Origin of the sequence: Alloalcanivorax gelatiniphagus (assembly GCF_005938655.1) — a bacterium.
GTDB lineage: Bacteria > Pseudomonadota > Gammaproteobacteria > Pseudomonadales > Alcanivoracaceae > Alloalcanivorax > Alloalcanivorax gelatiniphagus.
On the sequence record NZ_VCQT01000027.1, the window covers coordinates 1 to 56339 of the forward strand.

Annotated in this window: 51 protein-coding genes (1 of these 51 running past the window's edge); 21 read left to right on the forward strand and 30 right to left on the reverse strand. The window is 67.6% G+C overall.

Features of this window, described 5'->3' with window-relative positions; all coding sequences use genetic code 11:
* Window positions 1–16 precede the first annotated feature (16 nt).
* From plsX to FGS76_RS07830, 3 genes are all read right to left on the reverse strand, one after another.
* Window positions 17–1033, reverse strand: coding sequence for a phosphate acyltransferase PlsX (plsX, locus tag FGS76_RS07820; protein ID WP_138772069.1), 1017 nt, complete (start codon window positions 1031–1033; stop codon window positions 17–19).
* Between the two features lie 142 nt (window positions 1034–1175).
* The gene (gene rpmF / locus FGS76_RS07825; protein WP_138772070.1) at window positions 1176–1370 is read right to left on the reverse strand and encodes a 50S ribosomal protein L32; all 195 of its coding nucleotides are present in this window, start codon (window positions 1368–1370) and stop codon (window positions 1176–1178) included.
* Window positions 1371–1388: 18 nt separating this feature from the next.
* Window positions 1389–1922 carry a YceD family protein gene (locus FGS76_RS07830; RefSeq protein WP_138772071.1) on the reverse strand — a complete coding sequence of 178 codons (534 nt, stop codon included), beginning with the start codon at window positions 1920–1922 and terminating at the stop codon, window positions 1389–1391.
* Between the two features lie 139 nt (window positions 1923–2061).
* Between FGS76_RS07830 and FGS76_RS07835 the strand changes: the two genes are divergently transcribed.
* Entirely contained in the window at window positions 2062–2655 is a 594-nt protein-coding gene (locus FGS76_RS07835) for a Maf family protein (protein ID WP_138772072.1), read from the forward strand.
* Window positions 2656–2924: 269 nt separating this feature from the next.
* Here FGS76_RS07835 and sppA read toward each other — a convergent pair whose 3' ends face one another.
* Genes sppA through FGS76_RS07850 form a run of 3 tightly spaced genes read right to left on the reverse strand, consistent with a single transcriptional unit; the run spans window position 2925 to window position 5514 of the window.
* Window positions 2925–3878, reverse strand: a complete 954-nt coding sequence (gene sppA, locus FGS76_RS07840; protein ID WP_138772073.1) for a signal peptide peptidase SppA — start codon at window positions 3876–3878, stop codon at window positions 2925–2927.
* 2 nt (window positions 3879–3880) lie between these two features.
* Window positions 3881–4564 (reverse strand): HAD-IA family hydrolase, encoded by a 684-nt coding sequence (locus FGS76_RS07845; protein ID WP_138772074.1) that lies wholly within the window; start codon window positions 4562–4564, stop codon window positions 3881–3883.
* Window positions 4561–5514, reverse strand: a complete 954-nt coding sequence (locus FGS76_RS07850) for an RluA family pseudouridine synthase (RefSeq protein ID WP_138772075.1) — start codon at window positions 5512–5514, stop codon at window positions 4561–4563. Before FGS76_RS07850 ends, FGS76_RS07845 begins: the two co-directional genes overlap by 4 nt.
* A 658-nt stretch (window positions 5515–6172) precedes the next feature.
* On the opposite strand from FGS76_RS07850, the gene rne reads away from it, so the two are divergent.
* Window positions 6173–9799 (forward strand): ribonuclease E, encoded by a 3627-nt coding sequence (rne, locus tag FGS76_RS07855; protein ID WP_138772076.1) that lies wholly within the window; start codon window positions 6173–6175, stop codon window positions 9797–9799.
* 494 nt (window positions 9800–10293) lie between these two features.
* Here rne and murB read toward each other — a convergent pair whose 3' ends face one another.
* Genes murB through FGS76_RS07895 form a run of 8 tightly spaced genes read right to left on the reverse strand, consistent with a single transcriptional unit; the run spans window position 10294 to window position 18626 of the window.
* Window positions 10294–11301 (reverse strand): UDP-N-acetylmuramate dehydrogenase, encoded by a 1008-nt coding sequence (gene murB / locus FGS76_RS07860; protein ID WP_138772077.1) that lies wholly within the window; start codon window positions 11299–11301, stop codon window positions 10294–10296.
* On the reverse strand, window positions 11298–11780 hold the full coding sequence (locus tag FGS76_RS07865; protein WP_138772078.1) for a low molecular weight protein-tyrosine-phosphatase: 483 nt from the start codon (window positions 11778–11780) through the stop codon (window positions 11298–11300). Before FGS76_RS07865 ends, murB begins: the two co-directional genes overlap by 4 nt.
* Complete coding sequence (kdsB, locus tag FGS76_RS07870) at window positions 11777–12550, reverse strand: 3-deoxy-manno-octulosonate cytidylyltransferase (protein ID WP_138772079.1); 774 nt, start codon at window positions 12548–12550, stop codon at window positions 11777–11779. Before kdsB ends, FGS76_RS07865 begins: the two co-directional genes overlap by 4 nt.
* Window positions 12547–13554, reverse strand: coding sequence for a tetraacyldisaccharide 4'-kinase (lpxK, locus tag FGS76_RS07875; protein ID WP_138772080.1), 1008 nt, complete (start codon window positions 13552–13554; stop codon window positions 12547–12549). Before lpxK ends, kdsB begins: the two co-directional genes overlap by 4 nt.
* On the reverse strand, window positions 13547–15298 hold the full coding sequence (gene msbA / locus FGS76_RS07880) for a lipid A export permease/ATP-binding protein MsbA (protein WP_138772081.1): 1752 nt from the start codon (window positions 15296–15298) through the stop codon (window positions 13547–13549). The genes lpxK and msbA overlap by 8 nt, the downstream gene beginning before the upstream one ends.
* Window positions 15295–15720 carry an ExbD/TolR family protein gene (locus tag FGS76_RS07885; RefSeq protein WP_138772082.1) on the reverse strand — a complete coding sequence of 142 codons (426 nt, stop codon included), beginning with the start codon at window positions 15718–15720 and terminating at the stop codon, window positions 15295–15297. The genes msbA and FGS76_RS07885 overlap by 4 nt, the downstream gene beginning before the upstream one ends.
* The gene (locus tag FGS76_RS07890) at window positions 15717–16358 is read right to left on the reverse strand and encodes a MotA/TolQ/ExbB proton channel family protein (protein WP_138772083.1); all 642 of its coding nucleotides are present in this window, start codon (window positions 16356–16358) and stop codon (window positions 15717–15719) included. The genes FGS76_RS07885 and FGS76_RS07890 overlap by 4 nt, the downstream gene beginning before the upstream one ends.
* 21 nt (window positions 16359–16379) lie before the next feature.
* Window positions 16380–18626, reverse strand: a complete 2247-nt coding sequence (locus FGS76_RS07895) for a ComEC/Rec2 family competence protein (RefSeq protein ID WP_138772084.1) — start codon at window positions 18624–18626, stop codon at window positions 16380–16382.
* A 150-nt stretch (window positions 18627–18776) separates the two neighbouring features.
* Here FGS76_RS07895 and FGS76_RS07900 point away from each other — a divergent pair, with 150 nt between their 5' ends.
* Window positions 18777–19271 (forward strand): DUF2062 domain-containing protein, encoded by a 495-nt coding sequence (locus FGS76_RS07900; RefSeq protein WP_338081327.1) that lies wholly within the window; start codon window positions 18777–18779, stop codon window positions 19269–19271.
* Window positions 19272–19350: 79 nt separating this feature from the next.
* Here the strand turns inward: FGS76_RS07900 and FGS76_RS07905 are convergent, their stop codons facing one another.
* Together FGS76_RS07905 and FGS76_RS07910 are read right to left on the reverse strand one after the other, a co-directional pair.
* Window positions 19351–20061 (reverse strand): ABC transporter ATP-binding protein, encoded by a 711-nt coding sequence (locus FGS76_RS07905; protein WP_138772086.1) that lies wholly within the window; start codon window positions 20059–20061, stop codon window positions 19351–19353.
* Window positions 20054–21289 (reverse strand): lipoprotein-releasing ABC transporter permease subunit, encoded by a 1236-nt coding sequence (locus FGS76_RS07910; RefSeq protein ID WP_138772087.1) that lies wholly within the window; start codon window positions 21287–21289, stop codon window positions 20054–20056. The genes FGS76_RS07905 and FGS76_RS07910 overlap by 8 nt, the downstream gene beginning before the upstream one ends.
* A gap of 223 nt (window positions 21290–21512) precedes the next feature.
* Between FGS76_RS07910 and FGS76_RS07915 the strand changes: the two genes are divergently transcribed.
* The 3 genes from FGS76_RS07915 (at window position 21513) to FGS76_RS07925 (ending at window position 24244) form a co-directional block, all read left to right on the forward strand.
* A complete protein-coding gene (locus tag FGS76_RS07915; protein WP_138772088.1) occupies window positions 21513–22199 on the forward strand; it encodes an outer membrane protein assembly factor BamE in 687 nt (228 codons plus the stop codon).
* Window positions 22200–22296: 97 nt separating this feature from the next.
* Window positions 22297–23298 carry an agmatine deiminase family protein gene (locus FGS76_RS07920; protein ID WP_138772089.1) on the forward strand — a complete coding sequence of 334 codons (1002 nt, stop codon included), beginning with the start codon at window positions 22297–22299 and terminating at the stop codon, window positions 23296–23298.
* 52 nt (window positions 23299–23350) lie between these two features.
* On the forward strand, window positions 23351–24244 hold the full coding sequence (locus FGS76_RS07925) for a carbon-nitrogen hydrolase (RefSeq protein WP_138772090.1): 894 nt from the start codon (window positions 23351–23353) through the stop codon (window positions 24242–24244).
* A gap of 129 nt (window positions 24245–24373) precedes the next feature.
* Here the strand turns inward: FGS76_RS07925 and FGS76_RS07930 are convergent, their stop codons facing one another.
* From FGS76_RS07930 to FGS76_RS07955, 6 genes are all read right to left on the reverse strand, one after another.
* Window positions 24374–25333 carry a DegV family protein gene (locus FGS76_RS07930; RefSeq protein WP_138772091.1) on the reverse strand — a complete coding sequence of 320 codons (960 nt, stop codon included), beginning with the start codon at window positions 25331–25333 and terminating at the stop codon, window positions 24374–24376.
* 161 nt (window positions 25334–25494) lie between these two features.
* Window positions 25495–25737, reverse strand: a complete 243-nt coding sequence (gene tusA / locus FGS76_RS07935; RefSeq protein ID WP_138772092.1) for a sulfurtransferase TusA — start codon at window positions 25735–25737, stop codon at window positions 25495–25497.
* Entirely contained in the window at window positions 25730–26965 is a 1236-nt protein-coding gene (locus FGS76_RS07940; RefSeq protein WP_240692466.1) for an MFS transporter, read from the reverse strand. The genes tusA and FGS76_RS07940 overlap by 8 nt, the downstream gene beginning before the upstream one ends.
* Entirely contained in the window at window positions 26955–27989 is a 1035-nt protein-coding gene (rlmM, locus tag FGS76_RS07945) for a 23S rRNA (cytidine(2498)-2'-O)-methyltransferase RlmM (protein WP_138772093.1), read from the reverse strand. Before rlmM ends, FGS76_RS07940 begins: the two co-directional genes overlap by 11 nt.
* Before the next feature lie 250 nt (window positions 27990–28239).
* The gene (gene purU / locus FGS76_RS07950) at window positions 28240–29112 is read right to left on the reverse strand and encodes a formyltetrahydrofolate deformylase (RefSeq protein ID WP_138772094.1); all 873 of its coding nucleotides are present in this window, start codon (window positions 29110–29112) and stop codon (window positions 28240–28242) included.
* Window positions 29099–30139, reverse strand: a complete 1041-nt coding sequence (locus tag FGS76_RS07955; RefSeq protein ID WP_138772095.1) for an AraC family transcriptional regulator — start codon at window positions 30137–30139, stop codon at window positions 29099–29101. The genes purU and FGS76_RS07955 overlap by 14 nt, the downstream gene beginning before the upstream one ends.
* A gap of 179 nt (window positions 30140–30318) precedes the next feature.
* Here FGS76_RS07955 and FGS76_RS07960 point away from each other — a divergent pair, with 179 nt between their 5' ends.
* From FGS76_RS07960 to FGS76_RS07980, 5 genes are all read left to right on the forward strand, one after another.
* On the forward strand, window positions 30319–30978 hold the full coding sequence (locus FGS76_RS07960; protein WP_138772096.1) for a TetR/AcrR family transcriptional regulator: 660 nt from the start codon (window positions 30319–30321) through the stop codon (window positions 30976–30978).
* A complete protein-coding gene (locus tag FGS76_RS07965) occupies window positions 30975–31955 on the forward strand; it encodes an HlyD family secretion protein (RefSeq protein WP_138772097.1) in 981 nt (326 codons plus the stop codon). Before FGS76_RS07960 ends, FGS76_RS07965 begins: the two co-directional genes overlap by 4 nt.
* Window positions 31948–32901 carry an ABC transporter ATP-binding protein gene (locus tag FGS76_RS07970; RefSeq protein ID WP_205717217.1) on the forward strand — a complete coding sequence of 318 codons (954 nt, stop codon included), beginning with the start codon at window positions 31948–31950 and terminating at the stop codon, window positions 32899–32901. Before FGS76_RS07965 ends, FGS76_RS07970 begins: the two co-directional genes overlap by 8 nt.
* Window positions 32898–34004 carry an ABC transporter permease gene (locus FGS76_RS07975; protein ID WP_138772098.1) on the forward strand — a complete coding sequence of 369 codons (1107 nt, stop codon included), beginning with the start codon at window positions 32898–32900 and terminating at the stop codon, window positions 34002–34004. The genes FGS76_RS07970 and FGS76_RS07975 overlap by 4 nt, the downstream gene beginning before the upstream one ends.
* A gap of 92 nt (window positions 34005–34096) precedes the next feature.
* Window positions 34097–35632: a cryptochrome/photolyase family protein gene (locus FGS76_RS07980; RefSeq protein WP_138772099.1), complete on the forward strand. Its 1536-nt coding sequence runs from the start codon at window positions 34097–34099 to the stop codon at window positions 35630–35632.
* A 418-nt stretch (window positions 35633–36050) separates the two neighbouring features.
* Here the strand turns inward: FGS76_RS07980 and FGS76_RS07985 are convergent, their stop codons facing one another.
* From FGS76_RS07985 to FGS76_RS07995, 3 genes are all read right to left on the reverse strand, one after another.
* A complete protein-coding gene (locus tag FGS76_RS07985; protein ID WP_138772100.1) occupies window positions 36051–36668 on the reverse strand; it encodes a hypothetical protein in 618 nt (205 codons plus the stop codon).
* Window positions 36669–36725: 57 nt separating this feature from the next.
* On the reverse strand, window positions 36726–38528 hold the full coding sequence (locus FGS76_RS07990) for an alpha/beta fold hydrolase (protein ID WP_138772101.1): 1803 nt from the start codon (window positions 38526–38528) through the stop codon (window positions 36726–36728).
* 212 nt (window positions 38529–38740) lie between these two features.
* A complete protein-coding gene (locus tag FGS76_RS07995) occupies window positions 38741–39727 on the reverse strand; it encodes an AraC family transcriptional regulator (protein ID WP_240692467.1) in 987 nt (328 codons plus the stop codon).
* 445 nt (window positions 39728–40172) lie between these two features.
* Here FGS76_RS07995 and FGS76_RS08000 point away from each other — a divergent pair, with 445 nt between their 5' ends.
* The gene (locus FGS76_RS08000) at window positions 40173–40679 is read left to right on the forward strand and encodes a hypothetical protein (RefSeq protein WP_138772103.1); all 507 of its coding nucleotides are present in this window, start codon (window positions 40173–40175) and stop codon (window positions 40677–40679) included.
* A 203-nt stretch (window positions 40680–40882) separates the two neighbouring features.
* Complete coding sequence (locus FGS76_RS08005) at window positions 40883–42571, forward strand: ABC1 kinase family protein (protein ID WP_138772104.1); 1689 nt, start codon at window positions 40883–40885, stop codon at window positions 42569–42571.
* Here FGS76_RS08005 and FGS76_RS08010 read toward each other — a convergent pair.
* A complete protein-coding gene (locus FGS76_RS08010) occupies window positions 42556–43158 on the reverse strand; it encodes a 2-hydroxychromene-2-carboxylate isomerase (RefSeq protein WP_138772105.1) in 603 nt (200 codons plus the stop codon). The genes FGS76_RS08005 and FGS76_RS08010 overlap by 16 nt on opposite strands.
* Window positions 43159–43257: 99 nt before the next feature.
* The gene (locus FGS76_RS08015; protein WP_138772106.1) at window positions 43258–43674 is read right to left on the reverse strand and encodes a PaaI family thioesterase; all 417 of its coding nucleotides are present in this window, start codon (window positions 43672–43674) and stop codon (window positions 43258–43260) included.
* A gap of 220 nt (window positions 43675–43894) precedes the next feature.
* Here FGS76_RS08015 and FGS76_RS08020 point away from each other — a divergent pair, with 220 nt between their 5' ends.
* The 8 genes from FGS76_RS08020 (at window position 43895) to FGS76_RS08055 (ending at window position 53987) form a co-directional block, all read left to right on the forward strand.
* Complete coding sequence (locus tag FGS76_RS08020) at window positions 43895–45922, forward strand: TonB-dependent receptor domain-containing protein (protein ID WP_240692468.1); 2028 nt, start codon at window positions 43895–43897, stop codon at window positions 45920–45922.
* The gene (locus FGS76_RS08025; RefSeq protein WP_138772107.1) at window positions 45922–46875 is read left to right on the forward strand and encodes an alpha/beta hydrolase; all 954 of its coding nucleotides are present in this window, start codon (window positions 45922–45924) and stop codon (window positions 46873–46875) included. Before FGS76_RS08020 ends, FGS76_RS08025 begins: the two co-directional genes overlap by 1 nt.
* 96 nt (window positions 46876–46971) lie before the next feature.
* The gene (gene ubiM, locus FGS76_RS08030; RefSeq protein ID WP_138772108.1) at window positions 46972–48141 is read left to right on the forward strand and encodes a 5-demethoxyubiquinol-8 5-hydroxylase UbiM; all 1170 of its coding nucleotides are present in this window, start codon (window positions 46972–46974) and stop codon (window positions 48139–48141) included.
* A gap of 84 nt (window positions 48142–48225) precedes the next feature.
* Entirely contained in the window at window positions 48226–48924 is a 699-nt protein-coding gene (locus FGS76_RS08035) for an AzlC family ABC transporter permease (RefSeq protein WP_138772109.1), read from the forward strand.
* Complete coding sequence (locus FGS76_RS08040; protein ID WP_138772110.1) at window positions 48921–49250, forward strand: branched-chain amino acid transporter permease; 330 nt, start codon at window positions 48921–48923, stop codon at window positions 49248–49250. The genes FGS76_RS08035 and FGS76_RS08040 overlap by 4 nt, the downstream gene beginning before the upstream one ends.
* A 78-nt stretch (window positions 49251–49328) precedes the next feature.
* Window positions 49329–50282: a helix-turn-helix transcriptional regulator gene (locus FGS76_RS08045; RefSeq protein ID WP_138772111.1), complete on the forward strand. Its 954-nt coding sequence runs from the start codon at window positions 49329–49331 to the stop codon at window positions 50280–50282.
* Between the two features lie 352 nt (window positions 50283–50634).
* A complete protein-coding gene (locus FGS76_RS08050) occupies window positions 50635–51828 on the forward strand; it encodes an MFS transporter (protein WP_138772112.1) in 1194 nt (397 codons plus the stop codon).
* A 98-nt stretch (window positions 51829–51926) separates the two neighbouring features.
* Window positions 51927–53987 (forward strand): TonB-dependent copper receptor, encoded by a 2061-nt coding sequence (locus FGS76_RS08055; protein WP_138772113.1) that lies wholly within the window; start codon window positions 51927–51929, stop codon window positions 53985–53987.
* Window positions 53988–54005: 18 nt separating this feature from the next.
* On the opposite strand, the gene FGS76_RS08060 is transcribed toward FGS76_RS08055, so the two are convergent.
* The 3 genes in view from FGS76_RS08060 to FGS76_RS08070 are tightly spaced (at most 10 nt apart) and all read right to left on the reverse strand, a layout consistent with a single transcriptional unit that may run on beyond the window.
* Window positions 54006–54788, reverse strand: a complete 783-nt coding sequence (locus FGS76_RS08060; RefSeq protein WP_170214429.1) for an enoyl-CoA hydratase/isomerase family protein — start codon at window positions 54786–54788, stop codon at window positions 54006–54008.
* Window positions 54781–55902 carry an acyl-CoA dehydrogenase family protein gene (locus FGS76_RS08065; protein WP_170214430.1) on the reverse strand — a complete coding sequence of 374 codons (1122 nt, stop codon included), beginning with the start codon at window positions 55900–55902 and terminating at the stop codon, window positions 54781–54783. Before FGS76_RS08065 ends, FGS76_RS08060 begins: the two co-directional genes overlap by 8 nt.
* Window positions 55903–55912: 10 nt before the next feature.
* Window positions 55913–56339, reverse strand: partial view of an acyl-CoA dehydrogenase family protein gene (locus tag FGS76_RS08070; protein ID WP_170214431.1) — the 3' portion only. Its footprint extends 770 nt past the window's final position; the window shows 427 of its 1197 coding nt (coding positions 771–1197); the start codon falls outside the window, past its right edge; it ends in the stop codon at window positions 55913–55915.

The following is a 56339-nucleotide window of genomic DNA, read 5'->3' on the forward strand; positions in this document are numbered from 1 at the left end:
CCGCTCCTACGGGGAGCTAGCTGGTGGCTGGAGCCAGGGCGTCGCGGATCAGCGCCGGCACATTGCGCTCCGCTTCCAGCAGCGCCACTTCCAGGGCGCAGGCGAAGCCCTCCACGGTGGTGCCGCCGTGGCTTTTCACCACCACGCCGTTCAGGCCCACCAGGCTGGCGCCGTTGTAGCGATCCGGGTCCATGCGCTTCTTCAGCCCGCCCAGCAGCGGCAGCGCGAACAGGCCGCTGAGTTTGCGCAGCAGCGAACGGCCGGCTTCCTCGCGGATCATGCCACCGATCATCTTGGCCACCCCTTCCATGGTCTTCAGCGACACATTGCCGACGAAGCCATCGCACACCACCACGTCCACGTCGCCCAGGAAGATGCCGTTGCCTTCCACGAAGCCCACGTAGTTCAGGTCGCCGGTCTGGCTCATCAGGGTGGCGGCTTCCTTGATCTGCTCGTTGCCCTTGATGTCTTCCTCGCCGATGTTGAGCAGCGCCACCCGCGGGCTCTTCTGGCCGTCCACGGCGCGCACCACCGCCTGCCCCATCAGGGCGAACTGCAGCAGGTGGGCCGGCTCGGAGTCCACATTGGCGCCCAGGTCGAGCATGTGGCAGTGGCCGGAAGCGGTGGGGATGGCGGTGCAGATGGCCGGGCGATCCACCCCGGGCAGGGTCTTGAGCACGAAGCGGCTCACCGCCATCAGCGCGCCGGTGTTGCCGGCGCTGACCGCGGCCTGGGCGCGACCTTCCTTGACCAGGTTGATGGCCACGCGCATGGAGGAGTCTTTTTTCTGGCGCAGGGCCACCGCCACCGGGTCGTCCATGGCCACCACCTCGGCGGCGGCCTGCACGCTCAGGCGCGGGTGGTCACCGAGCTTTTCCTTTTCCAGTGCCGGGGCAAGAACACCCGGCTCGCCCACCATGATCACGTGCAGATTGGCATGGCGGGCCAGTATCCGCGCCACCGCGGGCACGGTTACCGGCAGACCGTGATCGCCACCCATGGCGTCCACGGCCAGAGTCACAACCGCTGGCATGGCAGTATCCTGACTTGACGAAGCGATGGCCATGATACGGGTGGTCATGGCCCCGTGGGAACCGGACAACAACAAAACGGGAGCCGCCAGGGCTCCCGTTCTGCTTCGGTCCGGCGGCGCCACCCGGGGGCGGCGACGGGACTTACTCTTCTTCGTCGTCCAGTTCGTCGGTGCGAATCACCTGGCGACCACGGTACATGCCGTCCGGAGAAATGTGGTGACGACGATGCACTTCACCGCTGTTGCTGTCCTCGGTGATGGTCGGTGCGGACAGGGCGTCGTGGGAACGACGCATGCCGCGCTTGGAACGGGACTTGCGATTCTGTTGAACAGCCATTGCTTGCTCCTCGGCCAGTTACTTGCGGCGGCCCTTGAGGCGGGCCAGCACGGCAAACGGATTATCCGGATTGGTTTGCGTATCGTCCGGGTCACCTTCCGATTCCGGTTCGGAACCGGTTGACGCCGGACGCGGGCACTCATCGTGCAGAGCCACCAGGGGCAAGGCCAGCAGCAGCTCCTCCTCGAGCAACTCCGCCAGACTCAAACGCTCCTCGGTGACCAGCAAGGGGTCCAGGTCCGCCGGCAGCGCCTTGGCCTGATCCTCACTCCACACCAGCACCAGATCCACATCGGCGACGACGGGGTGGTGCACCGGTTCCAGACAACGCTGGCAAACCAGTATCAGGGTGGCTTCCACACGACCTTGAACGCGCCCACGGCCGTCTTCGTCGCGGCCAAACGCCAGCGAGACCCGGACCGGCTGATCCTGGCTATCGCGATATTCCCGCAGACGGGGCAGTTCCCCGACACGGGCTTCGCCTTCGATGACGCGTTCCTGATCCGCGAACTTGCGCGGTTCCAGATACGGTGGCAGTTGCCCTGAAAACATAAGCGCGCAATTCTAGGCGGGGCCCCGCGTCCTGTCAAAGCCAAATTGCGCCTGTTAACTGATTGAGAAAGCTGGTTTTTTCGTGCAGCCCGGCGGCGCCGTGGGTACACTTCGCGGCGATTGGCTAGCGGAGTACCCCATGAAACACCCTTCCCGGCCCCTGATCCTGGCCTCCTCCTCCCCATTCCGCCGCGAACTGCTCGGCAAGCTGGGGCTCGCTTTCGAGCACCAAAGCCCGGACATCGATGAAAGCGCCCGGCCCGGCGAAACCCCCACCGAGCTGGTGCTGCGCCTGGCCCGCGCCAAGGCAGGCGCGCTGGCGCAGGCGCATCCGGGGGCGCTGATCATCGGCTCCGACCAGGTGGCGGTGATCGACGACCAGGTGCTCGGCAAGCCCGGCGACCACGCCAACGCCGTGGCCCAGCTGCGCCGCGCCAGCGGCCGCCGGGTTACCTTCCTGACCGGCCTGTGCCTGCTGGACGCCGCCTCCGGCCGCCATCAGAGCGGTTGCGAGCGCTTTCAGGTGCAGTTCCGCACCCTCCGCGACGACCAGATCGAGCGTTATATCGAACAGGAACAGCCGTTCAATTGCGCCGGCAGTTTCAAATCCGAGGGCCTGGGTATCGTGTTGTTCAAATCCCTGGAAGGCCGCGACCCCAACGCCCTGGTCGGCTTGCCACTGATCATGCTTACGGATTTTCTGGCCGCCGAGGGGGTTGCGCTGCCGGCCTGAGACCAGTTCAAAGTTACAAGTTAAAAGTTAAAACGCGGGAGAGCACCGGGAGTCGGCGCTGCCCTGCCCGCGCCTTATACGGTGAGGCAAACAGCGCGCCTTGCCGGCCAGCGGCCGCGGAAAGGGTGTATGAGTTGCCCGCCCTTTCAACTTTTAACTTTTCACTTTCAACTCGCGGGGGACGCCCCGTCATCTCGCCCTTCGCGGCTGAAGCCGCTCCTACATCCTCCAGTGGGGTGGGTAGGAGCGGCTTCAGCCGCGATCAGGGCCTAGCGAATGCTCGGCGCGGCGGCGTCCAGGCCCAGGGACTTGCCCAGGCCGTCGCCCACGGAGACACCGAAGCGCTTGAGCACCTTGTCCAGGGGCGAGCCGCTGACGGTGTAGTTGACCATCTCATCCACGCCAACCACATCCCGGGCCACCTGCCCCGGGCTCTTGAGGCCGTCCACCAGGCCCAGGGACAGGGCCCGCTCGCCGGTCCAGAACAGGCCGGAGAACAGTTCCGGGTGGCCGTCCACCTTGAGACGATCGCCCCGCCCTTGTTTCACCGCGGCGATAAACTGCTGGTGAATCTCGTCGAGCATGGTCTGCACGTGCTCCCGGTCCTTGTCGCGCACCGGCGCGAACGGGTCGAGGATGTCCTTGTTGTCACCGGCGGTGTAGACGCGGCGCTCCACGCCCAGCTTCTCGGCGGCGTCCTGGACACCGAAGCCGGCCATGATCACGCCGATGGAGCCGACGATGCTGGCCGGGTCGGCGTAGATCTCATCCGCCGCCGAGGCGATAAAGTAAGCACCGGAGGCGCCCATATCGGTGATCGCCGCGTACAGCTTCTTGTCCGGGTATTCCGCGCGCAGCCGGCGGATTTCGTTGTAGACGAAGTTGGACTGCACCGGCGAGCCGCCGGGGCTGTTGATGCGCAGCAGCACCGCCTTGCTGTTTTCCGCCTCGAACGCCTCGCGCAGGCCGGTGGTGATCAGGTCGGCGCTGGCCGCCGAATCGCTCATGATCGCGCCGGTCACGTCCACCACCGCCACATGGGGCTCGGTCACCGCCAGGGAGTCGCCGGGCCGGTTGGCGGCGAACAGATAGAGCATGGCGAACAGATAGATAAAGCCCAGGCTCTTGAAGAAGATGCCCCAGCGGCGGGTTTTGCGCTGTTCCGCCTGGGCCTGGCCCAGCAATCTTTCGATCAGTTTCCACTCTTTATTGTTGGGTTCCATCTCTACACTCTTTCCTCGTCATCAATGGGGGCGCCGATGCCGATCAGCGGCAACAGCTCCGGCAGGGCGTCGATCACCGCCAGCGGCAGGCTCGGCGTGAGCCGCGCCACCGGGTGGGCGCCGTAGCTGACGCCGACGCGGTCCACGCCGGCGGCGCGGGCCATTTCCAGGTCGAAGGCGGTATCGCCCACCACCAACGCCCGTTCCGGACGGACCGCCAATTCCGCCAATAATTCCTCGACCATGGCCGGCGCCGGCTTGGAAACGCTTTCGTCGGCGCAGCGGGAGGCATGAAACCAGTGCCCCAAACCGCTGCCGGCCCACACCCGGTCGAGCCCCTTGCGGCTCTTGCCGGTGGCCACCGCCAGCAGCAGGCCGGCATCGCGCAACGCCGCCAGGGTATCCAGGGCGCCCGGGTACAGCGGGCTGGGCACGCGCTCGGCGGCCACGAAGTGGCTGGCGTAGCAGTCGCGCATGCGCCCTACCCCGTGGTCGTCCAGATCAGGATAAAGAGTGCGGATCGCCTCCGGCAGGCCCAGGCCGATAATGCCGCGCACCGCGTCGTCATCGAGTAACGGCAGCGCCAGGTCGGCGCCGGCCAGGTGCATGCACTGGACGATGCGCGCGGTGGAATCCATCACCGTGCCGTCCCAGTCGAAGATCACCAGGTCGTAGCGGCCGCTCATTGCTTGCCCGCCCGCAGACCGGCCAGGATCGCTTCGAAATCCTCGTCCAGGGGCGCCTCCACCCGCAGCCTGTCGCCGCTTTCCGGGTGGCGGAACGCCAGGGAACGGGCATGCAGGCACAGCCGGCGCCGGCCCAGGTCGGCCAGTTTGCGGTCGCCCCGCTGGCTGCCGTATTTATCGTCGCCGAGCAGGGGGAAGCCGCCGAACTGGGCGTGCACGCGAATCTGGTGGGTGCGACCGGTGCCCAGGGTGGCCTCCACCAGGGCGCTGTCGCCGAACCGCTCCAGCAGCACGAAGTCGGTGATCGAGGGCTTGCCCTCCCGGGACACCCGCACCACCCGCTCGTTGCCTTGCATCATCTTCAGCAGCGGCGCCTCCATGCGGCGCTCGGCGCCCTTGAAGCCCTGGCACAGCAGCCAGTAGCGCTTTTCCACGCCGCCCTGCTGCATCAATCGTTGCAGCTTGCGCAGGAAGCCCCGGTGGCGGGCCACCATGATGCAACCGCTGGTATCCCGGTCCAGGCGGTGCACCAGCTCCAGCTGGGTTTCCTTGGGATAGAGCACCCGCAGCGCCTCGATCAGCCCCAGGCTGACACCGCTGCCGCCGTGCACCGCCAGACCGGCGGGCTTGTTGAAGATCATCAGCCGCGAGTCTTCGTACAGCAGCGCCCGGGACAGGCGCTCGGCGAGGCCGTCGCTGACCACCGGCGGCGCCGACGATTCGCTGGTGCGCACCGGCGGAATACGTACCACGTCGCCGGTGGCCAGACGGGTGGTCTGCTTGGCGCGCTTCTTGTTTATACGCACCTCACCGGCGCGGATAATGCGGTAGATACGCGAACGCGGTACGCCCTTGAGATGGACGAACAGGAAATTATCCAGGCGTTGGCCGTCGCGGCCTTCATCGATGGTAATAAAGGTGACGCGATCAGCGGCGGGGGTGTCTGACATGCGGCGATTCTAGGGCCTGTCGACGCGCTCCGCCAGCCTTGCGTGCGAACCTCGAACCCTTCACGTATCAGCAATGTATCTGATTGATCCGATTGCGGTTTCGCTGCTATGATCCGATGTCGGCCGAGGCTGGCCAACGGCGACGCGCAGCGACCATTCGCCGTCGGTAGACCCTAACACCCGCCAGCCCGCCCGACACAAAGAACCGAACGGACCCTCCGGGTCCGGACGCTGCACGGCCCCCGGGGCGGCAACACAACTCCCCCCGGCGGTCGACCGACAACCAACACCGGCGGTGGCAGCAACAGGTCGAAGACAAAAAGGACCGCCCTCGTGGCCGCGCACGACGCGCCCGATGACGGTCCGAATCGGTATACAGACAAGAGTTTACCCGGTCCGGCGCGCGAAGCGCCGGACGAAGCGTGAAGCCGATACGAGGATATCGCCTCGCGAGCGACGCCAACGGCGCAACTTCAACCAGTCCGGAGCACAGGGAAAGGTCGAAAACAGGCAATCACCACCGTGTGTGTTCGCGCTAACGCGCCTCCACGGGACGTTCATGCCTGTCAGGCATTTCTTCCGACGCCCGGACCAGAAGGTCTGATACCGGTATGGATACCGGCCCGCTGCTCGCCGCCACGAACCTTGTGGTAGCACAATGAAACGTATGTTGATCAATGCCACGCACCCCGAAGAGATTCGGGTGGCGCTGGTGGATGGCCAGAGACTCTATGACCTGGACATCGAACACCGCACCCGCGTGCAGAAAAAAGCCAACATCTATAAAGGCAAGATCACCCGCATCGAACCCTCCCTGGAAGCCGCTTTCGTGGATTTCGGCGCCGAGCGCCACGGCTTTCTGCCGCTGAAGGAAATCTCCCGTCAGTACTTTCAGAAGGACCCCAAGGACATCCAGGGCCGCATCAATATCAAGGATGTGATCCGGGAAGGTCAGGAAGTGATCATCCAGGTGGACAAGGAAGAGCGCGGTAACAAAGGCGCCGCCCTCACCACCTTTATCAGCCTGGCCGGCCGTTACCTGGTGCTGATGCCCAACAATCCCCGCGCCGGCGGCATCTCCCGCCGCATCGAGGGCGAGGAACGCCAGCAGCTCAAGGAAGCCCTGGGCAGCCTGGATATTCCCGACGAAATGGGCGTGATCGTGCGCACCGCCGGTCTGGGCCGCTCCGCCGAGGAGCTGCAATGGGACCTGAACTACCTGCTCAAGCTGTGGGTCTCCATCGCCGAGGCGTCCGAGACCCGCAAGGCGCCGTTCCTGATCTATCAGGAATCCAACGTCATCATTCGCGCCATCCGCGACTACCTGCGCAAGGACATCGGCGAAGTGCTGATCGACTCGCAGAAGGTCTACGACGAGGCCCAGGCCTTCGTCCAGCAGGTGATGACCGACTTCCAGCACAAGATCAAGCTGTACAACGACGACACCCCGCTGTTCTCGCGTTACCAGATCGAATCGCAGATCGAAACCGCCTTCGAGCGTGAAGTGAAGCTGCCCTCCGGCGGCTCCATCGTCATCGATCCCACCGAGGCGCTGGTGTCCATCGACATCAACTCCTCCCGCGCCACCAAGGGCGCGGACATCGAGGAAACCGCCCTGCAGACCAACCTGGAGGCGGCGGACGAGATCGCCCGCCAGCTGCGTCTGCGCGACATCGGCGGCCTGATCGTGGTGGACTTCATCGACATGGGCCCGGCGCGCAACCAGCGCGACGTGGAAAACCGCATGCGCGAAGCCCTGGAAGCGGACCGCGCGCGTATCCAGCTGGGCCGCATTTCCCGCTTCGGCCTGCTGGAACTGTCCCGCCAGCGGCTGCGCCCCAGCCTCGGCGAAACCTCCAGCATCGTGTGCCCGCGCTGCGACGGCCTGGGCCACATCCGCGATGTGAAATCCCTGGCTCTGAGCATCCTGCGCCTGATCGAAGAAGAGGTGATGAAGGAGCGCACCGGCGAAATCCAGGCCCAGGTGCCGGTTGCCGTGGGCACCTTCCTGCTCAATGAAAAGCGTCAGGTGCTGCGCGAGATCGAAGCCAACCACAAGGTGCGCGTGCTGGTGATCCCCAACCCGCACCTGGAAACGCCGCACTTCGAGGTGGAACGCATCCGTGACGACCAGACCAAGGATCTGGTCAGCCACGAGCTGGAACTGGTGGAAGGCCACCAGGACCCGGCCGTTCAGTCCGCCCAGGACACCGAGATCAAGACCCAGGAGCCGGTGGTGAAGCTGGTGGCCCCGGACACCGCGCCGCCGCCGCCCAAGCCCCAGGCCGAGAAACCGGAACCGGCCAAGCCGGAAGCCGCCGCCAAACCCGCCAAACCCGCCAAGGCGGCCCCGGCGCCGACGGTGCGGCCCACCAACTTCATGGCCCGCTTCTTCACCTGGCTGGCGGTGCTGTTCAACGGCACCCCGGAAGAACAGGAAGCCCGCGCCAAACGCCGCGACCAGCAGAACGCCAAGCGTCAAAGCGAACGCGACGACAAGCGTGGCGGCCGTAACGGTCAGCGCGACGACAAACGCCGTGGCGGCCAGAACCGGGCCAAGGGCGGCAACCAGAGAGGCGACAACCGCAACGGCCAGCGCAACGACAAACGTGGCGATCAGCGTGGCGACCAACGTGGTGACCAGCGCGACGACCAGCGACGCAACGCCAAGGACGACGCCAATGGCGGCGGCAATGGTGGTGATAATAATGGCGGGCGTGGCCGGGGCCGCAACCGCCGTGGCGGTCGCGGTGGCCGTGGTGGCCAGGGCGGCAACGCCAACGGCGAAGGCCAGCGCGATAACAGCCAGCGCGACGGCAACAACCAACGCGATGCCGGCCAGCGTGACGGTGGCCAGCACGACAACAAGCCCGCCGAGCAGAAGGCCGACAAGGCCGACAATCGCAACGGCAAGCCGCGCACCCAGGACAAGCCCCAGGAGAAAGCCGAGGACAAAGGCCCGCGCAAGGACGACGGTCCCAAGGCCCAGCGCCGCACCGACTCCCGCGATGAACGGCCGCTGCGCGAACGCCAGCGCCCGGGCAAGCAGGACGACGCCGCCGCCAGCGCCGACGACAACCGGCCCCGGCCGGAAGCCGGCCAGGCGGACGCCGAGCCCCGTGAGGACACCGCCGGCCAGCCGCCGCGCATGACCTCCGAGGACAACACCCCGGGCCGTGACCAGGAACGTGGTGACAGCCGTCCGCCCAGGGCCAAGCTGGTCCCCGCCGAGGAAGGCGCGGAAAGCAGCCCGGCGGACAACGCCGGCGAGCGCTCCGAACGCGCCGAGCGTGCTCCCCGTGGCCAGGCGGCCACCGAGCAGGCCGACGGTGAACAGCGTGCCCGCGAAACCCAGGTGGTGGAAACCGGTGTGCCCGAGGTGAAACCGGAACAGACCGGCACCAGCGCCACCGAGCAGCCGCCGGCGGCCGCCCCGGAAGCGCCGGTCAAGGCGGCCCGGGACGAGGCCAACGAACAGGCGGACGCCAAACCGGCCAAGCCGGAACCGGCCGCCCAAACCGACGCCCAGCCGGCCCCGCAAGCGCAAGCCGCCCAGCCCAAGGCTGAGCCCTCCGTGCAAGCGAAAGCTGAGCCGAAAGCCGAACAGCACGCCGAGCCCAAAGCGGAGCAGCAAGCCGAGTCGAAGCCCGAGTCGAAGCCCGAGTCCAGCGCCGAGCCGAAAGCCGAACCGAAAGCAGAGCCCCAAGCCGAGCCGAAGGCGGAAGCCAAGGCGGAGCAGCAAGCCGAGCAGCCGAAAGCGGAGCCCCGGGCCGAGGTGAAGACCGAAGCCCAGGCCGAGCCCAAGGTCGAGTCCGAGCCCAAGCCCGAGCCCCAGGCCGAAAAAGAGCCTGAAAAAGCCGAGGCCCCGGCCACGGACGACAAAGTGGCCGCCACGCCGACCGACGCGCCGGCGCGGACCCAGGCCGCTGCGGAAGCGGCACCGGTGGACGTGACGCCGGCGGACCGCAACCCGGCACCGGCGCCCTCCCCCGCCGCCGAGCCGGCGGCCCAACCGGCGGCGGACGAAGCGCCGAAACGGGCCGGCAACGACCCGCGTCAGCGCAGCCCGCAGGCGGCACCGGCACGTCCGGCGCCGGCCAAGCCCGCGGAGCCGGCTCCGGCACCGCAGGCACCGGCCGCCGAGGCTGCCCGCCCGTCGTTCCCGAAACCGGCTCCGGCGGAAATCCCCGCCGGCCGCGCCGGCAACGACCCGCGCCAGCGCCGCCGCGAGCAACAGGCAGCGCAAACGCCGAACCAGGGTGAAGACGCCAACCACGACGCCTGATCCCATCGGCCCATAAAAAAACCGCCCTTCGGGGCGGTTTTTTTATGGTTCATCGCGCTTTGGCGGTGGCGGGCTCTATCCGGGACGCGGATCTGTGTGGGGGCCTTCCGGGAACGCCGCGAGTACGTCCCTGTAGGCTCCCTGTCAAACGTCCTGTTTGACAGGGTCCCGGAAGGCCCCCACACAGCTCCGCTTCGAGGTAGCGGAACCGTTCCGGGTAAGAACAACGATGAACCAGGGTGAGTGGTGGTGGCGGCTCCGTAGAGCCACTGGCGCCGAGGATCACTGCTAAGCGGCTCAGGTCGTGACGCCCTTCCGGGACCCTTGAGAACAGGACGTTCGAAAGGGAGCCTACAGGGGTGAGGCAAGCGTGTTGCGAAGCACTGCTTCGCGCGCCGCCGAACGCCGCCCATCTGTGATGGGTGGCCGGGCCCGCTTGCGGGTACTTGCGGCGTTCCCGGAAGGGCGTCACGACCTGAGCCGCGCCCCAACCCTCAAGGTAATGGAATCGGTTCCTGCTCCAGGGTGACCGCGAAGCGCTCACGCACATCGGCGCGCACCGCCTCCGCCAGGGCCCGCACATCGGCGGCGCGGGCGCCGCCGTGGTTGACCAGTACCAGGGCCTGCTCCCGATGCATGCCCACCGGGCCCAGCCGGCGGCCCTTCCAACCGGCCCGTTCGATCAGCCAGCCGGCGGCCAGCTTCATGCCGTCCCGGTGGGCGAAAGCCACCAGCTCCGGCTCGGCCTGTTTCAGCTGCTGATAATGGGCCACGGACACCACCGGATTCTTGAAGAAGCTGCCCGCGTTGGGCAGCACCGCCGGGTCAGGCAGCTTGCTTTGCCGCAGCTCGATCACCGCCGCCCGCACCGCCGCCGGGTCCAGGCTGGCCGGGTCGGCGTCGGCGAAGCGCGCCGCCAGGCCGCCGTAGTCCACCCGGCAGGCCCCGTGACGCCGCAGGCGCAGGGTGATGGCGGTGATGATGAACTCGCCCCGCCGGCGGCTTTTGAACAGGCTGTCCCGGTAATCGAACTCGCACTCGGCGGCGCTGAACCGCACCACCGCGCCGTCCGCCACCGACACCGCTTCCACGCTGTCCAGCACGTCCGCCAGCTCAACCCCGTAGGCGCCGATGTTCTGGAACGGGGCGGCGCCGGCGGTGCCGGGAATCAGGGACAGGTTTTCCAGGCCCCGCCAGCCCCGCGCCACGGTGTCCGCCACCAGCCGGTCCCAGACCACGCCGGCGCCGGCGGTAACCCAGGCCTGGTCGCCGTCCACTTGATAATCGAGATGATCCAGCGCCGGGATCAGGGTCAGGCCGGGCAGCTCGCCATCCAGCACAAGATTGCTGCCCTGCCCCAGCACGTACAGGGGCTCATCCGCGCGCCGCCGCGCCAGCAGATCGGCCAGCGCCGCCGCGCTGGCTGGGCGCGCCAGCCGCTCGGCGCGGGCCGGCAGCGCCAGGGTATTGGCGCCGGACAGATCCGCGTCGCGCTCGATCACAGACGCTCCCGCAGGCGCTCCAGCCACAGGTCGCTGGCCCGCTCCACCAGGTCCAGCACCCGGTCGAAGCCGTCGTCGCCGCCGTAGTAGGGGTCCGGCACTTCATGGGGGCCGTCGTCGCCGAGCACGTCCAGAAAACGGACCAGCAGAGCGTCATCGTCCTCGGGACGCAGAGCTTGCAGGTCGGCCAGGTTGTTGTCGTCCATGGCCAGCACCAGATCGAAACGGCGGAAGTCCTCGGCGCTCACCTGGCGGGCGCGCAGCGCCTCCAGCTGATAGCCCCGTTGGGCGGCGGCGGCGCTGGCGCGCCGGTCCGGGGCCTTGCCGATGTGCCAGTCGCCGGTACCGGCGCTGTCGATATGGATACGGTCCGCCAGGCCGGCGTCGGCCACCCGCCGGCGGAACACCGCCTCGGCGGTGGGCGACCGGCAGATATTGCCAAGGCACACGAACAGCACGGAAACGGAAGGGGTGGTCATGATCGGTCAGCCTCTGCCAGATAGCGGCGCATGCGCGCCAGGTCGGCCTCGGTGTCGACGCCGCCGGGCACCGGTTCCCGGGCCGGCGCCACATGCACCGGGGCGCCATTGGCCAGGGCCCGCAGCTGCTCCAGGGATTCCAGCTGCTCCAGGGGCGCCGGCGGCCAGCTCACGAAGCGGTGCAGAAAGCCCACCCGGTAGGCGTAGATGCCGATATGCCGCCACCAGCGGCCGCCGCTCAGATCCAGGTCGGCACCGGTGCCGTCGGCAAAACCGTCCCGGTGCCAGGGAATCGGCGCCCGGGAGAAATACAGGGCGCGGCCGTTGACGTCGAACACCACCTTGCAGACGTTTGGGTTGAACAGGTCCTCGGCGCTGTCGATGGGCTCGCACAGGGTGGCCATCTGGCAATCCGGATGGCGTGCCAGATTCTCCGCCACCTGGTCGATCACCGCCGGCGGAATCAGCGGCTCGTCGCCCTGCACATTGACCACGATGTCGTCGTCCGCCAGGCCCAGTTTGCTGGCCACTTCCTGCAACCGGTCGGTGCCGGAGGGGTGGTCGGCGCGGGTCATCACCACCTGGGCGGCGTCGCCCACGGCGTCGCGCACCCGTTCGTCGTCGGTGGCCACCAGCGCACGCAGGGCACCGCTGCGCGCGCAGCGCTCCACCACCCGCGTCACCATCGGCTTGCCGGCCAGATCCGCCAGCGGTTTGCCGGGCAGCCGCGAGGAAGCGTAGCGGGCCGGCACGATCACATAAAAACTCATAGCTGTTCCTGCTCTGTTCTCGACCGGTCGCCCAGCGCCCGGTCGAGCATGGCGTCCAGGGTGCCCGGCGGCAGCTCCGCCACCACCGGCAGCGTCCACAGGCGCGGGTCGTTGAAACCCCGGCATTTTACCGCGTCCTTCTCGGTCATGATCACCGGCAGGCCGTCGCCGAAGGCCAGGTCCGCCGGGCGGAAGGCGTGGTGGTCGGCGAACGGATGGGCAATCACCGCCAGCCCCAGCGCCTCCAGGGTACGGAAAAAACGGCCCGGGTGGCCGATGCCGGCGACCCCGTGCACACGCGGAAAACGGGCCAGGAAGTCGGCCGCGTCCAGGCTCTCCCCGTCTTGCAGCCGCAACGGCTGGCCCGGCACCAGGGTCATGGTGCTGGCGCCGGGCCAGCCGCCGCCATTGGCGATCACGAAATCCACCGCCGCCAGCCGCGCCGGCGGCTCGCGCAGGGGGCCGGCGGGCAGGCAGCGGCCATTGCCCAGCCCCCGGTCGCCGTCGATCACCACCACCTCGGCGCTGCGCGGCAACGCATAGTGCTGCAAGCCGTCGTCGCTGATCACCAGGTCGGCGCCATGGCGGCGCACCGCTTCGTCCAGGGCCCGATCCCGGCGCGGGTCCAGCACCACCGTCACGCCGGCCCGTTGGGCGATCAGCAGGGGTTCGTCGCCGGCCCGGGAGGGATGGTCCCCGGCCTGCACGGTAATCGGGTAGTCGCCGGCGGCACCGCCGTAGCCCCGGGAGATCACCACCACGGTCAGGCCGCGCTGCCGGGCCCGCCGCGCCAGGGCGATCACCAGCGGCGTTTTACCGGTGCCGCCCACGGTGACGTTGCCCACCACCAGCACCGGCACCGGCGGCACCGGCGCCTGCTCGCGGAAGCGTTGCAGCCGGCGGCGCGCCACCCGCCCCACCAGCCAGCCCAGGGGCCGCAGCGGCGCCAGCCAGGCACTGCCCTGGTACCAGCCCCGTTCTATGCGGCGCGCCCAATCAGCCATGGTTGTCGTCGGCGAAGTCCATTTTGTAGAGCTGGGTATAGAGGCCGTTGCGGTCCAGCAGCTCCTGATGGGAGCCCTGTTCGATCAGGCGGCCCTGGTCGAGCACCAGAATACGGTCGGCCTTCTCGATGGTGGACAGGCGGTGGGCGATCACCAGGGTGGTGCGCCCGGCCATCAGCCGTTCCAGGGCCTGCTGGATATGATGCTCGGACTCGGTGTCCAGAGCACTGGTGGCCTCGTCCAGAATCAGGATCGGCGCGTCCTTGAGCAGTGCCCTGGCGATGGCCAGGCGCTGGCGCTGACCGCCGGACAGCTGGGCGCCGTCCTGCCCTACTTCGGTGTCCAGACCATGGTCCAGCCCCTGGATGAAGTCCCAGGCGTAGGCATTGCGCGCCGCCTGTTCGATGGCGCTGTCATCGGCGCCGCGCATCTCGCCGTAGGCGATGTTGTTGCGCACCGTATCGTTGAACAGCACCACCTTCTGGCTGACCATGGCGATCTGCCGGCGCAGCGCCGCCAGTTGATAGTCCGGCAGCGGCACGCCGTCGAGCAGCACCTGGCCGGAGTCCGGGTCGAAGAAGCGCGGCAGCATCGCCGAGATGGTGCTCTTGCCGGCGCCGGACCGGCCCACCAGGGCGATGGTCTCGCCGCTGTTCACCGAGAACGACAGGTTGTTGAGCACCGGATGGGCCGGGTCATAGCCGAAGGTCACATCGCGGAACTCGATGTCGCCGTTGGTGCGCGGCAGGTCCTGGCCGCCCAGATCCGGCTCCGGCGGCCGGTCCATCAGTTCGAACAGGGACGAGGCACCGGTGACGCCGCGCTGGATTTTCACGTTCACGTCGGTGAGCTGCTTGAGCGGCTTTTGCACCATGCCGGCGGCGGCGATGTAGGACAGGAAGCCGCCCACGGTGAGCGCCTCGCCCATCAGTGTGATGTACAGATAGGTGACCACGCCGATGGCGGCGGCCACGAACAGCTGCACGATCACCGTGGACGCGATCTTGCTGGCGTTGAGCTTGGTGTTCTGCCGCGAGAAGCGCCGGCTCACCGAATGGAAACGGTCCGCTTCCAGCTTCTGGCCACCGAAAATCTTCACCGCCTGGTTGCCTTCGATGGCCTCGCCCAGGAACTGGGTGATGTTGCCCATGGACGATTGGATGCGCCGGCTGATGTGGCGAAAGCGCTTGCTGGTCAGTCGCACCACGGTGGCCACCAGGGGCGCCATCACCAGCAGGATCAGGGTCAGCTTCCAGTTCTGGTAGAGCAGGAAAGCGATCAGCCCGATCACCGTGAGGCCCTCGCGCAGCAGCACGATAATGGCGTCGGTGCCGGCGCTGGTGACCTGCTGGGCGTCGAAGATGATCTTCGACATGATGCGCCCGGAAGCGTTGTTGTTGTACTCCGACTGGGGCAGCCGCAGCACATGGCCGAACACATCATTGCGCAGCCGGTAGACGATTTCCTGGGCCACCCAGGTCATCGAATAACTGCCCATGAACTGGCCGAGCCCCTGGGCCAGGGCGATAAAGAACGGCGCGATGGAAACCACCAACACCCGGTGCGGCTCCGGATTGACCACGGTCTCGCCGAGGTAACCGGCCAATTGGGCGGCACCGGCCTGGGTGGCGGCGTAGATGGCGTAACCGATGAAACTGGCGAACAGAATCAGCCAGTGGGGTTTGACGTAAGTAAGCAGTCGTTTGTAGGTCTGCCAGGCATCATCCGGGAGAGATTGGCTCATTGCGCCTCATCGTCGGCTTCGCGAGTGGTGAGCGACAGCTTATCAAAGCCGAGCTGTCCGGCCACGTCCATCACCCGCACCACTGCCTGATAGCTGGCGGCGGCGTCGGCGGTGATGATCATCGGCCGGGTGGTTTTGTCCTGCCCCAGGCGCAGCAGCGCCGAACGCAGGCCCTGTTCGGTGTTGTCGGTCAGTTTCTCGCCATTGATCAGATACTCACCCAGCGGCGACACCAGCACCTCGACCGCCTCCGGAAGCGCTTCCGGCGGCGTGCCCTGGGCTTCCGGCAGGGTCAGTGCCAGCTGGGTTTCGCGGGTGAAGGTGGTGGACACCATAAAGAAAATCAACAGCAGAAACACCACATCGATCAGCGGCGTCAGGTTGACCTCCGCCTGCTCCTGGCGCGGCCGGGGGAATTTCACGACGCCGCCCCGGTGCCCTGGCCGGGAGTGGCCTCCCGGTCGCCGTGCACCAGATCCACCAGGTGCACCGCGGCGCGTTCCATGCTGACGGTGATTTCCTCCACCCGGCGCAAAAAGAAGCGGTGGAAGTAAATCGCCGGAATCGCCACCACCAGACCGGCGGCGGTGGTCAGCAGCGCCTGGGAAATGCCGCCGGCCAGTTGCGCGGCGTCACCGGTGCCGTGAATCATGATCGCGGCGAACACGTCGATCATGCCGATCACCGTACCCAACAAGCCCAGCAGCGGCGCGATGGCGGCGATGGAGCCCAGGGTGGAGAGGTATTTTTCCAGGTCATGGACCACCCCGGCGGCCTCTTCCTGGATGCTTTCCTTCATGATTTCGCGGCCATGGCGGGCATTGGCCAGGCCGGTGGCGAGAATGCGCCCCAGCGGCGACTGTTCACGCAGGGCGGCCAGCCGCTGGGCGTTGAGCTGGCCCTTCTGCAGCCACACCCGCACCTGGGCCAGGGTATCCGCCGGCGCCAGCTTGCCCGGACGCAGGGTCCAGAACCGTTCCACCACGATGGCCAGGGCCACCACCGAACCGATCAGGATCGGGAGCATCATCCAGCCCCCGGACTGCACTAGATCCTGCACGTAAAGATCCCCTTTCCACGTTCACCAAACCTGCCCGCGCGCGGGCCGGTGCCAGGGACGACCGTGGTCCCGGCGCCACTTTGTTATAAGCGCGGCATTATCCTGGCCCCCCAGGCGAAACACAATCATACCGGCCCGGTCGGTGCGCAGAACCGTGACCCCGGCCGCTTCCAGACGCCGTACCAGGTCCGCGTCCGGGTGCCCGAAGCGGTTGGCGTAGCCCACCGAGGCCAGCGCCCAGCGCGGTCCCAGGGACCGCAGCCAGGCGTCGGCGCTGGACGAGGCGCTGCCATGGTGGCCCAGCTGCAGCACCGTTACCGGCGCCACCGACCCCAGCAGCCGGTACTCCACCGCCGTGGTGATGTCGCCGGTGAGCAGCACGCTGGCGCCCCCGGCGGCGTCCACCCGCAGCACGCAACTGGCGTCATTGCCGGTCCAGTGCCGCCGATCCGGCCACAGCACCCGGAAGTCGACGCCGTCGAAGCGCCAGTGCTGGCCGGCCCGGCACGGCGCCGAACCGGGCACCCGCCGTGGCTCGCCGCTCAGCAAGTAGCCCGGGGCCGGCAGGTCCGCCAGACCGCCGGCATGGTCGTTGTCGCCGTGGCTGACCAGGGTCAGGTCCGGCGTCAGCCGGTGACGGCGCAGCCAGGGCACCACCACCCGGCCGGTGGCGGAACCGCCGGGCCAGCCCGGCCCCGGGTCATAGAGCACCAGATGACGGGCGGTGCGCAGCGCCAGCGCCTGGCCCTGCCCCACTTCGAACGCCACCAGATCCACCTGACCGTAACCCGGCGCCGTGGACGGCGGCGCCAGCCACGGCAGCAGGCACAGCGGCAACAGCCGGCGCGGCCAGGCCCGGCCCGGCAGCAGGCCGATCATCAGCGCGCCGACCAGGGCCAGGGCCGCCCAACCGGCCACGCCCGGCAGCGCCGGCGCCGGCCAGGCCGCCAGCCGCTCCATCAGCCACACCGCCAGCTCCACCCCCACGGCGGCCACCCGCAGGGGCGGCATCCAGTCAAACAGCGCCCCCAGCAGCGCCGCCGGCACCACCAGCAGGCTGAACAGCGGCACCAGCAACAGGTTGGCCAGCGGGCTCCACCAGGCCCAGGCATCGAACAGCGCTGCCCCGGCCACCGCCATGGGCAACGGCAGGGCCACCATCACCGGCAGCCGGCCACCGCCGTCCAGCAACAGCAGGATGGCGGCCACCGCGCCGAACGACAGCCACAGGCCGGCGGACAGCGCCGCCAGCGGGTCCGCCAGCAACACCACCAGCAGCGCCAGGGCCAGGCCCTGGCCGGGGGCCGGCCAGCGCCGCGCCAGCCGGCACAGGGCCAGCACCGCCACCATCAGCAGGGCGCGCCGGGTGGGCAGGCTGAAGCCGGCCAGGGCCGCGTAGCCGAAGGCGCCGACCAGCGCCGGTGCCCAGGCCAGCTGGGCCAGGGTCAGCCGCCGGGCCGGCGGCCACAGCAGCTGGGCCAGCGGCGCCAGCAACCCCCGCCCCAGCCACCACAGCAGGCCGGCGACCAGGGACAGATGCAGCCCGGAGATGGCCAGCAGGTGGGCGGTGCCGGTGGTTCTGAACAGCTCGTAGAGGTCCGCCGCCAGGCCCCGGCGGTCACCGGTGACCAGCGCCGGCACCACCGCCGCCCCCAGGGGGCTCACCGCCAGCCGCGTGCGCAGCCGGTCCGCCAGCCGCTGGCGCAGGGCAGGCAAGCCGCCGGCGGAACGCACCGGCCCGTCCACCGCCACCAGCACACCGCCCGCATCCCGGCGCTGCGCAAGGTCGCGGCGGGCGGTGTCCGGGCCGGTCTGGTTATGCCAGCCATGGGGAAAATACAGCCGCACCCGGGCCTGGAAGCGGTCGCCGGCCCGCAACGCCGGCAGCGGCCCCCAAGCGCTGACCCGCACCCGGTGCCGGCCCGGCCAGCGCCGGGGCCCCTCAAGCAGGCTCACTTCCAGGGTCACACGCTGCCAGTTGACCGGCTCGCCGTAACGCTGCCGCAGGTCGCGCTCCACCGGCGCCACCACCCGGGCCTGCACCGCCACCGCCTGGCCGTTGAGCGCCGCCGGCAGCCGCGCGGCCAGGCCATTTTCCAGGGTCAGCAGTCCGAGCCCGGCGGCCAGCGCCGCCGCCAGCGCCACCCGGCGCCGCTCAGCGGACCGGCGGCCACCGGGCAATGCCGCCAGCAACAACAGCCAGGGCAGCCAGACGAAACCGGTCCAGACCGCCAGCGTCAGCGCGCCGGCGGGCAGTGCGTATCGCATCCTTGCGTTCTCTCAATGCATCCGTTCCGTCACGGGTGTAGGCGCCGCCGCTCAGGATCGGCATAATAGCGCCCGCAACCGTAACACTCGTACGGATCCCCGCCGCCGGGAAAGCTGTCGCCCATGCCGAAACGGTTATTCCGAAAATATTTGCCCTCCCCTGAACGCCTGAAGGGACACAAGTCCCTGAGCTTCCTGGGCGAGGTGTTATCGGACCCCAATCTCTGGCACATCAATCGTCATTCCCTGGCCGGCGCCGCCTTTATCGGCGTCTTCACCGGCCTGCTGCCGATTCCCCTGCAAATGGGTCTGGCCGCCCTGCTGGCCGTGCGCTTCCACTGCAACCTGCCGCTGTCGGTGGTGCTGGTGTGGATCTCCAATCCGGTCACCTATGTGCCGATCTTCTACTTCACCTACCGCATCGGCGCCTGGCTGCTGGGCATGGAACCGAGCCCGCCCCATGGCATCAACGTAGCCTGGTTCGTGGAACAGCTGGTGCCGCTGTGGGTGGGGTCGTTGCTGTGCGCCTCCCTGGCCGGGCTCACCGCCTGGCTGGCGGTGAAGCTGTCCTGGCGGCTGGCGGTGGTGCGCAGCTGGAACCTGCGCGCCCGCCGGCGCCGCCGGGACGACCAGCGGCAACCCTGAGCACCGCGCACCGGTCAGAGTAACCGGTGCCCGGCGGCGGTGTTGTCAGCCATCGACGACAGGGAATGTAAGCGCGGGCCTACAAACTACGCAGAAAACCTTCGTGCAGTTCGTGGCGGGTCTGGCAGCGGCCGGCGATGCGGTGATCGTGGGTGACGATCAGCAAGGCGGTGCCCAGTCGCTGGTTGAGGTCGAGCATCAGTTCCTGAACCTGGTCGGCGGTGCGCTCGTCCAGGTTGCCGGTGGGCTCATCGGCGAGCACCAGGGCCGGATCGGTGACCAGCGCCCGGGCAATGGCCACCCGCTGGCGCTCGCCGCCACTGAGCATGGCGGGTTTGTGGGTTTCCCGGGCGGCCAGCCCGACCTGCGCGAGCACGGTGGCGGCCCGTTCCCGGGCCTCGGCGGGCCGCAGGCCACGGATCAGCAGCGGCATGGCCACGTTTTCCAGGGCGGTGAACTCCGGCAGCAGATGGTGAAACTGGTAGACGAAGCCCAGGTAGCGGTTGCGGATGCGGCCCAGGCCCCGGTCGCCCAGGCCGGCCAGCGGCTGCCCGCCGATGGCCACCCGGCCTTCGGTGGGGGAATCCAGGCCACCGAGCAGATTCAGCAGCGTGGATTTGCCGGAGCCGGAGGAGCCGACGATGGCGGCGGTGTCGCCCCGGCGCACGGTCAGGTTCACGCCACTGAGCACTTCCAGTTCGCCGCGCCCTTCCGGGTAGCGCTTGATCAGTCCTTCGGCGGCCAGCACCGCCTCGTTGCCGGCCTCGTTGGCAACCACAGTGTCATTCATAGCGCAGCGCCTCCGCCGGTTGCACGCGGCTGGCCCGCCAGGACGGATAGAGGGTGGCGGCGAAGGTGATCACCATGGCGATGGCGACGATCCCGCCCACATCGCTCCACTCCAGTTGCGACGGCAGATAGTTGACGAAGTAGGCGTCGAACAGCCGGGTATTGAAGGTCTTCTCGATCCAGGCCGCCAGGTCGCTCACATTGTTGGCGAGCAGCACCCCGAGCACGGTGCCCAGGAAAGTACCGGCCAGACCGATCACCGCCCCCTGCACCATGAAGATACGCATGATGGTGCCCGGCGAGGCGCCCAGGGTACGCAGCACGGCGATGTTGCCGCGCTTCTCGGTGACCAGCATCACCTGGCTGGAAATGATATTGAAGGCGGCCACCGCCACGATGAAGCTGAGCAACAGCGTCATCATGCTCTTCTCCATGCGGATCGCCTGGAACAGGTTGCCGTGGGTGCGGGTCCAGTCGGTGGTGTAGTAGCGGTCGCCCAGGGCGCGCTGCAACTGCCAGCCCACCTCCGGCGCCGCGAACAGATCGGTGAGGCGCAGATGAATGCCTTCCACGGTGCCCGGTCGTCGGTGCAGCACGGCGGCGTCCCCGGCGGACACATAGGCGTAGAGGCCATCCACTTCGGCGCGGGCACGGAACACGCCCACCACCTTGAAGCGTTTGAAACGGGGCATCACGCCGGCCGGTGACACGCTGGCCTCGGGCAGCACCAGGGTGATCTTGTCGCCCACCTCGGCGTCCAGCTTGCGGGCCAGGCCGTAGCCCAGCACCACCCCGAAGTCGCCGTCCTTGAGGGCGTCGAAGTCCCCTTCCCACATCATCTCGCCGACGATGGAGACGCGCCGCTCGGCCTCCGGCTCCACGCCGTTGACCAGGGCGCCGGCCACATTGCCCTTGTGGGTGAGCATGCCTTCCAGCTGGATGAACGGCGCCGCCGCTTCCACGCCGGGGAAGCCGCGCACCTGCTCGGCCAGGGCCTGCCAGTCCTTCACCGGCTCGCGGCCATGGATCGACAAATGGGTGACCATCCCCAGGATGCGCGTCTGCAGTTCCCGGTCGAAGCCGTTCATCACCGACAGGACGGTGATCAGAACGGCCACGCCGAGCATCAGCCCGAGCGCGGAGATCAGGGTGATCACGGAGATAAAGCTGTTACGAGCGCGGGCACCGGTATAACGCAGTCCCACGAACAGGGCAAAGGGTCGAAACATGGCGCGCATTTAAGCACTAAACGGTCAGGCGGCGCCAGACACTCCCGCATGCAAACAGGGGTGTGACCGGCATCCGCGACCGCTCGGCGCGGTCCTGGTTGAATTCGTATCGGTCGCCGGTTGCCGGCGACGCACCGGGGATTTATGACCATAGCGCTTGAACAAAGGTTCAGACTGTGGATGCTTACGGTCAGGACGACCAATGACTGGGGGAAAAACCACCATGAAGACCGCCTTGGCAGCACTGCTGTGCGTGCCGCTTCTGCTTCCGTTCAATGCCATCGCCGCCGACGGCCCCACCCGTGGCATGAGCAAGGCCCAGGTACGCCAGCAGTATGGCGAGCCCGACAGCCGCCAGGCCCCGGTGGGGCAGCCGCCGATCAGCCGCTGGCACTATCCCGGTTTCACGGTCTATTTCGAGAACGACACCGTGCTGCACAGCGTCGACGAGAAAGACGCGGGCAAGAAAGAAGCCGCTGAAAAGGCCGCCGCCGACGGCCAGCCGGGCACCACCGCGGTGGAACGCCAGGCCGGCCATCCGCTGCCGCCGGATGTGGAGGACGAGGAAGCGCAGATCGAAACCCGCTCGGAGATCCGCAACGAGGACGCGGACAGTGACGACCAATCCGCCCCCCGTGGCGGCCGTGGCGATGACGACACCGACGAATCCCATAAATCCCCCGGTAGCACCGCGGTGCGCGCCCGCGCCGACGAGAAAGAGGAACGGCGTGAAGGCGAGCAGCGCCCGGAGCAACCGGTGGAGAACAGCGAACCGTCCGATGAAAAAGCCGGCCGTTTCCGCTTCGACCCGGTGTCCGGCCGCATCGTCATCGACAACGACGAGAAACAGGAAGAGCGCCGCGAGCCGCAGCGCGACGGCGCCGACGAGCCCCGCGCCAAGGCCGACTAGAACGCCGCCGGAGGGCACCGCCGGGCGCGCTATTGACGCTGCCCGGCACCGGGCTGACAATCGCGCCGTTTACCACCGCCACCATAAGAGTCACCCGATGCTATTGCCCGAATGGCAGCCCCAGTGGGGCGTGCTGCTGGCCTGGCCCGACGCCGGCACCGACTGGGCCGGCCAGCTGGACGCCGCCCACGCCACCTACACCGCCCTGATCGCCGCCCTGCTCGACCATGAGGGCGTGCTGCTGCTGTGCCGCGACCGCGCCACGGCGACGGCGGCCCGTCAAAAGCTGCGCGACGCGGGCATCGACCTGACCCGGCTGCGCATCGAGCAGGTGCCCTACGACGACACCTGGGCCCGGGATTTCGGTCCGATCAGCGTGGAGCGGGACGGCACCCTGACGCTGCTGGACTTCCGCTTCACCGGCTGGGGCCACAAATTCGCCGCCCAACGGGACGACGCGGTGAACGCCGCCCTGCCCTGGCGCGCCCCCCGGCAGGCGGTGGACCTGGTGCTGGAAGGCGGCGCCATCGACACCGATGGCCGTGGCGCCCTGCTCACCACCCGGGCCTGCCTGCGCAATCCCAACCGCAACCCGCTGCTCAACGAACAGGAGCTGGAAGCCCGCCTGCGGGAAACCCTGGGCGTGGAGCGCATCTGGTGGCTGGACCACGGCGAGCTGCAAGGCGACGACACCGACGCCCATGTGGACACCCTGGCCCGGTTCGTCAATCCCACCACGGTGGCCTATGTGGGCTGCGACGACCCCGCCGACCCCCACCATGCCGATCTGGCGGCCATGGCCCGGGAGCTGGAAACCCTGGCCCGGGACCAGGGCCTGGAGCTGGTGCGCCTGCCCATGGCGGAGCCCCAGTACGACGCCGAGGGCGAGCGCCTGCCGGCCACCTACGCCAATTTCTTGATCACCAATGAAAAGATTCTGGTGCCGGTGTACGGCTGCGCCACCGATCAGGCGGCACTCGACGCCCTGGCGGCGGTGGCCGGCCATCGGACCGTGCAGGGCATTCCCTGCCGGCCATTGATCGAACAGGGTGGCAGCCTGCACTGTGTCACCATGCAGTTGCCGCAAGGTACTCTCTAGCCAAGTACTCTCTAACAAAGTACTCCCTAACCCCCGCAAGGAGCCGCCCGCCATGCGCGTTGCCGTCGTCCAGCAGCAAAACGGCGCCGATCCGGCCGCCAATCTGGAACGTTCCATGGACAAGATCCGCGAGGCCGCCGCCGCCGGCGCGGAGCTGGTGATGCTCCAGGAGCTGCACCGCAGCCTGTACTTCTGCCAGACCGAGGACACCTCGGTGTTCGATCTGGCGGAAACCATCCCCGGCCCCAGCACCGACGCCCTGGGCGCTCTGGCCCGGGAGCTGAACATCGTGCTGGTGGCCAGCCTGTTCGAAAAGCGCGCCACCGGCCTCTACCACAACACCGCCGTGGTACTGGAACGGGACGGCAACCTGGCGGGCCTGTACCGCAAGATGCACATCCCCGACGATCCCGGCTTCTATGAGAAGTTCTACTTCACCCCCGGCGACGCCACCTTCAATACCGGCCAGTCCGGCTTCACGCCGATCCGCACCAGCGTCGGCAAGCTGGGCGTGCTGGTGTGCTGGGACCAGTGGTACCCGGAGGCGGCGCGGCTGATGGCGCTGGCCGACGCGGACCTGCTGCTCTACCCCACCGCCATCGGCTGGGACCGGGAAGACGACCTGGAAGAACAGGCCCGCCAGCTGGACGCCTGGATCACCGTGCAGCGTGCCCACGCGGTGGCCAACGGCCTGCCGGTACTGGTGGCCAACCGCACCGGCTTCGAGGCGGCGCCGGACGGCGACGGCGGCATTCAGTTCTGGGGCAACAGCTTCGTGTGCGGCGCCCAGGGGGAGTTTCTGGCCCGCGCCGGCGAGGACGGCGAGCAGGTGCTGCTGGCCGACCTGGACATGCAGCGCAGCGAAGCCGTGCGCCGCATCTGGCCCTACCTGCGCGACCGCCGCATCGATGCCTACCAGGACCTGACCAAGCGCTTCCGGGACTGATCCGCCCCAAAAATGTAGGAGCGACCGTAGGAGCGACTTCAGTCGCGATCCCCCCGCGATCCCACCCCCCGCGATCCCCCACCGCCCCCGGATCGCGGCTGAAGCCGCTCCTACAGGTTGCTGCCGCCGTTAATCGAACTGATCGTTCTCGCTGGCATAGGCCACGAACAGACAGCCGGCGCCCACGTTGATGGCGCCGGTGGGGCTCATGGTGGAAACCAGCAGCTTGATGCCTTTATCGTCGGCGGCGGCTTTCAGGTCACCGTAGCCGGGCATGGCCGGCACCCGCTCCATGTCCCCGGCGTAACTCAGGCACACATGGCGGGAAATCAGGTGTCCGCCACGGATGCGGCCGGCCACGTGCTCGAACAGGCGGCGCACCGACTTCTCGTAGCTGCGGTTGACCGTGGCCGGGTTTTCCTCGCCGCCGTGGATACGGATAACCGGGTGCATGGACAGCGCAGAACCCACCGTCAGCGCCAGCCCGCGCATGGAATCCGAGAGCCGCTTGCGCTCGCCCTTCTTGAAGCCCCGGTCGCGCACATAGCCCAGATCCTCGGGCACCATATAGCCACAGATATGCGGGATCATCTGGTCAATGTTCAGGCGGATGGCGTTGCGGTTGGCGCCGCTGCGGATCAGCTCCACCGCCTCGCACACCAGCACCGCGGTGCCGGAGAACAGGGTCTTGCTGTCGATCACCCGCATGGAGAAGGGTCCGGGCACGCCGGCGTCGGCGCGCACCTTCTGATACTCCTTGAGGATCGAGAACGAGGCCTGGGTGGCGTTGTCGAAAATCTGGCTGCGTTTACCGGAGACGGTGATGCAGAACACCAGGTCGTAGTCGAGCACCAGTTCCTCGAGAAACACCGAACGAATCTGGTCCACGGAAAACGGAATTGATTCCGCGTCGCGGCCCTTGGCGTCCAGCTGGTCCCGATAAAAACGGGCGGTGTCGGCACTGCCGCGCTTGTCCACCAGCAGCTCGTCGCCGAGCCGGATGGAAATCGGCAGGATGCGGATATTGTGTTCCTGGTAATAGGCTTCGGGTAAATCGCAGGTGGAATCCACGACGATACCGATACGCATGATCGTTCCCCCAGTCTTGTTGTTATTGGTTTTGTTCACCGCCGCGCCCCAACAACCACGGACAGCGAACCTCCAACCATCGACGCTAAGGGAAAACGGAGGCAAGGCAATTGGCGCCCCACCGCCTCGACACGGGCGCGGCGGCAAGCCGCCGGCGCCGGTCAGGCCGGTTTCTTCTCGATCCAGTAAAGATACAGCTCGCCGTCACGGCCGCTGTCCAGCAACCGGTGGCCGAGAAACTGGCAGAACTTTGGGATGTCACGCTCGGTGGAGGGGTCGGTGGCGCGCACTTCCAGCACCTCGCCGGGTGCCATGTCGCGCACCTTGCCGTGCAGCATCATCACCGGCTCGGGGCAAAGCAGGCCGGTGGCGTCCAGATGGTGGTGGGGCTGAATATCAGTCATGGCGGGTATCGGCTTCCCCGGGGGCGGTCCAGAAAAGGGCGGCCATTATAACCAACCCGCCAAGGGCGGCGGCAAGCAGGAAGTGGCCATCGTAGCCGAATCGGGAGGCACTGAAGCCGCTCACCAGGGTGAACAGGCCGGTGGCCACCAGGTACAGGGACGCCTGCAAGGTGTAATCGGTGCCCTCCCGGTCGCGGCGGCAGTAATCCATCATCACCACGAACAACGCCACCGTGGACAGCCCGTCGGCGAACTGCTCGAACAGTGCCACCGGCCAGATCCAGGCCGGCGTATGCACCGCCGCCCACCAGCCCACGAAGGCCAGCGCCTGCAGAGCACCAAAGCCGATCAGCGCGACCCGGCGGCGCATCCGCAACAAACACAGGCCTCCCAGCGCGGCGCCGGCCATGCCCACCAACGACGCCACCAGATCGAGCTGGCCGATGGCGGTCTGCGACCAGTGCTGGTCGACCAGAAACGGCTTGATCATGCGGCTGCCGAAACCGTCGCCGACCTTGTAACCGATCAGGATCACCGCCCACCAGCCCAGCCCCGGGCGCCGCCAGAACGACCGGAACGGCCGCCACCAGGCCCGGCCACGGGGGACCGGTGGCGGCGGGCGCTGCTCCGCCGGTTCCGCGAAAGCGGCCACCGGAATCAGCAACAGCCCGGTAAGCAGGGCCATGCCGATCAGACTGCCGCGCCAACCGATCCAGTCCGTGGCGATCAGCAGCAACCCGCCGCTGAGCATCAGGCCCACCTTGTAGCCCAGCACCTGGAGACTGTTGCCCGGCCCGCGCAGGTCCGGGCGCAGCAGGCGCACCGCCAGGCCATCGGCGGCCACGTCCTGGGTGGCGCTGGCCAGGTTGAGCAACAGCAGCAGCAACACCAACAGCGGGAAGCCAGCCTGGAACCAGGGCGCCCGGCCGGGCACCGCCAGCACCAGCAAAATCACCATCACCAGCCCTTGGCAGGCCAGCACCCAGCGCTTGCGATGGCCGGGCCGCCCCCAGCCCAGCCGGTCCACCCAGGGTGCCCACAGGAATTTCAGCGCCCAGGGCAGCGCGGCCAGGGCCAGCAGACCGATCCATTCCCGGGACAAACCCGCCTCCCGGGCCAGGGACGGCACCGCCTTGGCCAGCAGGCCGGCGGGCAGGCCCTGCAGAAAATACAGCACCGCCAGCGTGCCCAGCAGGGCCGGCACCGACGGCTGCCGTTCAGGGGGCACGGGTGTCCACCCAGACGGTGATTTCCTCCCGGTCGTGGTAAAGATGGGCGGCCTGGATCAAGGTCCCCGGGCGCTGCCGTTCCAGGCCACTGGCCAAACGCTCCAGCAGGGCCTGGCTCTCCCGGTAGCGGCGCGACATGGGCAGCTTGAGATTGAACAGCGCCACCCGGGCCCAGCCCTGCTCCAGCCACTTCTGCATCAGCGCGGCGGTGCGCGCGGGCTTGTCCACCACATCACACACCACCAGATCCACCGGCCGCTCCGGGCGCCAGGTAAAGGCATCTCCGGACACATGGCGCACCGGGTATTCGTCCAGCAGCGCCGGCGCCAGCTTGCCGTGGTCCACGCCGGTGACCTTGAGGCCCAGCCGCGCCAGCTGCCAGCTCCAGCCGCCGGGGGCGGCGCCCAGATCCACGGCGGTGTGCAACCCGGGCGGCTTGCCGCGCCCGACGAAGCGCAGCAGCGCCTCCTCCAGCTTCAGCGCCGAGCGGCTGGGCGCCTCCGGCGACAACCGCAGGCGGGTCAGACCGCCCTCCGGCAGCGGAATACCCGACGGGCTGAGGCCCACATGGCCGTGGCGGGAATCGTCGAAAAACAGATGCAGACGCCGGTCGGCGTTGCCGCGCAGCAACCCGGCCTTGCGCAGCTTGGGCTCCAGGGCCTTGCGAAAACCGCGCAGAAAGCCGGCCAGTTCGCGGCCCGCGTTGGTATCGGCGTGCTCCAGAAACAGCTCGGAGAACGGCCCCTGCAGCTGCAACTCCGGCCACAGGGCACCGATGCGATCCTGCTCCGGTAGATCCTCGAAGGACGCCGTCAGCGGGTAAAATGAACGCCCGAAAACCAGCCCGGTTTGCAGCAACGCTTCCGGGTTGCCTTGCAGGTTGTTCCACAGCACATAGCCGCTGCCGTCGCTGGTGCGGGGGTAACCGGACGCCCCCAGCTCCGCGCAACGATCGGTAAGCTCCGCCGCCAGATCCGACTCGAACCCCGGCCGGCACAGGGCCAGGAACATTTCCTCGGACATGTTATCTCCTTTGGTAGGAGCGGCTTCAGCCGCGATCCAGGCAATGGCCAGTTGAAAGTTCAAAGTTGAAAGGTCCGCGCTGAAACGATATTGCGCGGCCTTCGGCCATGGCCGGCTTTCCCGGGAGCCGAAATCGCGGGCAAGGCCTTGCTGGGTCGCAGGGCCCGGTCCGCGTTTCAACTTTTAACTTGTAACTTTCAACTCCGCCTTAATCGCGACTGAAGTCGCTCCTACAACACGTGGCGGGTGGCTACTTAACGAACACCACCGTCTTGTTGCCGTCGACGATGATGCGGTCTTCCAGGTGCCAGCGCACCGCGCGCAGCATCACCTGGCGTTCCACGTCCTGGCCCAGGCCACGCAGTTCGGAGGGGGAGTGGCGGTGGGAGACCCGTTGCACGTTCTGCTCGATGATCGGGCCCTGGTCCAGGTCCTCGGTGACATAGTGGCTGGTGGCGCCGATCAGTTTGACGCCCCGGTCCCAGGCTTGCTGGTAGGGGTTGGCGCCGACGAAGGCGGGCAGGAACGAGTGGTGGATATTGATGATGCGATGCGGATGCCGGGACACGAACTCCGGGCTCAGGATCTGCATGTAGCGGGCCAGTACGATCACGTCCACCTGCCCTTCCAACAGCTCCAGGGCCTGGGCTTCCGCCTCCGCCTTGTTGTCCTTGTTGACCGGAATGTGGTGGTAGGGAATGCCGAAGCGCTCCACCTCGTCACGCAGGTCGTCGTGGTTGCTGATCACCATGGGAATGGTGGCCGGCATATCACCCCGGGAGACCCGCCACAGCAGGTCCATCAGCACGTGATCATGGCGCGACACCAGAATCGCCATGCGCTTCTTGGCGCCGGGCGGGCTGATGTGCCAGTGCATGCCGTAGCGCGACGCTACCCGATTGCGGAAGTTGTTTTCCAGGGCCTCGTGGCTGCAGTCCAGGTCCGGGGTCTGGAATTCCAGACGCAGGAAGAAGGTGCCGTCCTGCTGGTCGCTGGAGTGCTGGTCAAAATCGGTGATGTTGGCGCCGTGGTTGTACAGAAAAGTGGAAACGGCACTGATGATGCCCGGCTGGTCCGGGCAGGTTACGAGCAGGCGCGCGGTGGCGTCGTCAGCGGCGGTCATTGAAGTCTCCGTGTGCATCGCCGAAATAAAGCCGCCGGTAGGCGGACGGGGTTTGGTGAGTCCATTTCTTGAACGCCCGGTGGAACGAGCTGGCTTCGCTGAAGCCCATCAACAGGGCGATTTCGTCGATGCTCAGTTCCGGTTTGGACAGGTAGTACACCGAGGCGTCCTTGCGGATCGAATCCTTGATCTCCTGGTAACTGGTGTTGCCCTCCTTGAGCCGGCGGCGCAGGGTCTGCGGGGTCATGTCCAGCTTTTCGCAGATTTCCCCGAAGTCTGGGAAATGGTTGCCGTACTCCTCGGAGATAATGGCGCGGATGCGCGCCGGCAGGCCCACATTGTGGACCTTGCCGTCAAACAGCCGGGCCAGGGAATCGCGCAGGAACTTGGACAGCGACAGTTCATTCTGCACCAGCGGCAGATCCAGATAATGGGCCGGGAACACCACCTGGTTCAGGTCGCTGCGGTGGTAGGTGGGGCAATCGAACATAAAGCGGTACTCGTCGTCCTCGCGCACCGGCTCGTAATCCAGATACACGGCCTCCGGTTCCACCGGCTTGCCCACCAGCCAGCTCATGAAGCGCAGGGACAGGAACAGCATCGCCTCGATGATCACATCGCGGAAGTCCAGGCGCGGGTCCACCCGGGTAATCAGCCGAGCCTGGTCGCCGTCGCGCACCAGGACGCTGCCCACGCTCAGGTCGAACAGCCCGTAGAAATCGATGCCCCGGGTCACCGCCGCCTCCAGATTCGGGCAGTTGATCACCGCATGGGCCATCATCGAGAAGGTGCCGGGCTTGGATTTGCGGCCCTGGCCGAAGCCCAGGAACTCGTCCTGGGTCTGTTCCATAACGCGCAGCATAAGCTCAATGAAGGTACCACGCTCAATACGTGCATCCGGGTCCTCCAGGACCCGCCGCTCAATGCCACAGTCATCCAACAGGGCGGGGATACTCACACCACCACGGGCGGCGCCCTGCAGCACCTTCACCACGCGGCGCACATTGATGGTTCTTTTCTGAATCATTGGCGGTCCTGAAGCGTCTTCGTTCCCCCGGGGAACCCTGCCCGAGGCGGGCAAGCGCCCCATGATAATGAAACTGACGCCGAATGGCATGGCCGGCACCGTGGTTCATCGCCCAGCCACCCTGGCCGGAGCGGCAAGCGGCCCTTTCAATTAAATTAAATGTTAATTAAATTAACACCATGAAAAAGACCCCCGACACTCCCCCGCGACGGCGCGGCCGCCCCAGCCAGGAAGCCGGCAACCTGCGCGACCGGCTCCTGGACAGCGCCGTGGGCCTGTTCGGCGAGCACGGCGTGGCCGGCACGCCGCTCAACCGCATCGCCCGTGACGCCGGCGCCACCCCGGCGCTGATGCACTATTACTTCGGCAACAAAGACAAGCTGCTGGAGGCCATCGTCGAGGAACGCATCCTCAGCCTGATGGCCCCCACCGCGGATATCATCCTCAACGCCGACCCGGAGCGCCCGGCCCGGGCGGTGATCCGCGACCTGACCCGGCACCTGATCGTCACCGTGGACTCCGCCCCCTGGCTGCCGCCGCTGTGGATCAAGGAAATCATCTCCCTGGAAGGCCGGCTGCGGCCGCTGCTGATGCGCCGCAACGTGCCCGGCCTGTTCCGGCGCCTGGGGGAAATCGTCGCCCGGGGCCAGGCCCGGGGCGAGCTCAACCCGGACCTGGAGCCACGTCTTTTCCCCATCTCGCTGATCGGGCTGACCATGTTCACCCTGGCGGCGCGGCCGATCTGGTCACAGCTGCCGGACCACGGCGACATCGACACCGACGATCTGATCAACCACGTGCTGGCCCTGCTCGACCGGGGCCTCGGAGGACCACCATGAACGCCGTTGCCCGCCTGCTCCCCGCCGTCTGCTGCCTGGCCCTGCTGAGCGCCTGCGACGACCGGCCGGAGCCGCTGCCCGGAACCCTGGAATGGGACCGGGTGGATATCCTCGCCGAGGCCTCGGAGCCGGTCACCGAAATGGCGGTGCGCGAGGGGCAACAGGTGGAGCAAGGGCAGCTGCTGCTGCGCCTGGACCCCCGCCGCACCCAGGCGAAGCTGGACGAAGCCCGCGCCACCCTCCAACAGCAGCAGGCGCGGTTGACGGAGCTGCGTCACGGCGCCCGCATCGAGACGGTGGACGCCGCCCGGGCGGAGCTGGCCCAGGCGCAAAGCGACCGGGACACCACCCGCACCGCCCTGAAACGGGCCCGGGCCCTGCGCGAGCGCGGCGCCCTGGCCAAGGCCGGCCTGGACAATGCCCGCAACGCCTTCGACACCGCCGAGGCCCGGGTCGACGCCCAGAGAGCCCGCCTCACCGAACTGCTCCACGGCACCCGCCCGGAACAGCTGGAACAGGCACAGGCGGCGGTGGCCAGCGCCGAGGCCCGGGTCGCCGGCCTCACCGTAAGCCGCCAACGCCTGGATGTGAGGGCGCCGGCGCCGGGGCGGGTGGACGCCCTGCCCCACCGCCTCGGCGATCAGCCCGCCGCCGGCACCCCCCTGGTCACCCTGCTGGCCGGCGACGCGCCCTACGCGCGGGTGTTCATCCCCGAGCCCCGGCGCACGTCGGTAAACCCGGGCGACCATTACCGGGTACAGGTGGACGGCATCGACGAACCGTTCCAGGCGGTGGTGCGAAGCGTGCGCAGCGAACCGGCCTTCACCCCCTACTATGCGCTCACCGGCGACGACGCCAACCGGCTCTCCTACCAGGCGGAGCTGGTGCTCCAGGGCGAGGCCGCGCAACAACTGCCCGCCGGCCTGCCCTGCCAGGCCTGGCCGGTGGACGGCCAGGGAGCACAGGGCGATGACTGATCAAGACGCCGGCCCGGCGATCCTCACCCGGGGCCTGACCCGCCGCTTCGGCGATCTGGTGGCGGTGGATCACCTGGATCTTTCCGTGCCACGGGGCCAGGTGTACGGCTTTCTCGGCCCCAACGGCTGCGGCAAGTCCACCACCATCCGCATGTTGTGCGGGCTGCTGCTGCCCAGCGAGGGCGACATCCAGGTGCTGGACCTGGACATCCCCCGCCAGGCCGAGGCGCTTAAACAACGCATCGGCTACATGACCCAGAGCTTCTCTCTGTATCGGGACCTGAGCGTACGGGAGAACCTGGACTTCGTGGCGCGGCTATTCGGGTTGTCCCGGGGGCGACGGCGCGAGCGGCTGGACCAGCTGTTCCACACCTACCGGCTCGGCACCCTTGCCGACCAGTTGGCGGGCACCCTGAGCGGCGGCCAGCGGCAACGGCTGGCGCTGGCCGCCGCCGTGCTCAACGACCCGGAGCTGCTGTTTCTCGACGAGCCCACCAGCGCGGTGGACCCGCAATCCCGGCGCGACTTCTGGGACGTGCTGTTCGGCCTCGCCGACGGCGGCACCACCCTGCTGGTCTCCACCCATTACATGGACGAGGCGGAACGCTGCCACCGGCTGGCCATTCTTCAGGACGGCGCCCTGGTGGCGGAAGGCAGCCCGGCGCGGCTCAAGGAGGAGATGCGCGGAGTTTCCCTGCTGGTCACCACCGCCAACCCGCGCCGCGCCCAACATGCCCTGGACGATCAGGAAGGCGTCCGTTCCTGCGCCCAGATCGGCGCCACCCTGCGCGTGCTGGTGGACGACGAAGCGACCCTGGCCACGGTGCGCCAGCGGGTACGCGATGTGGACCCGGACGCCACCGTGGCGGTCACCGACGTTAACCTGGAGGACGTGTTCGTGGCCGCCACCCTGGGGCGCCCGGAACACGGCGAGGCACGGTCATGATCGGGTTCAGCGTGCACCGCCTGTGGGCGGTGGTTACCAAGGAGCTGCGCCAGCTCAAACGCGACCGGCTCACCTACGCCATGATCGTGGGCATCCCGATCATGCAGCTGCTGTTGTTCGGCTACGCCATCAATATGGACGTGCGCCACCTGCCCGCCGCCGTGGTGGACCAGGCCCACAGCAGCCGCAGCCGCCAGGTGATCGACGAGCTGCACCAATCCCGGGTGTTCGATTTTCTTTACGCACCGGCCACCAGCAGCGGCGCCCAGACCCTGCTGCGCAACGGCGACGTCAAGGTGATCGTGGTGGTGCCGGCGGACTTCGAGCACCGGCTCACCACCGACCAGCCGCCCCTGCAGCTGATCGTGGACGGCTCCGACCAGGTGGTGCAGCAGGCCGCCCGCCAGTTAAGCCAGTTCCCGGTTCGCGCCTACCTGCGGGGCCAGTCCCTGAGCCCGCCGTCCAGCCCGGTGGCGGTGGCCGCCTACTACAACCCGCGGCGTCAGGCGCCGCTGAACACCGTGCCCGGCCTGATCGGCGTCATCCTTACCATGACCATGGTGATGTTCACCGCCATCGCCCTGGTGCGCGAACGGGAGCACGGCAACCAGGAGTTCCTGATCACCACGCCGCTGTCGTCGGCGGAGCTGACCCTGGGCAAGGTGCTGCCGTTCATCGGCATCGGGGTGATCCAGACCAGCCTGGTGCTGCTGCTCGGCCATTTGATCTTCCAGGTGCCGGTGCGCGGGCCGCTGCTGGATCTGTACCTGGCGGCGCTTGTGTTTATCGTCGCCAGCCTGGCACTGGGCATCCTTATTTCCACCGTGGTGCGCAGCCAGTTCCAGGCCATGCAGGCGGCGATCTTCACCTTCCTGCCGCAAATCCTGCTGTCCGGCTTTATGTTTCCGTTCGAAGGCATGCCGCGCCCGGCCCAGTGGTTCGCGGAGATCCTGCCGCTCACCCACTTCGTGCGGCTGAGCCGGGGCATCATGTTGCGCGGCGCCGATCTCACCTCGCTGTGGCCGGAACTGCTGGCGCTGGGGGTGTTCTCGGCGGTGGCCCTGGGCGTGGCCATCCTGCGCGTGAACAAACGTCTCGACTGAAACACGCCGGCGCTGGCTTGACCCGTCGTTGATGGCGGTTGGCTATGCTGTCCTGGGCAGCCACCCAAGCCCGGCCACGAAAAGGACGTCCCATGCCCCGCCCACGCCTGATCCTGATTCTCGGCGACCAGCTCAGCACCGGCCTGACCAGCCTGGCCGAAGGCGACCCGGCCCGGGACCGCATTGTCATGGCCGAGGTGCGCGAAGAAGCCGGCTATGTACCCCACCACCGCAAGAAGCTGGCGTTCCTGTTCAGCGCCATGCGCCACTTCGCCGCGCGCCTGCGCCGCCAGGGCTGGACGGTGGATTACCATCAACTGGACGACGGCCTGGAGGACCTGTGCGAAGCGGTGCTGAAAAGCGCCCGGGATCTCGACCCCGCCGAATTACTGGTCACCGAACCCGGCGAATACCGCCTGCGCGAAGCCATGAAGCGGCACTGGCCCCAGCGCCTGAGCCTGTCGGTGCGGCTGCTGGAGGACCACCGCTTTCTATGCTCCCGGGAGGCCTTCCGGGACTGGGCCGCCGGCCGCAAACAGCTGCGCATGGAGTACTTCTACCGGGACATGCGCCGCCGCACCGGCCTGCTGATGGAGCCGGACGGCAAGCCGGTGGGCGGCCGCTGGAACTTCGACGCCGACAACCGCAAGCGCTACGACGGCAAGCACCGGCTGCCCGGCCCGCCGCGATTTGAACCGGACGCCACCACCCGCCAGGTGATCGACCAGGTGGCCGAACACTACCCGGACCGCTTCGGCGATCTGGAGCCATTCTGGTTCGCGGTCACCGCCAGCCAGGCGGAACAGGCCCTGGAGCATTTTCTGGAGCAGGCCCTGCCCCACTTCGGCGACTACCAGGACGCCATGACCGAAGGCGACGACTTTCTGTTCCACAGCCTGCTGAGCCTGTACATCAACGCCGGCCTGCTCGACCCGCTGCGGGTCTGCGAGGCGGCGGAACGGCGCTACCAGCAGGGCCAGGCGCCGCTCAACGCGGTGGAGGGCTTTATCCGTCAGATCCTCGGCTGGCGCGAGTACGTGCGCGGCATCTACTGGCTGATGATGCCGGACTACAAGGAACAGAACCGGCTGGGCAGCCACGCCGACCTGCCCTGGTTCTACTGGAGCGGCGACACCAAGATGCGCTGCGTGGCGGAAGCGGTACGCGCCACCCGGGAACACGCCTACGCCCACCATATCCAGCGCCTGATGGTCACCGGCAACCTGGCCCTGCTGCTGGGCGTGGACGTGAAACAGATTCATGAGTGGTATCTGGCGGTCTACGCGGACGCCTACGAATGGGTGGAGCTGCCCAACACCCTGGGCATGGTGATGCACGCCGACGGCGGCTACCTGGGCTCCAAACCCTACGCCGCCAGCGGCAAATACATCCAGCGCATGTCCGACTACTGCGCCGGCTGCGCCTACAAGGTCAGCAGCGCCGAGGAGAGCAACAGCTGCCCCTTCAACAGCCTCTACTGGCACTTTATCCAACGCCACCGCGCCCGTTTTGAAAAACACCCGCGCATGAGCCGGGTGTACAAAAACTGGGAACGCATGGACCCCGACAAACGCCGCGCCATCCTCGCCCGCGCCAACGCCCTGCTGGAACACCCGGAAGAGCTGTAGCCAATGCCAACGCTTGAATGTTGCTGCCCCCTCCATGGGCTTGTTGATGCTGTAGGAGCGACTTCAGTCGCGATCACCCACCGTGCCATCTTCATCGCGACTAAAGTCGCTCCTACAGCCCCCCCCCGCGACTAAAGCGGAGCGCCGCCCGCTCGCTCCCACAGCAATCTCAAGCACCAACGCCACACCGCGACGCGGCTGGAACACCAGGAAGACCTGTAACCAATGCCAACGCTTAAATGTTGCTGCCCCCTCCATGGGTTAAATGGAATCTGTAGGAGCGACTTCAGTCGCGATCACCCACCGGTGCCATCTTCATCGCGACTGAAGTCGCTCCTACAGCCCCTCCCCGTGCCGCCTGACCTCGTAGCGTCTCGGATAGAACCCACCACGGACCCCACCAACGGCTTTTGATCAATCAGCCTTGTGACGCCTGCATCTCAAAGGTGATGCCGATGCGTTTGGCTTCTTCCGCCGCCCGTTGGCGGCGTTGCTCCGGATCGCTGATCAGGTCCGCGAGCAGTTGTTGTTGCAGTTGCTGGGCCTGGGAGGTGTCCATCTCCCGTTGATCCACCCGCTGCGGAATATCATCAAGCAATTGCCTGGCGATGGCGTGTCGTTGATCCGTCTGCTCACTGCCCTTGAGCTCGTCCCAGTGTTCGCGCAGCTTGGCGAAACGTATCCGGTTGACCAGCCGTGTCAGCTCCCGGTCACTGTCCGCTTTGCTGGCGGCCACGCTCTTCAGCACCCGCCATTCCATCGGCGAAACAAAATCCGGGCGCTCATGGATCGGGCCATCGAATTCCGGTTCTCCCAACTGGCCCTGCACCGCCCGGGCTGCCTGTTCCTGTTGTTCGGCCAGCTCACGGTACTGTTCGCTGTCCTGTTCGGTTTGCGCACTGTCCCCTTTGGTGGCGACAACCTCATCGGTGGGGCTGTCTTGCGCCTCCGGGCTGCCCGGCGACGACCACCAGAACCAGGCGGCACCGGCCACCACAACAACGACCGCCAGTCCCGACCACTTCAATCTACTCATGATCCCTCCTTGATAGGGGGCGCCGCACAGCGTGCGGCGCCCGGGCTGTTGCCGCCATTACCAGGTGGTGGGCGCCGGCGGGCTCACGTTGAAGGAGTACTCCTGGCCCGGACCGGACATCAGGGTTGTGAACAGGCTGTTGAACAGGCCGCAGTCTTTCATGGGCGGGAAGGTGGTGGTGCCGGTGAAGGTCAGATTGCCCGCGCCGAGATCGGAGATCGGGCCGTCGAATTTCACCGGGAAGGCCACCGGATTTTCCGTCTTGCAGCCAAAGGGAATCTGCAGCACACCGGCGCCGGCGGACTTCACCGTGATATTGGCGAAGGCCTGGCCGTCCACATGCAGCTGGCCCTGATTGTCCAGGGAAGCGCTGCCGCTGGTGCTGCTGCTCGGTTCCACGGACAGTTTCACATCCAGGGGAAGCACGATGTTGAGCTTGGTGGAGAAGTCCGGGACCGCCAGATCACCGTCCAGGGTGCCGGCGGTCATGTTGGTGTCGGCGGTAAAGGTGGATTCCTCCGGCAACTCCACGTCCTGATCCAGGGTGGCCAGGTGAATATTGGCGTCCAGCGGCCATTGGTCCAGGGTGACCACGAAATCGCCGCCGCCCGGGTTGGCGTTGGCGGTGGGTCTGGGTTTCAGGGTGAGACAGGTGCCCAGGGTGAACTCACCGGCCATGCGGTCGTCCAGCCATTCGAGCACCGTGGGGGCCGCCTGGAATTGCGTGACGATGTGTTCACTGGGGTACACGCCGAAGGTCACATTGCTGAACTTCCGACAGTATTTTTTCTTCAGCGCCAGGTGCTGATCAAGTGGAATGAACTCGTCCGCCGTACCGTGGTACTGGTAAATCGGCACCGGCATTTTTTCACCGCCCAGGGCCTGCTCTTCCAGGGTGTCATTGACGGAGGGAATGCTGATCAGTTGCTGCAGCGACTGGTTGCCGACGGTGTATTCGGCGATGTCCTTGTTCATGTAATCGAACAGGGTGTCGAACACACACTGGTCCGCTTTGACCTTATCGATTTCCGCCTTGCCGTAGGGGCTGGCCAGGGTGTCCAGCGGAATGCCCTGGGGATATTGCTCGGCCAGACCGATCACCGCCTGCAGCAGGAAGGAAGAGCCGGTGCTGGCGTTCAGGTACTCGGCGGTGTCGAAGAAATTCGCCGGGGTACCGCCGGAGGCCACCGCCACCAGGTCCACATCCGGGGCGTAATCGGGCTGCAATTCGCCGGCCCGGGCGGAGGTCTGACCGCCCTGGGAGTAACCCCACACGGCGACCCGGGTATTGCTGGTGACGCCACTGCCCGGCAGTTGGCGGGCGGCGCGCACGATATCCAGCACCGCATGACCCTGGGCGGCGCCGGACATGTAGGTGGGCGAATCACCGGTGGTATAGCCCGGGTTGTCGGAGACCAGAACGGTATAGCCGGCCCGCAGGGCCGCCGCGATATTGGCGTTTTCGTAGTCGGTGCCGTTGGCCATCTGCAGGGAGGGCGCGCAGCGCTGGGCCAGCCCGTGTGTGCCCACCGCATAGCTGATCACCGGTCGTTGCCCGGAGCCCTGCCACGGCGCCTGCGGCACCAGCACGGTGCCGGTGACCCGGTTGCTGTCGCCCTTGGCATCGGTGGAGCGATAGACCAGGTTCCAGGCCTGGTGGGCCACCGCGTTGGCGCCCAGGTCCACGGTGGTTTGCCGGTACCAGGTCAGGTCGCCGGGGGCGCCGGAGGTCATCTGGGGCGGATCGTAAAAGCTCATATCGTTCGGGCCGACCATGGCCGCTTGAACGGTGAGCGGAGTCACGCCCAGTGAGACCACCAGCCCCAGCAAGGGCGAGGCCATTTTTTTTGTCATACGCATGAGAGTCTCCTTGTATGTTTTTTGTATTCCTCCGGCGGCGCCCAACGTAAACGCACACCGGGAAGCTGAAAGCTAATCAGCCGGGCCGCCCGGTGCAGGATGATTCAGGACATTTATCGGTTAAATATGGCCAGCTGAATTTGGCCACCGCTCTTATGGCCATTTTTGTGACGGCGGTGGCGGGCAGGTGTCAGGGGAGACGGCCGGCGCGGTCAGCGAGCCGTGGGGCCTTTCTCCATGAATTCGCTGGGGGAGAGCCCGGTCCAGCGGCGGAATGCCTTGGCAAACGCGGAAGAGTCGGTGAAGCCGAGCATCATGGAAAGTTCGGTAATGGATTGCCCGCCACGGGCGAAATACTCCCGGGACAGGCGCTGGCGCACCCGGTCCAGTTCCTTTTGATAGCTGGTGCCCTGCTCCGCCAGTTTGCGGCGCAAGGTGCGCCCGCTCATGCCCATTTCCGAGGCGGCATTCTCCAGCGAAGGAAAAGCGCCATAGTAGCGCAACAGCATGCGCCGCAGACGCAGCGGCAGAAATCGCATGGCCCGGGTGGGGATGTTCTCGAACAGGATTTTTTCCGCCGACATGGCCATCAGCCGATTGGCCAGCGGCAGTTCCGCCTCGGCCAGGCTGGCGGGGCCGACGATGCGGGTTTCCGGCTGGTCAAAATGCACCGGGCACTTGAAATAGCGGCGATAGATATTTCCCCACGCCGGCTCCGGATAATGAAAATCCACGCGGAAGTCATGGCGTTCTTTATCGATAAGATGCCACATGATGTTGTAGAAACTCACCATGTTCAGCTCGAAGAAAAAATGGCTATAAGGCGCCAGTGAAATCTCTTCCCTGATGGCGAAAATACCCAGGTCACCCTCGATGCGCGGGGCCATGGAAAGCGGCGGAAAAAGTTCATCGCAGAAGCGGGAAATAACATCCAGGCACTCGCGCAGGGTGGTTTGGGTGACCGCCGCCACCCCGGCCATGCCATGGTGGGAAATGGTCATCAGGTTCCCCATGGCCAGCCCCAGATAAGGCATTTTCAGGGCCTTTACCGCCTGATCCACCAGCGCCACCACCTGGCGGGTGCTGACGAAGCGGTTGGCTTCATTGGGGCTGTAATCGATGCCCGCATTCCGATAAAAAACCTGCTGATCAATGCCGATGATCACCTCGAGAATTTCGTGAGGTTCATCGATTGTCATGTGCGATTTTTTCAATAGCCATTCCGGCTCCAGCCTCAGGCTTTTTCGTAAATCAAAATAGGTCTGTATATGGCCCAGGGGAATGCAGGGAGAGTCTCTTTCCATGATACGGCTTCGCCTTATTATTCTCGTGGTGCACCTGGTTTAAGGGTTTTTATTTCCATCCGGCCGGATTCGGCAGGCCGAAAATATCCTGACAAAGAACAATATTTCAAGGCAGCAGAGACAGCGGTAACAGTTAGCAAAGCAGTAACAGCGGCGGACCCACATTCTCCGTAGGAGCGACTTCAGTCGCGATGCGGATGCCCCAACCTTTGATCGCGACTGAAGTCGCTCCTACGGGAGATGTGGTCCGTTAGGTCCGGGCAAAAGCAGGCGTTCTTTTTTTGTAGTACATTGTCCGTCAGACCGAACACCGGACATCACCACCAATGGCACCACCACAATGAAAGACACTCCACGCCGAAGCCGCCGTGGCCGCCGCCCGTCGGCGGAGGGCGAACGCAAGGACCGGGTGATCCAGACCCGCGTACCCCAGGACCTGGAAGACAGCCTGCGCACCGCCGCCGAACGGGAAAGGGTCACCGTCTCCCATCTGATCCGCAACGTGCTGGAAGACAGCTTCCGGCTGGTGGACGGCATCGTCGCCGACTCCTCGCAACTGGTGGACAACGTGGCCCGGGACGCCCGCCGCCTGGCCTCCGCCGCCAAGGGCCAGCCCCGGGAGCCCGCCGCCTTCGTGCCCGCCGATCAGGGCGGCACCGTGGCCCGGGCCCTGCTGGACAGCGTGGACGCCTGGCAGGAAGTGATCGTCAACCGGCCCACCCAGTGCACCCGCTGTGGCATCGCCCTGGCCCGGGGCCACAAGGCCCTGCGCGGCCTGACCACGGAACCGGCGGCGCCGGTGGTGTGGCTGTGCCACGACTGCCTGGAGCGCGACCCCGCCGATTGATTATCGCGACTAAAGTCGCTCCTACGGGGGACTTCTGGATGTAGGAGCGACTTCAGGCGCGATTCCCCCATTCCAGCCACCACCGCCAGCCCGATACCCACCCTCTCCTTACCTGATTTTTGTAACAGGTGTTCACATCGCCATTGCCAGACCGGTCTCGCTGCCCTATTTTGTAATACATTAAATGACAAGGGGCAGCTTCCATGACCGTTACCGAGCACGCCAAACCGGCCACGCCCGCCAACCGCGAGCCCGCCGGCTCCACCACCGGCCAGCAATGGCCGGCCCTGAAAGCGTTCAGCGGCCATCAGCGTGATGGTGGCCTGGGCGCCTGGCTGGCGGTCATGGAAGGCACGCTGAAGGCCATCGAACGCACCGCCTGGCAGGGCCGGCAACTGGCGGACCAGGCCCTGGTGGCCTGGCGCGCCTTCGAGAGCGGCGCCGGCGGTGTGGCCGACGAGTGCCAGGAACTGGCCCGCGAAGCCAAGCGCTGGCCGGCCCGCCTCAAGCGGCTGTCGATCACCGGCTGGATGCTGACCCGGGTGCTGGCCAGCTACCGCCTGTGGGGCACCCGCTCCGCCTTTCTACCCTCCAGCATGCGGCAGTCCGCCCTGGACGCTCTGCATCGCAAGAACGCCCGCCGGTTCCGCAAAACCTCCCTGGAACAGGGCGGCGCCTTTCTGAAGATCGGCCAGATTCTGTCCAGCCGGCCGGACCTGCTGCCCGCCGCCTGGGTAGAGGAACTGGCCCAGTTGCAGGACCAGGCCCGCCCGGAAAGCTTCGAGGCGGTGCGGGCGGTGATCGAGGCGGAATTCGACGCGCCCCTGGAGCAGCTGTTCGAGCAGTTCGACCCGGAGCCGCTGGCCGCCGCCAGCATCGGCCAGGTGCACCGCGCCCGTCTGCCGGACGGCCGCCAGGTGGCGGTGAAGGTGCAACGGCCGGGCCTGGATGACGTGATCGAGCTGGATCTGTCGTTGCTGAAAATCTTTATCGACAGTGTGCGCGGCGCTCTGCCACCGATGGATTTCGACACCATCATCGGCGAGATTCAGCGCACCGTGCGCGACGAGTTGGATTACCGGGGCGAGGCCCGCGCCATGCGCCAGGTGCGCGCCGCCCTGGACGGCAAGGACGCGGTGACGGTGCCCGCCACCGTGGACCATCTGTGCAGCCGGCGGGTGCTGACCAGCGAATTCATCGACGGCCGCAAACTGACCACGGTGCTGGACGAATACCGCCAACAGGGCCGCGACGAAGCCATCGCCGCCACCCTTCACACCCTGCTGGACGCCTGGTTCCACCAGGTGCTGGTGGGCGGCGTGTTCCAGGCCGATCCCCATCCGGGCAACCTGCTGGTGGAGCCGAGCGGCCGCCTGGTGGTACTGGATTTCGGCTGCACCATGACCCTGCCGGAACCGTTCCGGCGCGGCTATTTGCGGGTGTTGCAGGCGTCCATCGTCGGCGAGCGCCAGGTGATCGCCGAGACCCTGAATGAACTGGGCTTCGTGACCCGCAGCGGCGAGCCGGACACCCTGCTGGCGTTCACCGACGCCCTGCTCGACCAGCTCCGCGACGGGCTGCTCACGGCGGGCAACGACGGCAGCCAATGGCCCGGCCCGGAACAGGTAATGGCCCAGGTCCGTGACCTGCTGATTCGCATGGGCGACGACCCGGTGGAAAAAATCCCGGCGGAGTTCGTGATGCTGGCGCGGGTGTTCGGCACCCTGGGCGGGCTGTTCCTGCACTACCAGCCCCGGGTGGACATGGCCCGGCTGGTGCTCGCCTACCTGAGCAACCCGGCCACCCTGGGCGAGCAGGCGCCGGTGGCGGCGGCGCCGTCACCCTGGTGGCGCCGCTGGCGGCAGCCACTGACCGGTCAGGCCGGCGGCTGATTCATCCAGGCCCGCTCCAGGGCCGCCGCCATCCGTTCGTTGCCCCAGTACAGCTCCCCGTTCACCACGAACGAGGGGGCGCCGAAAATATCCAGCTCCCGGGCCCGCTGCACGTCGGCGCGCAGCCGCGCGCCGCCCTCCTCCGCCTGGGCCCGCTCCAGGGGCCCGTCGTCCAGACCGGCGGCGCGCAGGCAGGCGGACACCACCGTGGGCGTGGCCGGATCACGGCGCTCGGCGAAGCCGGCCCGGAACAGGGCCCGGCAGTACGCCGGCAGGCGCTGGTCCGGCTCGATCCAGGTGGCGGTTTTGGTGGCCAGGACGCTGTTGAACGGAAAGCGGGTGGGCCTTTGCCAGGGCACCCCCAGGCGCCGGCTCTCCCGCTGCAGATCCCGCCACAGATAGCGCCCCTTGGCGGGAAACAGATTGAACGGCGAATCGCTCCAGCCCTGCTCCTGGAAGATCGGCCCCAGCAGGAACGGCTTCCAGCGCACCGTCACGCCGGCCTCGGCGGCGGCGGGCTCAATGGTTTCCGCCGCCAGATAGGCATACGGACTGGCGAAATCGAACCAGAACTCCAACTCGGCCATGGCTGCTCCCTGCTGCCTCCCCAAAACGGTCAGTTTAGGCGCGAAGCCGTCGCTGCTTCACTCTCCGGACACTCAACGCCCGGCCCTTCTTGACCGCGCTCAGCGCACCGGCACGATGGCCAGGGTCACGGTGGCCTTGGCGATCAGCTTGCGCTGGCCCTGTTCGTCCTCGGCGAACACTTCCGATTCGGCCACGGTGAGGGCGCGGCCGGCCTTCAGTACCGTGGCCTCGCACACCAGCGCCACGCCCAGGGCCGGGCGCAGCATGTTCACCTTGTACTCGGCGGTAAGCGGCATATGGGCGTCGTCCAGCAAGGTGCCCGCCGCCGCGCCGGCGGTGTGATCCGCCAGAGTGCCCACCGCCCCGGCGTGCACATAGCCGTTCTGCTGGTGCAACGCCTCGCGCACCGGCAGCCGGGACACCACCCGGCCGGATTCAATGGAAACCGTCTCCACGCCCAGCAGCCGCAGGAACGGCGGCGTCATCATCTCGGCGATACGATCAAACTGGCCCATGGCCTCTCTCCTGGCAGCGTGAAAAACCATAAGCATTACCCAGGCCGGCGTTTTTCTCCAGCGGGGCCCGCCGGATCACGGAGGGACTATCCCTCACCTCCATAAATGATACTGGTTCTCATTTACATTTGAGGTTCAATCTTCTATAAAGGCTGCTTTACCGAACGCGCCTCGCGTCGGTTTTTCTTTTTTTTATCGGCCTGCCTGAAGGAATCCTATCGTGAACCCAACCTCCCCCGCCGCCTCCGCGCTGGCCCTGGCGGTGGCCCTCGCCGCCCAGGGTGCCGGGGCCGCCGAAGCCGACAACCATGTTCTCGAAGCGGTCACCGTGGTGTCCGCCGCCGGCTTCGAACAGCACATCGCCGATGCTCCGGCGTCCATTTCCGTGATCGACCGGGAGCAGCTGGAGAGTCACAGCTACCAGGACCTTACCGATGCCCTCAAGGACATTCCCGGCGTCACCATCACCGGTGGTGGTTCGTACCAGGACATCAGCCTGCGTGGCATGGCCTCCAAGTACACCATGATCCTGGTGGACGGGCGGCGCCTGTCCGGCCGCGAGGCCACCGGCAACGGCCAGGACCGGGGCCTGGAGCAGAATTACCTGCCGCCGCTGCGCGCCATTGAGCGCATCGAGGTAATTCGCGGCCCGATGTCGTCGCTGTACGGTTCCGAGGCCATGGGCGGGGTGATCAACATCATCACCCGCAAGGTGCAAAAGCAGTGGATCGGCTCGTTCGGCAGCGAAGTAACCCTGCAGGACAACAGCAAATCCGGCGACGCCCGGCAGTCGGATCTGTACCTGGCCGGCCCGTTGCTTGAGGACAAACTGGGGTTGCAGGTGAACGGCCAGGTCCGCCACCGCGACGAGGATGAAATTCTCGACGGCTTCGAGGAGCAAAAGGTACGCGGCGGCGGCGCCAAACTGGTGTTCACGCCGGATCAACGCAACGACCTGGCGCTGTCCTACGACGAGGTGCACCAGGAACGTAACGGCTCGCCGGGCAAGTCCTACCAACCGGATGTGGACGGCTCGAACCGGCTGTTCAAAAAGACAATCGCCGCCCTCACCCACGATGGCCACTTCGACGCCTGGAGCACCGAGTCCTACCTGCAGAACGAAAAAACCGAGAACCCGGACCGGCAAGGCAGGCTGCGCGACGGCATCACCCTGGAAACCCTGATCGCCAATACCCAGGCCACCTACTTCGGCGACCGCCACATCGTCACCTTTGGCGCCCAGTACAAGGACGAAGAACTCACCGACTACGCCACCAACCGGCTGCCCACCAGCGACGCCACGGAAATCAGCCGCTGGCAATACGCGGTGTTCCTGGAGGACGAATGGCGCCTGACAGGCAAACTGTCGCTCACCGGCGGCCTGCGCTTCAACAAGGACGAGAACTTCGGCAACCACGTGTCGCCGCGTCTGTACGCGGTGCACCACCTGACCCCGGCGCTGACCCTCAAGGGTGGTATCTCCACCGGCTACCGGCAGCCGTCCCTGCGCGAAGCCGCCGACGACTGGGGCAGCGTCACCGGCGGTCCCTATGCCGCCGCCGGCCAGCCCCGCGGCATCATCAAGGGCAACCCGGATCTGGACCCGGAAACCAGCATCAACTACGAAGCCGGCTTCGCCCTGGATCTGCCCGCCGGCATCGCCACCAGCCTTATGCTGTTCCAGACCGACTTCAAGGATAAGATCACCGAATACCGGGAGTGCCAATCCGACCCGTCTTCGGACCGCAACGATCCGTCCACCTGGGATTGCAGCAACGCCGGCGAAGCCTATTACTTCGTCAGCAACCGCATGAACGTGGATGAAGCGCGCATGCAGGGCGCCGAGGCCACCCTGGCCTGGCGGCTGGCCACCGATTTGCGCTTCAACGCCAGCTACACCTATACCGACTCCGAACAGCGCACCGGGGAATTCAAGGGCGAACCGCTCAACAAGATCCCGCGCCATATGGTCAACGCCGGGCTGGAATGGCAGACCACCGACAAGCTGCAAAGCTGGGCCCGGGTCAATCACCGTGGCCGCACCTCGGACTATCAGTCCCGGGTCAGTATGGCCGAAGGCACGCCGGGCTATTCGCTGGTGGATGCCGGCCTCAACTACCGGGCCAGCAAAAACCTGACCCTCAAGGCCGGGGTCTACAACCTCACGGATCGCCAGATCACCAACGAGGATTTCGAGATCATCCTGGATGGCCGCCGCTACAACGCCGGCCTGGTGGTGGATTTCTGATGAGCATCGACCTGCAACGCCGTTTGTTGTGCGCCGCCCTGGCCGGCGCCGCCCTGCTGCCCGCCGCCGCCCTGGGGCGGCCGGACATGACCCGCACCATGGGCACCACCCTGGCGGACACCGGCTCACGCTGGTACCGGCTGCAAAGCTGGCGCCTGGACGCCGGGCCCGGGCGCCGCGCCCACCGCATCTGGCTGGCGATCCCGCGCACCGAGGCGCCCGCCGACGGCTACCCGGTGCTGTACCTGCTGGACGGCAACGCGGCGCTGGCGCGCCTGCGCGAAGAGTGGCTGGCGCCGCTGGCGGAAGGCCGGCCCCCGGTGCTGGTGATGATCGGCTACGACACCGACCTGATGTTCAACGGCGCCGACCGGCAACGGGACTATACGCCGCCCCGGCCGGACGGCAGCCGCCCCCGGGACGACCGCCACCCGGATCGGCAAAGCGGCGGCGCGGCGGACTTCCTGGAACGCATCGAGCGGCACATCATGCCGCGCGTGGCGGACACCGTGGCCATCGACCCCACCCGGCGCGGCCTTTGGGGCCATTCCTATGGCGGCCTGTTCACCCTGTTCGCCTTGACCGCCCGGCCGGGCGCCTTCGACAACTACTTCCCCACCAGCCCGTCCCTGGGCTGGGCGGACGGCGTGCTGAACCAGCACCTGGAAGCCCTGGCGGACAGCCCGCCGTCGCAACCGGCACAGGTGTGGATACGGCGCGGCAGCGAAGAATTGCGCGCCCCCCGGGACGCCGATGCGGCCACCCTGGAGCGGCTCCGTGGCCAGGCCAACGAGCAGTTTTCGTCGTTCTGCGACGAACTGGCGGAGATCCCGCCGCTGACCGTGCATCGGCGTATTGATCCCGGTCTTGGCCACGGCGCCATGTTCAGCGCCTCGCTGCCGGACACCCTGCGCATCACCGCCGGCCTGCCGCCGCTCCAGGACTGGTCCTGATCCGCCGACCCCGCCGGCACTCTGCCCCAGATCAAGGCGCGGCGGGCGGTGGGCACCTACATTCAGCGGCTAACCCTGATTCGAATAGGCAACGGAATGGACGCGGATGTGATCATCGTGGGCGCCGGCCCCGCCGGGCTGAGCCTGGCCCGGGTGCTGGGCGGCGCCGGTCTCCAGGTGCTGGTGCTGGAGAAACAGCCCCGGGCGGCCTTGCAGGAACCGGCCTTCGATGGCCGCGAGATCGCCCTCACCCACGGCTCCCGCCGCCATCTGATCGACTGGGGCATCTGGGAGCATCTGCCCGGCGAGGACATTTCCGACCTGCGCCAGGCGCGGGTGTTCGACGATGGCGCGCGCCATCACAGCCTGGACATCGACGCCGGCCCGGGCCACCGCGATCAGCTCGGCTGGCTGGTGCCCAACCAGTGCCTGCGCCGGGCCGCCTGGACGGCGGCTCTGGCCTGCCCCCAGGTGACCGTGCTGGACGGCGTCGAGGTCAGCGATCCACGCATCGAGCGGGATGCCGCCAGCGTGGCGCTGGCCGATGGCCGGCGCCTGCGCGCGCCCCTGCTGGTGGCCGCCGACAGCCGCTTCTCCGCCACCCGCCGGGCCCTGGGCATCGCCGCCCGGGTGTGCGACTACGGCAAGAGCATGATGGTGATGCGGGTGCGCCACGAACGGCCCCACCATCACCAGGCCTGGGAGTGGTTCGGCCACGGCCAGACCCGCGCCCTGTTGCCGCTCAACGGCGACCGGGCCTCGGTGGTGCTGACCCTGCCGGCCACCGAGATGGAACGGCTGCTGGCCCTGGACGACGACGCCTTCAACCACGACATCAGCCAGCGCTACCAGGGCCGCCTGGGCGCCATGACCCGGATCAGCGAGCGCCATGTCTATCCCCTGGTGGGGGTCTACGCCAGCCGTTTCCACGGCCCGCGCTTCGCCCTGGTGGGCGACGCCGCCGTGGGCATGCACCCGGTCACCGCCCACGGTTTCAACCTGGGACTCACCAGCGTGGCCCATCTGGCCGCGCGGCTGATTCCCGCCCACCGGGCGGGCCGCGACCCCGGCGCCAGCGAGCTGCTGGAAAGCTACCACCGCGCCCACCGGCGCAGCAGCCTGCCGCTGTTCAACGCCACCCATCTGGTGGTGTCGCTGTACACCGACGACCGGGCACCGGCGCGGCTGTTGCGCGGCGCCGCCCTGAAAGCGGCCAACACCCTGACCCCGTTCAAGCGGCTGATCGCCCGCCAGGTCACCGGCTGATCCCTGGCGCCCGACGCCGGGGCGGCCTATCATGCGCGCCGATTGTTTCCATGCCGTTCCGACCGCCGGATTAAAGCCGTACCGATGTCGAGCCCCGATTCACCCTGGCGCCATGCGCTGTCCCTGACCACACCGGTAATGCTTGGCTATGTGCCCCTGGGCATCGCCTTCGGCGTGCTCTGCGTGCAGATGGGCCACGCCTGGTGGCTGGCGCCGTTGATGTCGGTGGCGATCTACTCCGGCGCCAGCCAGTTCCTGCTGTTGAGCCTGCTGGCGGCGGGCGCCTCGCTGACCGAAATCGGCGTGGCCATTTTTCTGCTCAGCGCCCGGCACCTGTTCTATGGGCTGTCCATGCTGGGCCGCTTCCGGGGCAGCGGCGCGCGCAAGCCCTACCTGATCTACGCGCTCACCGATGAAACCTATTCGCTGCTCAGCACCCGGCCGGAAACCCGCGACCCGGCGGTGGCGTTCCGCATCAGCCTGCTGAACCAGGGCTGGTGGTTGCTGGGCTCGCTGCTCGGCGCCGTGGCCGGCAGCCTGCTGTCGTTCGACAGCACCGGCATGGAGTTCGCGCTCACCGCCCTGTTTATCGTGCTGACGGTGGAATTAATGGCCACCATCAGACAGCCGGCGCCGTTCGTCATCGGCCTGGCCTGCGGCCTCGGCGCCCTGTTGCTGCTGCCCAAGCAGCACATGCTGCTGGCCGCCATCGGCGCCGCCTGTCTGGTGTTGTTGCTGGACTACCGGCGCCGCGCCCCGGGCACCGTGGAGGCCGGGCCATGAGCACCGGCACCGTACTGCTGGCGGTGGCCATCGGCGCGCTGGCCACCATCGCCTCCCGGGCGCTACCGTTCGTTGCCCTGTCCCGGCACCACGACCATCCGCTGCTGGCCTGGCTGGGCCGCTATCTGCCCGCCGCCATCATGGTGATCCTGGTGGTCTACTCCCTGGCCGACCTGCGCCCGCTGAAACTGGACGACGCCAAGGGCACGCCGCTGCTGCTAGCCTGCGCGCTGGTGGTGGTGCTGCACCTGTGGCGGCGCAACGTACTGATCTCCATTGTGGTGGGCACCGGCGCTTACATGGCCATGGTGCAGTACGGCACCTGACCGCCCGCTTGTGCGCCGGCGGCACCCTCTCTATAGTTGATAACCGTTCTCATCAACAGAGGCCACCCGGAGCCCCCCATGACGGCGATGCCCGCCCCTCGACACTTCACCCTGTCCGACTATGAGCGCTTCGGCGAACGCCATGGCTTCGACTACCAGTGGCATGAGCTGGGGGACGACGAGGACCCGTGCCTGGCCGAGGGCATCATGGAGGAAGTGCCGGTGGCCGGTGGCCTGACCCTGGTGGTCTCCGACGTGCTCAATCACCGGGGTTACGGCGCCCGTTCCATGATGGCACCGGGCTTCACCTCGATCCTGCTGCTTGAAGGGTACGCCGAGGCGCGGCTGGGCGGGCGCGCCAAACGGCTGACCCTCAACGACAACGACGCCATCACCGTCAGCCACGACGACACCCAGGCGATGACCGGCGAGCACCGGGCCGGCCTGCGTCTGCGCAGCGTGTCGCTGCTGGCCCGGGAAGCCACGCTCAGTGACCAGGCCGCCCCGGCGCCATTGCGCCAGCGGCTGGCCCGCAAGGGCTTCAGCCTGGACGGCTGGCGGGCCGACGCGCCGTTGCGGGCGCTGGCGGAGAGCCTGTTCCAGCCACGCTGGGACGGCGCCCTCGGCCGCCTGTGGCAGGAAGGCGTGGCGCTGCAGATGCTGGCCCATGCGTTGTCCGCCGACGACCAGACCAGGCCGGCGCCGGCACGCCTGAGCGAGCGCGACCGCCGCGCCCTGGAGCGGGTCCGTGACGCCCTGCACCAGCAGCCGGAGCAGGATCACAGCCTGGACGCGCTGGCCCGGCTGGCCTGCATGAGCAGCAGCACCCTGCGCCGCAAGTTTCAATACGCCTATGGACAGAGCGTGTTCAATTACCTGCGCGACCGGCGCCTGGAGCGGGCCAGCCACGGCCTGCGCCGGGAAGGCTGGAGCGTGGAACAGGCGGCGGAACGGGCCGGCTACCGGCACGCCAACAACTTCGCCGCCGCCTTCAAACGCCGTTTCGGCACGGTGCCCAGCCGCTGGCGCTAGGGCCTATCGCACCTGTTGCGGCTATAAATCCACCCATCAAGGCACGAGGAGAGAAGTTTGGTGGCTCCAAATGAACGACGAGTAACGCGGAGGGGTGGATTTATAGCCGCAACCCGAAGGGCTGGCGCCCTTTTGGACCTCCAGCGTCGTTGTCGGTCGCTTATTTGGACTGACCAAACGGCGCTCCCTCCGCCTGGCTGGAGGTCCAAAATGACACCCAGCAGGCGCGATGCGAGTAGTGTGAAAAGGCCCTAAAACGCCCGGCCCGCAGCGATTTACGATCAGCGGCCAGCGGCGGCGGCGCTGGCCGGCGGCGACAATAGCGTTTCATTTTCGGTCTGGACCCACGCCCATGAGCCCCGCTTCCCCCACTCCGGCTTTCCGCCTGTCGCCCCTGCTCGGCGCCTACCTGTGCTGCACCATGGCGATGATGGCCTTCGTCTCCCTGATCGGCCCGATCTCCCGGCAACTGGGTCTGCCGGCCTGGCAGGCGGGCACCGTGGTGTCGGTGGCCGGGGTGCTGTGGATGCTGCTGTCACGGCCCTGGGGCGCCCTGAGTGACCGGCGCGGGCGGCGGCCTGTGCTGCTGTCCGGTCTGGTCGGGTTCACCCTGGCCTATGGCGCCCTGTGCGCCTTTCTGATCGCCTGCCTGCGATGGGGCGCCTCGCCGCTGTGGGTGTTCCTCGGCCTGCTATTGACCCGGGGGCTGGCCGGCGCCTTCTTCGCCGCCGTGCCCACCACCGGCCAGGCCCTGGTGGCGGATCATTTTCCGGTGGGCCGGCGCACCGGCGCCATGGCCTCCCTGGGCGCCGCCAACGCGGTGGGCGTGGTGCTGGGGCCGGCGCTGGCCGCCCTGCTCGCCCGCCAGGGGCTGTGGTTGCCGCTGCTGGCCACCTCCGTGCTGCCCCTGGTGGCGTTGGCGCTGGTCTGGCGTCTGCCGCGCACCGCGCCGGCCCGCGCCGATCAGGCGGCGTTCATCCTGCCGCTCACCGACCGCCGCCTGCGCCGGCCCATGGTGGTGGCGTTCCTGGCCATGGGCGCGGTGTCGGTGGCACAGATCACCGTGGGCTTCTTCGCCATCGACCGCCTGCAGCTGTCCCCGGAGGCGGCGGCCCGGGCGGCGGGCCTGGCGCTGACCATGGTGGGCGTGGCGCTGATCCTGGCGCAGTTGCTGGTGCGGCGGCTGGGCTGGCCACCGGCGCCGCTGATCCGCGCCGGCCTGCTGGTGGCCGCCGCCGGCTTCGCCCTGGTGGCGGTGAGCCACGATCAAATCACCCTGATGGCCGGTTTCTTCGTCGCCGGCGCCGGCATGGGCTGGGTGTTCCCGGCCTTCGCCGCGCTGGCGGCCAACGCCGTGGGGCCCACGGAACAGGGCGCCGCCGCCGGCTCCGTGGGCGCCGCCCAGGGCCTCGGCATCGTGCTTGGCCCGCTGGCCGGCAGCCTGTTCTATGAGATCGCCCCCGGCGTGCCCTACGCGGTGGCCGCCGTGGCCCTGGTGCTTACCGCCCTGTGGCCGATGCCGGCAACAACGGCGCAAGCCGCCTGAGCCAGGATGGCACGGCGCCAGTGCGGCATTTGGCCGCACCCGCCGACGCGCCTATGCTGCTAGAGTCCCGCGCGTTTTGAACCGCGAGAGACCCCGCCATGAAAGCACCCCACCGCCGCGCCGGCGCCCTTCTGCTGCTGGCTCCGGCCGCCGCCCTGCACGCCGCTGAACCCACCGTCGACGCCAACGGCGAGCACTGGCTGGCGCCGGTGGTGATCACCTCGGTGGCGCCGTCGTCGCCGCTGACGTTGGAAACCGATCCGGGCGAGCCGCGCCAGCCGGTGCCGGCCAGCGACGCCGCCGACTACCTGAAGACCATTCCCGGCTTTTCGGCGGTGCGCAGCGGTGGCAGCAACGGTGATCCGGTGCTGCGGGGCCAGTTCGGTTCGCGCTTGAATCTGCTGGTGGACGGCGGCGAGATGATCGGCGCCTGCCCCAACCGCATGGACGCGCCCAGTTCCTACATCGCCCCGGAAACCTATGACCGGCTTACCGTGATCAAGGGCCCGCAAAGCGTGCAGTGGGGCCCCACCGGCTCCGCCGGCACCGTGCTGTTCGAACGTGAGCCGCTGTATTTCGATGCTCCTGACCAGTCCCTCAACGCCGCCTTCCTGGCCGGCTCAAATGGCCGCCGGGACCAGGTGGTGGACGCCACCCTGGGCGCCCGCCCCGGCTACCTGCGCTTCAGCGGCAACCATGGCGAAGCGGACGACTACCGGGATGGCAATGGCGACCGGGTACCGTCGCGCTGGAAAAAATGGAACACCGACGTCGCCGCCGGCTGGACGCCCACCCCGGACGCCCTGATCGAAGTGCGCGCCGGGCGCGGCGATGGCGAAGCCCGCTATGCCGGGCGCGGCATGGACGGCAGCCAGTTCGACCGCGAGAGCCTGGGCCTGCGCTGGCGCTTCGGCGCCCTCGGGGATGTGCTGGAACGCATCGAAGGCCAGGTCTACTACAACTACGCCGACCATGTGATGGACAACTACAGCCTGCGCACGCCGTCGGGCACCGGCATGATGGCCGGCCCGATGGCCTCCAACGTGGACCGGCGCACCCTGGGCAGCCGCCTCAAGGGCACCTGGCTGTGGCAAAGCACGGAACTGGTCGCCGGGGTGGACGCCCAGACCAGCAGCCACCGGAAACGCAGTGCCATGGGCGTGGATGCTTACCACGGCGAACCGAGAGTCAAGGACGCGGAGTTCCAGCGCTACGGAGCCTTCGCCGAGGTCACCCGGCGCCTGGACGGGCCGGCGCGGCTGATCGGCGGCGCCCGCCTGGACCGCCACACGGCGGAAGACCATCGCGCCAGCCAGAGCGGCGGCATGGGCGGCATGCCGATGGCCAACCCCACCGCCGGCGACGAACGCCGCGACACCCTGCCCTCCGGCTTCCTGCGCTACGAGCGCGACCTGCCGGGCCGGGGCGCCACCGTCTACGCCGGCCTGGGCCACGCGCAACGCTTCCCGGACTACTGGGAACTGTTCTCCGCGGACGCCGGCCCCACCGGCAGCGTCAACGCCTTCGACGGCGTGGAACCGGAGAAAACCACCCAGCTCGACCTGGGCGCCCAATACAAGAGCGACGCCGTGGACGCCTGGGTGTCCGCCTATGTGGGCCGTATCGAGGACTACATTCTGTTCCGCTATCGCAGCGGCATGATGGGCAGCACCAGCCAGGCGGACAATGTGGACGCCCGCATCATGGGCGGTGAGCTGGGCGCCACCTGGCGCTTCGCCAACCACTGGAGCAGCGATGCCAGCCTGGCCTATGCCCGTGGCGAGAACCGCGACGACGGCGAGCCGCTGCCGCAGATTCCGCCGCTGGAAGGCCGTCTGGGGCTGAACTACCAGCGCGGTGACTGGAGCGCCGCCGCCCTGGCCCGCCTGGTGGACGCCCAGCACCGCATCGATGCCGGCAACGGCACCGTGGTGGGCCGCGACCTGGGCGACAGCAGCGGCTTCGCCACCCTGGCCCTGAACGGCGCCTGGCGGGTGAACCGCAGCCTGCGGCTGAGCGCCGGCGTGGACAACCTGTTCGACCGCGCCTACGCCGAGCACCTGAACCTGGCCGGCAACGCCGGCTTCGGGTTCCCCGGCAACCGCCGCATCAACGAACCGGGCCGCACCGTCTGGGCGAGGATGGACCTGACCTTCTAAGCCCGTGGCGGAACGTCTTTAATCGCCGGTGAAACGCGGCGCCCGCTTTTCCAGAAAGGCGCTGGCGCCTTCCAGGAAGTCATCGGAGGCGAAGGTGCGCGCGGCGATCTCCCGTTCCACGCGCAGACATTCGAGCATATCGTCCGGCCGTTCCCGGGCCATCCGCTTGACCGAGGCCTGGGCCAACGGTGGGCCGGCGGCGAGCCGCTCGGCGAGGCCAAGCGCCACGGTCAGGGCCTCGCCTTGGGCGGCACCGATGTCCGCCAACCCCATGTGCAGGGCATCGTCCCGGGAGACTTCCTCGCCGGTAAGCAGAATGCGCCGGGCCCGGCCGGCTCCCACCCGGAACGGCAAGGACCACCAGAGCGCGCCGTCCGGCGCGGCGCCCACGCGAATCTGCGCGGCGCAGAAACGGGCGCCGTCGGCGGCCACCATCAGATCACAGGACGCCGCCAGGCCCAGACCGGCACCAAAGGCCGGCCCCTCCACCGCCGCGATGTAGAGCTTGTCGGAGGTCAGCATCCGTTCCATCAAGGGCGCGCCGCCTTCCAGCCGCCGCAGAATCTTCTGCTCGTCGCGGATCCGGCGTAGCGCGTCCAGATTGCCACCGGCGGAGAACACCCCGCCGCCGCCGGTCAGTACCAGGACACGCAGCGCCGGATCGGCTTCGAAACGCTCGATGGCGTCGATCAGCCCCTCGCGCACGCCCGGCGCGCCCAGCGAGTTGCGCATGGCGTAGGCATTCAGGGTGACCACCGCCACCTTGTCCCGGTTTTCCATCAAAACCACTTGATCAGTCATGGTGTTCGTCCTCCAGGGATTCCAGATAGCGCCAGCCGTTGTGGGTGGCATCGCCGAACAGCCGGCTCAGGGCGTTGACCCGCAGCAGGTAGCGTCCGATACCCAGCTCCTGGGTCATGCCGATGCCACCGTGCAGCTGAATCGCCTCCCGGCACACGCGGTCGCCCACCGGCACCGCCAGCGCCAGCGCGGCGAAGGCATCGCCATGGCGGGGGTCGCGCATGAGGCCGTCGGCCGCGCCCCACACCAGCGAGCGCAGCATTTCCAGATCCGCATGCAGATCGCTGGCACGGTGGCGCAGCGCCTGGAACGTCGCCAGCCGGGTGCCGAATTGCTCGCGCAACCGCAGGTAATCCAGGGTCCGTTCGAACGCCCCCTCGCAGGCGCCCAGGGTTTCCGATGCCGCCGCCAGGGCGGCGTGGGCCAGGGCCGCGTCCAGCGCGTTGTGCGCCGCCGGGCCCCGGGCGATCACCGCGCTCTCCGGCAGGGCCACATCGGTGAGCGTCAAGGTGGCCAGGCTGGTGCCGTCGAAGGCGGTGAACAGTGCCGCCTCCAGGCCCGCATGATCCTTTTCCAGCAGCACCAGGGCCGGCGCTTCGTCGATCCGGCAGGTGACCAGAAAGGCGTCCGCGCAGGCCGCATCCATGACCACATGCTTGGTGCCGTCCAGCCGCCAGCCGGAGGACGTCGCCCGCGCGGTCAGAGCGATGGCCCGGTAATCGTAGCCGGCGTCCGCTTCCAGAGCCGCCAGGGTGAGCACGCCATGGCCCTCCGCCAGTTGCCGCAGCCAGTGATCGCGGACCTCACCCTGGGGCGCCTGCTCCAGGGCGGTACCCGCCAGCACCGCGCTGGCCAAAAAGGGAGCGCGCCATTGCTGGCGGCCGAACTCGGCGCACAGCACGCCCAGCGCCACCGCGCCCAGGCCCGAGCCGCCATGGGATTCAGGCAACGCCACGCCCAGCAGCCCCAGTTCGGCGAGCTGACGCCAGACCGGGCCATCCACCGCGTGGGCCGACGACAGGGCCTGGTCACGGCGCGGGTCCCATTCCTTTTCCAGCAGCTTGCGCACGGTGTCGCTTACAAGCTGCTGCTCTTCCGTCAGAACGAATTGCATGCCGGTTTCCTTACAGATCAAGCGCGTGCCGCGCGATGATGTTGCGCTGAACTTCATTGGAGCCCGCGGCGATCGCCGGCCCACGCAGGTAATAACGGGACTCCGCCACATAGCGGGCGTCGCCACCGCGATTGAGAAGGCCCCGTGGCAAGCCGTCGTAGGCCTGGTCGGCGGCCAGCGCGTCCGCGCCGGCGATGTCCAGGATCGCCTCGTCCACCGCCTGATTGGTGGCCACGCCCTTGAGATTCAGGGACGACGCGAACACACCGATGCGGCCGTCGCGGATCAGCATGTCCAGCCCTCGACGGGTGGCGAATTCCAGCGCCTTGACCTGCACCGCCACCTCGGCGATGCGGGCGCGCACGTCGGCGCGCCGGTACAAGGGGCCATCGCCGTCCCGGTTGTGACGGGCCAGCGCCAACAAACGCCCCAGCTTG

What these genes read in the sequence shown, in the direction of transcription:
- FGS76_RS08000 (WP_138772103.1), top strand. Translation starts at nt 40,173, where the DNA reads ATGAAAGACACTCCACGCCGAAGCCGCCGTGGCCGCCGCCCGTCGGCG.
- msbA (WP_138772081.1), bottom strand. Translation starts at nt 15,298, where the DNA reads ATGAGCCAATCTCTCCCGGATGATGCCTGGCAGACCTACAAACGACTG.
- rlmM (WP_138772093.1), bottom strand. Translation starts at nt 27,989, where the DNA reads ATGTCCGAGGAAATGTTCCTGGCCCTGTGCCGGCCGGGGTTCGAGTCG.
- lpxK (WP_138772080.1), bottom strand. Translation starts at nt 13,554, where the DNA reads ATGGCTGATTGGGCGCGCCGCATAGAACGGGGCTGGTACCAGGGCAGT.
- FGS76_RS08040 (WP_138772110.1), top strand. Translation starts at nt 48,921, where the DNA reads ATGAGCACCGGCACCGTACTGCTGGCGGTGGCCATCGGCGCGCTGGCC.
- FGS76_RS08045 (WP_138772111.1), top strand. Translation starts at nt 49,329, where the DNA reads ATGACGGCGATGCCCGCCCCTCGACACTTCACCCTGTCCGACTATGAG.
- FGS76_RS07915 (WP_138772088.1), top strand. Translation starts at nt 21,513, where the DNA reads ATGAAGACCGCCTTGGCAGCACTGCTGTGCGTGCCGCTTCTGCTTCCG.
- FGS76_RS07850 (WP_138772075.1), bottom strand. Translation starts at nt 5,514, where the DNA reads ATGTCAGACACCCCCGCCGCTGATCGCGTCACCTTTATTACCATCGAT.
- FGS76_RS08065 (WP_170214430.1), bottom strand. Translation starts at nt 55,902, where the DNA reads ATGCAATTCGTTCTGACGGAAGAGCAGCAGCTTGTAAGCGACACCGTG.
- rne (WP_138772076.1), top strand. Translation starts at nt 6,173, where the DNA reads ATGAAACGTATGTTGATCAATGCCACGCACCCCGAAGAGATTCGGGTG.
- plsX (WP_138772069.1), bottom strand. Translation starts at nt 1,033, where the DNA reads ATGCCAGCGGTTGTGACTCTGGCCGTGGACGCCATGGGTGGCGATCAC.
- FGS76_RS07925 (WP_138772090.1), top strand. Translation starts at nt 23,351, where the DNA reads ATGCGCGTTGCCGTCGTCCAGCAGCAAAACGGCGCCGATCCGGCCGCC.
- FGS76_RS08010 (WP_138772105.1), bottom strand. Translation starts at nt 43,158, where the DNA reads ATGGCCGAGTTGGAGTTCTGGTTCGATTTCGCCAGTCCGTATGCCTAT.
- FGS76_RS08050 (WP_138772112.1), top strand. Translation starts at nt 50,635, where the DNA reads ATGAGCCCCGCTTCCCCCACTCCGGCTTTCCGCCTGTCGCCCCTGCTC.
- FGS76_RS07970 (WP_205717217.1), top strand. Translation starts at nt 31,948, where the DNA reads ATGACTGATCAAGACGCCGGCCCGGCGATCCTCACCCGGGGCCTGACC.
- FGS76_RS08005 (WP_138772104.1), top strand. Translation starts at nt 40,883, where the DNA reads ATGACCGTTACCGAGCACGCCAAACCGGCCACGCCCGCCAACCGCGAG.
- FGS76_RS07835 (WP_138772072.1), top strand. Translation starts at nt 2,062, where the DNA reads ATGAAACACCCTTCCCGGCCCCTGATCCTGGCCTCCTCCTCCCCATTC.
- FGS76_RS07995 (WP_240692467.1), bottom strand. Translation starts at nt 39,727, where the DNA reads ATGACAATCGATGAACCTCACGAAATTCTCGAGGTGATCATCGGCATT.
- FGS76_RS08060 (WP_170214429.1), bottom strand. Translation starts at nt 54,788, where the DNA reads ATGACTGATCAAGTGGTTTTGATGGAAAACCGGGACAAGGTGGCGGTG.
- FGS76_RS07960 (WP_138772096.1), top strand. Translation starts at nt 30,319, where the DNA reads ATGAAAAAGACCCCCGACACTCCCCCGCGACGGCGCGGCCGCCCCAGC.
- tusA (WP_138772092.1), bottom strand. Translation starts at nt 25,737, where the DNA reads ATGACTGATATTCAGCCCCACCACCATCTGGACGCCACCGGCCTGCTT.
- FGS76_RS07930 (WP_138772091.1), bottom strand. Translation starts at nt 25,333, where the DNA reads ATGCGTATCGGTATCGTCGTGGATTCCACCTGCGATTTACCCGAAGCC.
- FGS76_RS07990 (WP_138772101.1), bottom strand. Translation starts at nt 38,528, where the DNA reads ATGCGTATGACAAAAAAAATGGCCTCGCCCTTGCTGGGGCTGGTGGTC.
- rpmF (WP_138772070.1), bottom strand. Translation starts at nt 1,370, where the DNA reads ATGGCTGTTCAACAGAATCGCAAGTCCCGTTCCAAGCGCGGCATGCGT.
- FGS76_RS07910 (WP_138772087.1), bottom strand. Translation starts at nt 21,289, where the DNA reads ATGTTTCGACCCTTTGCCCTGTTCGTGGGACTGCGTTATACCGGTGCC.
- purU (WP_138772094.1), bottom strand. Translation starts at nt 29,112, where the DNA reads ATGACCGCCGCTGACGACGCCACCGCGCGCCTGCTCGTAACCTGCCCG.
- FGS76_RS07830 (WP_138772071.1), bottom strand. Translation starts at nt 1,922, where the DNA reads ATGTTTTCAGGGCAACTGCCACCGTATCTGGAACCGCGCAAGTTCGCG.
- FGS76_RS08035 (WP_138772109.1), top strand. Translation starts at nt 48,226, where the DNA reads ATGTCGAGCCCCGATTCACCCTGGCGCCATGCGCTGTCCCTGACCACA.
- FGS76_RS08025 (WP_138772107.1), top strand. Translation starts at nt 45,922, where the DNA reads ATGAGCATCGACCTGCAACGCCGTTTGTTGTGCGCCGCCCTGGCCGGC.
- kdsB (WP_138772079.1), bottom strand. Translation starts at nt 12,550, where the DNA reads ATGAGTTTTTATGTGATCGTGCCGGCCCGCTACGCTTCCTCGCGGCTG.
- FGS76_RS07845 (WP_138772074.1), bottom strand. Translation starts at nt 4,564, where the DNA reads ATGAGCGGCCGCTACGACCTGGTGATCTTCGACTGGGACGGCACGGTG.
- sppA (WP_138772073.1), bottom strand. Translation starts at nt 3,878, where the DNA reads ATGGAACCCAACAATAAAGAGTGGAAACTGATCGAAAGATTGCTGGGC.
- FGS76_RS08055 (WP_138772113.1), top strand. Translation starts at nt 51,927, where the DNA reads ATGAAAGCACCCCACCGCCGCGCCGGCGCCCTTCTGCTGCTGGCTCCG.
- FGS76_RS07895 (WP_138772084.1), bottom strand. Translation starts at nt 18,626, where the DNA reads ATGCGATACGCACTGCCCGCCGGCGCGCTGACGCTGGCGGTCTGGACC.
- FGS76_RS07980 (WP_138772099.1), top strand. Translation starts at nt 34,097, where the DNA reads ATGCCCCGCCCACGCCTGATCCTGATTCTCGGCGACCAGCTCAGCACC.
- FGS76_RS07975 (WP_138772098.1), top strand. Translation starts at nt 32,898, where the DNA reads ATGATCGGGTTCAGCGTGCACCGCCTGTGGGCGGTGGTTACCAAGGAG.
- FGS76_RS07955 (WP_138772095.1), bottom strand. Translation starts at nt 30,139, where the DNA reads ATGATTCAGAAAAGAACCATCAATGTGCGCCGCGTGGTGAAGGTGCTG.
- FGS76_RS07920 (WP_138772089.1), top strand. Translation starts at nt 22,297, where the DNA reads ATGCTATTGCCCGAATGGCAGCCCCAGTGGGGCGTGCTGCTGGCCTGG.
- FGS76_RS07905 (WP_138772086.1), bottom strand. Translation starts at nt 20,061, where the DNA reads ATGAATGACACTGTGGTTGCCAACGAGGCCGGCAACGAGGCGGTGCTG.
- FGS76_RS07865 (WP_138772078.1), bottom strand. Translation starts at nt 11,780, where the DNA reads ATGACCACCCCTTCCGTTTCCGTGCTGTTCGTGTGCCTTGGCAATATC.
- FGS76_RS07985 (WP_138772100.1), bottom strand. Translation starts at nt 36,668, where the DNA reads ATGAGTAGATTGAAGTGGTCGGGACTGGCGGTCGTTGTTGTGGTGGCC.
- FGS76_RS08015 (WP_138772106.1), bottom strand. Translation starts at nt 43,674, where the DNA reads ATGGGCCAGTTTGATCGTATCGCCGAGATGATGACGCCGCCGTTCCTG.
- ubiM (WP_138772108.1), top strand. Translation starts at nt 46,972, where the DNA reads ATGGACGCGGATGTGATCATCGTGGGCGCCGGCCCCGCCGGGCTGAGC.
- FGS76_RS07965 (WP_138772097.1), top strand. Translation starts at nt 30,975, where the DNA reads ATGAACGCCGTTGCCCGCCTGCTCCCCGCCGTCTGCTGCCTGGCCCTG.